51 protein-coding genes and 1 pseudogene (1 of these 52 cut by a window edge) are annotated in these 57,671 nt (G+C 38.7%); 20 read left to right on the top strand and 32 right to left on the bottom strand.

What is annotated here, in order from left to right:
* The 16 genes and pseudogenes from EHQ16_RS06920 to EHQ16_RS06845 form a co-directional block, all read right to left on the bottom strand.
* A pseudogene (locus EHQ16_RS06920) lies at positions 1-154 on the bottom strand (efflux RND transporter permease subunit) (its annotated part extends 2,969 nt beyond the left edge of the window); the annotation flags it as partial.
* Positions 155-265: 111 nt separating this feature from the next.
* The gene (locus EHQ16_RS06915; RefSeq protein WP_135634419.1) at positions 266-1,147 is read right to left on the bottom strand and encodes a transglutaminase family protein; all 882 of its coding nucleotides are present in this window, start codon (positions 1,145-1,147) and stop codon (positions 266-268) included.
* On the bottom strand, positions 1,140-3,674 hold the full coding sequence (locus tag EHQ16_RS06910) for a circularly permuted type 2 ATP-grasp protein (protein ID WP_135634421.1): 2,535 nt from the start codon (positions 3,672-3,674) through the stop codon (positions 1,140-1,142). Before EHQ16_RS06910 ends, EHQ16_RS06915 begins: the two co-directional genes overlap by 8 nt.
* A complete protein-coding gene (locus tag EHQ16_RS06905; RefSeq protein ID WP_135634423.1) occupies positions 3,675-6,932 on the bottom strand; it encodes a transglutaminase family protein in 3,258 nt (1,085 codons plus the stop codon).
* Positions 6,933-6,934: 2 nt separating this feature from the next.
* A complete protein-coding gene (locus tag EHQ16_RS06900; RefSeq protein ID WP_135575639.1) occupies positions 6,935-7,903 on the bottom strand; it encodes an alpha-E domain-containing protein in 969 nt (322 codons plus the stop codon).
* A 9-nt stretch (positions 7,904-7,912) separates the two neighbouring features.
* Entirely contained in the window at positions 7,913-9,337 is a 1,425-nt protein-coding gene (locus EHQ16_RS06895) for a circularly permuted type 2 ATP-grasp protein (protein WP_135588120.1), read from the bottom strand.
* 178 nt (positions 9,338-9,515) lie between these two features.
* On the bottom strand, positions 9,516-10,265 hold the full coding sequence (locus EHQ16_RS06890) for an SDR family NAD(P)-dependent oxidoreductase (RefSeq protein ID WP_135634425.1): 750 nt from the start codon (positions 10,263-10,265) through the stop codon (positions 9,516-9,518).
* 21 nt (positions 10,266-10,286) lie between these two features.
* Positions 10,287-10,844, bottom strand: a complete 558-nt coding sequence (locus EHQ16_RS06885) for a YqgE/AlgH family protein (RefSeq protein ID WP_208742262.1) — start codon at positions 10,842-10,844, stop codon at positions 10,287-10,289.
* A gap of 8 nt (positions 10,845-10,852) precedes the next feature.
* Positions 10,853-11,815, bottom strand: a complete 963-nt coding sequence (locus EHQ16_RS06880; protein WP_135634429.1) for a Gfo/Idh/MocA family protein — start codon at positions 11,813-11,815, stop codon at positions 10,853-10,855.
* 24 nt (positions 11,816-11,839) lie between these two features.
* The gene (gene dnaJ / locus EHQ16_RS06875; RefSeq protein ID WP_135601649.1) at positions 11,840-12,967 is read right to left on the bottom strand and encodes a molecular chaperone DnaJ; all 1,128 of its coding nucleotides are present in this window, start codon (positions 12,965-12,967) and stop codon (positions 11,840-11,842) included.
* A gap of 22 nt (positions 12,968-12,989) precedes the next feature.
* A complete protein-coding gene (dnaK, locus tag EHQ16_RS06870) occupies positions 12,990-14,924 on the bottom strand; it encodes a molecular chaperone DnaK (RefSeq protein ID WP_135572886.1) in 1,935 nt (644 codons plus the stop codon).
* Positions 14,925-14,946: 22 nt separating this feature from the next.
* Entirely contained in the window at positions 14,947-15,519 is a 573-nt protein-coding gene (grpE, locus tag EHQ16_RS06865; RefSeq protein WP_135634432.1) for a nucleotide exchange factor GrpE, read from the bottom strand.
* Between the two features lie 12 nt (positions 15,520-15,531).
* The gene (hrcA, locus tag EHQ16_RS06860; RefSeq protein ID WP_135634434.1) at positions 15,532-16,563 is read right to left on the bottom strand and encodes a heat-inducible transcriptional repressor HrcA; all 1,032 of its coding nucleotides are present in this window, start codon (positions 16,561-16,563) and stop codon (positions 15,532-15,534) included.
* Positions 16,564-16,709: 146 nt separating this feature from the next.
* Positions 16,710-17,627 carry a sensor domain-containing diguanylate cyclase gene (locus EHQ16_RS06855; protein WP_135634436.1) on the bottom strand — a complete coding sequence of 306 codons (918 nt, stop codon included), beginning with the start codon at positions 17,625-17,627 and terminating at the stop codon, positions 16,710-16,712.
* Positions 17,620-18,855 (bottom strand): glycoside hydrolase family 172 protein, encoded by a 1,236-nt coding sequence (locus EHQ16_RS06850; protein WP_135634438.1) that lies wholly within the window; start codon positions 18,853-18,855, stop codon positions 17,620-17,622. The genes EHQ16_RS06855 and EHQ16_RS06850 overlap by 8 nt, the downstream gene beginning before the upstream one ends.
* Positions 18,856-18,921: 66 nt before the next feature.
* Positions 18,922-19,413: a hypothetical protein gene (locus EHQ16_RS06845; protein ID WP_135634440.1), complete on the bottom strand. Its 492-nt coding sequence runs from the start codon at positions 19,411-19,413 to the stop codon at positions 18,922-18,924.
* 37 nt (positions 19,414-19,450) lie between these two features.
* On the opposite strand from EHQ16_RS06845, the gene EHQ16_RS06840 reads away from it, so the two are divergent.
* From EHQ16_RS06840 to EHQ16_RS06815, 6 genes are all read left to right on the top strand, one after another.
* Entirely contained in the window at positions 19,451-22,003 is a 2,553-nt protein-coding gene (locus EHQ16_RS06840; RefSeq protein WP_135634442.1) for a [protein-PII] uridylyltransferase family protein, read from the top strand.
* A 1-nt stretch (position 22,004) separates the two neighbouring features.
* Positions 22,005-23,633, top strand: coding sequence for an alpha-glucosidase (locus tag EHQ16_RS06835; protein ID WP_135634444.1), 1,629 nt, complete (start codon positions 22,005-22,007; stop codon positions 23,631-23,633).
* A 123-nt stretch (positions 23,634-23,756) separates the two neighbouring features.
* Positions 23,757-24,110 carry a hypothetical protein gene (locus EHQ16_RS06830; RefSeq protein WP_135634446.1) on the top strand — a complete coding sequence of 118 codons (354 nt, stop codon included), beginning with the start codon at positions 23,757-23,759 and terminating at the stop codon, positions 24,108-24,110.
* Positions 24,111-24,205: 95 nt separating this feature from the next.
* Entirely contained in the window at positions 24,206-25,324 is a 1,119-nt protein-coding gene (locus tag EHQ16_RS06825; RefSeq protein ID WP_244241962.1) for an efflux RND transporter periplasmic adaptor subunit, read from the top strand.
* Between the two features lie 11 nt (positions 25,325-25,335).
* Positions 25,336-28,536: an efflux RND transporter permease subunit gene (locus EHQ16_RS06820; RefSeq protein ID WP_135634448.1), complete on the top strand. Its 3,201-nt coding sequence runs from the start codon at positions 25,336-25,338 to the stop codon at positions 28,534-28,536.
* A gap of 1 nt (position 28,537) precedes the next feature.
* The gene (locus EHQ16_RS06815) at positions 28,538-29,968 is read left to right on the top strand and encodes a TolC family protein (protein ID WP_135634450.1); all 1,431 of its coding nucleotides are present in this window, start codon (positions 28,538-28,540) and stop codon (positions 29,966-29,968) included.
* 235 nt (positions 29,969-30,203) lie between these two features.
* Here EHQ16_RS06815 and EHQ16_RS06810 read toward each other — a convergent pair whose 3' ends face one another.
* The 3 genes from EHQ16_RS06810 to EHQ16_RS06800 form a co-directional block, all read right to left on the bottom strand.
* Positions 30,204-30,638, bottom strand: a complete 435-nt coding sequence (locus EHQ16_RS06810) for an acyl-CoA thioesterase (RefSeq protein WP_135634451.1) — start codon at positions 30,636-30,638, stop codon at positions 30,204-30,206.
* Positions 30,639-30,699: 61 nt separating this feature from the next.
* Positions 30,700-31,152 (bottom strand): hypothetical protein, encoded by a 453-nt coding sequence (locus EHQ16_RS06805; protein WP_135634453.1) that lies wholly within the window; start codon positions 31,150-31,152, stop codon positions 30,700-30,702.
* A 90-nt stretch (positions 31,153-31,242) separates the two neighbouring features.
* Positions 31,243-31,578 carry a Zn-ribbon domain-containing OB-fold protein gene (locus EHQ16_RS06800; protein ID WP_135634455.1) on the bottom strand — a complete coding sequence of 112 codons (336 nt, stop codon included), beginning with the start codon at positions 31,576-31,578 and terminating at the stop codon, positions 31,243-31,245.
* A 137-nt stretch (positions 31,579-31,715) separates the two neighbouring features.
* On the opposite strand from EHQ16_RS06800, the gene EHQ16_RS06795 reads away from it, so the two are divergent.
* Together EHQ16_RS06795 and EHQ16_RS06790 are read left to right on the top strand one after the other, a co-directional pair.
* A complete protein-coding gene (locus EHQ16_RS06795) occupies positions 31,716-32,060 on the top strand; it encodes a winged helix-turn-helix domain-containing protein (RefSeq protein WP_135634457.1) in 345 nt (114 codons plus the stop codon).
* Positions 32,047-32,595: a hypothetical protein gene (locus tag EHQ16_RS06790; RefSeq protein ID WP_135634459.1), complete on the top strand. Its 549-nt coding sequence runs from the start codon at positions 32,047-32,049 to the stop codon at positions 32,593-32,595. The genes EHQ16_RS06795 and EHQ16_RS06790 overlap by 14 nt, the downstream gene beginning before the upstream one ends.
* A gap of 110 nt (positions 32,596-32,705) precedes the next feature.
* Here the strand turns inward: EHQ16_RS06790 and EHQ16_RS06785 are convergent, their stop codons facing one another.
* The 6 genes from EHQ16_RS06785 to aroC all read right to left on the bottom strand — a co-directional run bounded on the left by EHQ16_RS06785 (position 32,706) and on the right by aroC (position 39,076).
* On the bottom strand, positions 32,706-33,920 hold the full coding sequence (locus EHQ16_RS06785; protein WP_135634461.1) for an acetyl-CoA C-acetyltransferase: 1,215 nt from the start codon (positions 33,918-33,920) through the stop codon (positions 32,706-32,708).
* Positions 33,921-33,992: 72 nt separating this feature from the next.
* The gene (locus tag EHQ16_RS06780) at positions 33,993-34,988 is read right to left on the bottom strand and encodes a hypothetical protein (protein ID WP_244241961.1); all 996 of its coding nucleotides are present in this window, start codon (positions 34,986-34,988) and stop codon (positions 33,993-33,995) included.
* A 178-nt stretch (positions 34,989-35,166) separates the two neighbouring features.
* Entirely contained in the window at positions 35,167-35,694 is a 528-nt protein-coding gene (locus EHQ16_RS06775) for a NuoI/complex I 23 kDa subunit family protein (RefSeq protein WP_135634463.1), read from the bottom strand.
* Positions 35,681-37,129, bottom strand: a complete 1,449-nt coding sequence (locus tag EHQ16_RS06770) for an NADH-quinone oxidoreductase subunit G (protein ID WP_135634465.1) — start codon at positions 37,127-37,129, stop codon at positions 35,681-35,683. Before EHQ16_RS06770 ends, EHQ16_RS06775 begins: the two co-directional genes overlap by 14 nt.
* Before the next feature lie 54 nt (positions 37,130-37,183).
* Positions 37,184-37,924 carry a response regulator gene (locus EHQ16_RS06765; RefSeq protein ID WP_135634467.1) on the bottom strand — a complete coding sequence of 247 codons (741 nt, stop codon included), beginning with the start codon at positions 37,922-37,924 and terminating at the stop codon, positions 37,184-37,186.
* 15 nt (positions 37,925-37,939) lie between these two features.
* On the bottom strand, positions 37,940-39,076 hold the full coding sequence (gene aroC / locus EHQ16_RS06760) for a chorismate synthase (protein WP_135634469.1): 1,137 nt from the start codon (positions 39,074-39,076) through the stop codon (positions 37,940-37,942).
* A 59-nt stretch (positions 39,077-39,135) separates the two neighbouring features.
* On the opposite strand from aroC, the gene EHQ16_RS06755 reads away from it, so the two are divergent.
* Genes EHQ16_RS06755 through EHQ16_RS06740 form a run of 4 tightly spaced genes read left to right on the top strand, consistent with a single transcriptional unit; the run spans position 39,136 to position 41,853 of the window.
* Complete coding sequence (locus EHQ16_RS06755; protein WP_244241960.1) at positions 39,136-39,633, top strand: LIC_10042 family TonB-like protein; 498 nt, start codon at positions 39,136-39,138, stop codon at positions 39,631-39,633.
* A complete protein-coding gene (locus EHQ16_RS06750) occupies positions 39,620-40,159 on the top strand; it encodes a UpxY family transcription antiterminator (protein ID WP_135634473.1) in 540 nt (179 codons plus the stop codon). The genes EHQ16_RS06755 and EHQ16_RS06750 overlap by 14 nt, the downstream gene beginning before the upstream one ends.
* Positions 40,156-41,130 (top strand): KpsF/GutQ family sugar-phosphate isomerase, encoded by a 975-nt coding sequence (locus EHQ16_RS06745; protein WP_135634475.1) that lies wholly within the window; start codon positions 40,156-40,158, stop codon positions 41,128-41,130. The genes EHQ16_RS06750 and EHQ16_RS06745 overlap by 4 nt, the downstream gene beginning before the upstream one ends.
* 6 nt (positions 41,131-41,136) lie before the next feature.
* Positions 41,137-41,853: a type I 3-dehydroquinate dehydratase gene (locus tag EHQ16_RS06740; protein ID WP_135634477.1), complete on the top strand. Its 717-nt coding sequence runs from the start codon at positions 41,137-41,139 to the stop codon at positions 41,851-41,853.
* 71 nt (positions 41,854-41,924) lie between these two features.
* Here EHQ16_RS06740 and EHQ16_RS06735 read toward each other — a convergent pair whose 3' ends face one another.
* The 3 genes from EHQ16_RS06735 to EHQ16_RS06725 are packed head-to-tail and all read right to left on the bottom strand — an operon-like array spanning position 41,925 to position 45,677.
* Positions 41,925-43,508 (bottom strand): tetratricopeptide repeat protein, encoded by a 1,584-nt coding sequence (locus EHQ16_RS06735; protein ID WP_135634478.1) that lies wholly within the window; start codon positions 43,506-43,508, stop codon positions 41,925-41,927.
* Positions 43,509-43,552: 44 nt separating this feature from the next.
* Positions 43,553-45,160, bottom strand: coding sequence for a GMC family oxidoreductase N-terminal domain-containing protein (locus EHQ16_RS06730; RefSeq protein WP_135634480.1), 1,608 nt, complete (start codon positions 45,158-45,160; stop codon positions 43,553-43,555).
* A gap of 10 nt (positions 45,161-45,170) precedes the next feature.
* Complete coding sequence (locus EHQ16_RS06725) at positions 45,171-45,677, bottom strand: hypothetical protein (protein WP_208742242.1); 507 nt, start codon at positions 45,675-45,677, stop codon at positions 45,171-45,173.
* Here EHQ16_RS06725 and EHQ16_RS06720 point away from each other — a divergent pair.
* Genes EHQ16_RS06720 through EHQ16_RS06705 form a run of 4 tightly spaced genes read left to right on the top strand, consistent with a single transcriptional unit; the run spans position 45,619 to position 50,384 of the window.
* Positions 45,619-47,043, top strand: a complete 1,425-nt coding sequence (locus EHQ16_RS06720; protein WP_135634482.1) for a peptidoglycan recognition protein family protein — start codon at positions 45,619-45,621, stop codon at positions 47,041-47,043. The genes EHQ16_RS06725 and EHQ16_RS06720 overlap by 59 nt on opposite strands.
* A 15-nt stretch (positions 47,044-47,058) precedes the next feature.
* Complete coding sequence (gene pepN, locus EHQ16_RS06715; protein ID WP_135634484.1) at positions 47,059-49,701, top strand: aminopeptidase N; 2,643 nt, start codon at positions 47,059-47,061, stop codon at positions 49,699-49,701.
* 9 nt (positions 49,702-49,710) lie between these two features.
* Positions 49,711-50,034, top strand: a complete 324-nt coding sequence (locus EHQ16_RS06710; RefSeq protein ID WP_135634486.1) for a TRL-like family protein — start codon at positions 49,711-49,713, stop codon at positions 50,032-50,034.
* Positions 50,031-50,384, top strand: coding sequence for a TRL domain-containing protein (locus tag EHQ16_RS06705; RefSeq protein ID WP_135634488.1), 354 nt, complete (start codon positions 50,031-50,033; stop codon positions 50,382-50,384). The genes EHQ16_RS06710 and EHQ16_RS06705 overlap by 4 nt, the downstream gene beginning before the upstream one ends.
* Here EHQ16_RS06705 and EHQ16_RS06700 read toward each other — a convergent pair.
* Positions 50,381-51,337: a glycerophosphodiester phosphodiesterase gene (locus EHQ16_RS06700; RefSeq protein ID WP_135634489.1), complete on the bottom strand. Its 957-nt coding sequence runs from the start codon at positions 51,335-51,337 to the stop codon at positions 50,381-50,383. The two genes, EHQ16_RS06705 and EHQ16_RS06700, sit on opposite strands and share 4 nt — an antisense overlap.
* A gap of 398 nt (positions 51,338-51,735) precedes the next feature.
* Between EHQ16_RS06700 and EHQ16_RS06695 the strand changes: the two genes are divergently transcribed.
* Positions 51,736-52,224, top strand: a complete 489-nt coding sequence (locus EHQ16_RS06695; protein ID WP_135634491.1) for a helix-turn-helix domain-containing protein — start codon at positions 51,736-51,738, stop codon at positions 52,222-52,224.
* 60 nt (positions 52,225-52,284) lie between these two features.
* Here the strand turns inward: EHQ16_RS06695 and fliG are convergent, their stop codons facing one another.
* The gene (gene fliG, locus EHQ16_RS06690; protein WP_004785217.1) at positions 52,285-53,298 is read right to left on the bottom strand and encodes a flagellar motor switch protein FliG; all 1,014 of its coding nucleotides are present in this window, start codon (positions 53,296-53,298) and stop codon (positions 52,285-52,287) included.
* A gap of 129 nt (positions 53,299-53,427) precedes the next feature.
* Here fliG and EHQ16_RS06685 point away from each other — a divergent pair, with 129 nt between their 5' ends.
* Both EHQ16_RS06685 and EHQ16_RS06680 read left to right on the top strand, forming a co-directional pair.
* Positions 53,428-54,057: a TetR/AcrR family transcriptional regulator gene (locus tag EHQ16_RS06685; protein ID WP_476737806.1), complete on the top strand. Its 630-nt coding sequence runs from the start codon at positions 53,428-53,430 to the stop codon at positions 54,055-54,057.
* A 21-nt stretch (positions 54,058-54,078) separates the two neighbouring features.
* Entirely contained in the window at positions 54,079-55,044 is a 966-nt protein-coding gene (locus EHQ16_RS06680; protein WP_135634493.1) for an MBL fold metallo-hydrolase, read from the top strand.
* A gap of 22 nt (positions 55,045-55,066) precedes the next feature.
* On the opposite strand, the gene EHQ16_RS06675 is transcribed toward EHQ16_RS06680, so the two are convergent.
* On the bottom strand, positions 55,067-55,681 hold the full coding sequence (locus tag EHQ16_RS06675) for a hypothetical protein (protein ID WP_135634495.1): 615 nt from the start codon (positions 55,679-55,681) through the stop codon (positions 55,067-55,069).
* On the opposite strand from EHQ16_RS06675, the gene EHQ16_RS06670 reads away from it, so the two are divergent.
* Positions 55,680-56,726 carry a hypothetical protein gene (locus tag EHQ16_RS06670; RefSeq protein WP_135634496.1) on the top strand — a complete coding sequence of 349 codons (1,047 nt, stop codon included), beginning with the start codon at positions 55,680-55,682 and terminating at the stop codon, positions 56,724-56,726. The two genes, EHQ16_RS06675 and EHQ16_RS06670, sit on opposite strands and share 2 nt — an antisense overlap.
* Here the strand turns inward: EHQ16_RS06670 and EHQ16_RS06665 are convergent.
* Positions 56,700-57,665 (bottom strand): M23 family metallopeptidase, encoded by a 966-nt coding sequence (locus EHQ16_RS06665; protein WP_135634498.1) that lies wholly within the window; start codon positions 57,663-57,665, stop codon positions 56,700-56,702. The genes EHQ16_RS06670 and EHQ16_RS06665 overlap by 27 nt on opposite strands.
* Positions 57,666-57,671: the final 6 nt, after the last annotated feature.

Below are 57,671 nucleotides of genomic sequence, written 5' to 3'. Positions count from 1 at the left end.
ATGTTACTGCCGTGACCTGAACATTTGTAACATCAGGCACTGCATCGATAGGTAAATGAAATGCATTTACAATTCCTACCAAACAAAAAACTAAAGCGACACCCATTACCTTAAATTTGTTTTGAATGGAATAGGCAACAATTGATTCAATCATAGAGTTTACTTATATATCAGACTCTCAAAACTGATTTTTCTGGCTAGTGAAACTTGATAAATCTTAGTTTTTAAAAAACAGATAGGTAGGAGGGCAATTAAAAAAGAACATTCATATTAATTCACGAATCACATCAACTTCGACTTTTAATTTATGTTTTCCACCACCAAACAAAATCCCTTTTAATGGGGAAACATCCGCATAGTCTCTTCCAATTGCCGTGATGATGTATTCTTCGGTAATGATTTTTCCATTGGTAGGATCAAAATCCATCCATCCAAACGTAGGGCAATAGACAGAAACCCAAGCATGTGTAGCGTCACTTCCTTGTAATTTTTCTGTACCGGGAGGAGGTAATGTTTCTAAATATCCACTTACATAACGAGTGGGAATCTTTAATGAACGTAAGGCGGCAATCATCAAATGCGAAAAATCTTGGCACACACCTTTTTTTTCGTTTAGAACTTGATCAATCGGCGTATTGATACTTGTTGCCTTTGGATCGTATTGGAAAGTTTGATAGATATAGGTGGTCATCTCCAAAGCCGCAGCAAAAACAGGTTTTCCATCTGTAAAAAACATTCGTGCAAATTCTGAATAACTATCTTTTGCTGCTATAAACGATGATGGTTGGATATATTCAATCGATAAAATATCCGCATCTAATGTTGATTCATGAATGAGTGAATGTATACTTTCCCAAGGAGTTGATTTATATAAATCAATGCCAAGTGATTGGTGAGTTCTTACGGTTGACTCAACAACTACTTCTAAAAAACGGTGGGGATCTTCTACCGAAAAAAGAAATACCTGGTTTCCAAAATAATCCCTACGAAATGAAGAAACAACTGGTTTAGGATTCACAGTCACATGAGTTCTAAAACAATCTTGGTGTGGTGACGTCAAAGGATACATGTGCGCCATATTATGACAATAAGCAACTGTATCATCATAACTATATTTAGTTTTATGAATTACTTTAAAATCAGCCATTACCATCACCGATCCTTGTTTGTTCTTCGGTATAGTTAAAGTATCGTGAGGCTAATGCGTCAGATAAATTTTTCAAATGGTTATGAAGTTCTTCTAACCAAATGGAAACAGATTCCAACGGGTTCTCCGACTCAAAGAAGATAGAGATATCTTTCATTTTAAAGTGAGTATAAAGTTGTAAGGCAGCACGATCTTCTGAATACACGACTTTTTCATTTTTTCCTGGTAAAAACTTAATGTCTGAATTGATTTGTTCTAACTGATAAGCAAATGATCTAGGGTTTGTGGTATCAAATAATAGAATATCCAACACAGACTCTTGGTCGATTTTTCCGCTATACCGTCTATTATATGTTAAGCGAATGTCATTGATACGTAAAAAAGTTTCAAAAGAAGCTTTGTCTCTAAAACTATCCCAACGAATCATACCTTGTAACATCAAAATCATGTTAATCGATCTTTCAATCCGGCGGCCTAGATTGAGGAAATACCATCCCGCTTCCCGACTCATATTTTCAAAAGATAAACCTGTTAGAGATGATAAATTCAACACAATCTTCTGTAAAAAATCGATGATTTGGTCATACGAATCAATTTCATGTTGGGACTGATCTTCTAAATGGAGAAGAATCTTTTTCATATCATCGGACAAACGATCTCGAACCGATTTCGAAGCAATTACCAAACTTCGTAAATGAAATGCTAAACTTCCCACTACTCCGCGATCCGAAGTCAATCTTTGTAATTCAGAAAATGGATTTAAAAATAACTCACTTGCATCATCACCTAGAAATCCAGGATAACTATTAGTGACATGAGTTACTAATTTTAACGAATTTTCTAAAGATTCTCTTTCGTAACCATCTTCTACTTGTAAAATTTTATAAACTGCTTCTCGTATGACTCTTGTTTGGTTTTCTGATCGTTCCAAATACCTTGCTAACCAGAATAAATTATCAGCCACACGACTAGGGACTCCGGAACTTTTTCTGGAAATCATCACTTGGTCTGATTTTGTCACAAGTAAGGATTCTTCTTTTTGTGTTTCTGTTGCGAGTACCCAAAGGTCTTTACTCCAAGCTCCTCTTTGACTCGTAATGAAAAAATCATCCAAAGAAGGGGAAACTCTTACTAAACCACCAGCCATCGTTTGGTAACCAGAGCCGGAGGAGGAAACAAAGGTTCGCATAATCGCTCTACCTGGCCGAAAACCATTTTCGCCTAATACTGGTACGGTGGCAGATGCAATCATTTCTTGTGCAATAAAGCGATTGGGAAACGATTTTAATTTTTGTAAAAACGAATCTTTTCTATCTCCACTCAGTTCGATAAAGGTAACAGGTTTTTCTTCATCTGTGCGTGAGACAGTTTTAAAAACATATTTTTCCGGATTTTGTAGTACCAATTGAAAATGTTCTTTCGTTCCCATCCAATAGGTTGGTGCCATCGGAAGGATTAAATCTTCCCCTAAATAAAAACGACATAGATCAGAATAAAAAGGTAATAGTGCACGATTTTCTAAAAACCCTGTCCCAATCGGATTGGCAATTTTGACATGACCCGACCGAACTGATTCCAAAAGTCCAGGAACTCCCAAAAGTGAATCCCCTCTTAATTCCAAAGGATCCATAAAATCATCATCAACACGGCGCAAAATCAAATCGATCTGTTGTAAACCTTCCACGGTTTTCATATACACTTTATTTTTTCTAACCGTTAGGTCTTCACCTTGTACAAGTGTATAACCTAAATATCCAGCAAGATAAGCATGTTCAAAATACGTTTCATTGGATGGCCCAGGTGTTAACAAAACAATCACTGGTTCACGCCCAGTAACACCTGCAAGTTGAGTTAATGATTTACGGAGTGAACGAAAATAAACGGCAACACGATGCACCATCGCATCGCGGTACATACTTGGAAAAATTCGAGATAATACAATTCGATTTTCTAATGAATAACCGGAACCCGAAGGAGCTTGTACCCGATCATTTAAAACATAAAAGTTGCCATCAGCTGCACGAATCAAATCACATACAAAAAATAAAAGTGCTGGGTTTTTCGTTAGGAAGTGATTGGAATCATACATCCCATCACAAGCCCGCAAAAAAGAAGTTTCATTAAAAAGAATTTCTGGAGGAATTTTTTTTTCGTATAACAGGCGTCTTTTGGAATAAACATCTCTGACAAGGGCATCGAGTAAATCCGCGCGTTGGTTTAACCCTCTTTCTAAAACACGCCACTCTTCACTTTCCATAACCAAAGGAAACAAATCCAAATCCCAAGGCCTTTCCTTAGCTTCTGGTGAGTCCGATTGGTATAAATTGTACGTAACACCATTCTCTCTAAGAATACGATCCGTATCACGTCTACGATTGACAAGTTCTGCTGGTCCAAGTTCTTGAAAAGATTTGACTAAGAACTTATATTTGTTTCGGATCTGACCATCAGCATCATAGAGTTCGTCATAAACTCCAGGAATTGTTTTATAATTTCCGATTAAATGATAAGGATCTTGTGTCATCATCTACTTGAATGTTACCATCCTAAGATCCAATGTTGATGGGAAGGCTTTATTTTCCAATCGAATTGGTGGAAGGCTTTTTCCAATCTTGTGTCCATGAGTCCAAAAACGAGAGATCCTTCTGGATTCTGCTTCATACCCATTGATAGGAATGGTTTGGTAAGACAATCCTCCTGGATGTGAGACGTGGTATGTACATCCCCCGAGTGCTCTATGATTCCAAGTATCATAAACATCAAACACTAAAGATTGTTGCGCAGGTATTTGCGGATGTAAAGTAAAAACAGGAGTCCAAGCCTTAAACCTGACACCAGCAACATATTCATTTTGAACAGCGGTCGGTTGTAGTGGAACTTCGTAGCCGTTACAACTCAAACGATATCTTTCTGGATGAAATCCTTTGACTTTGACTTGAACTCGTTCGGTAGCAGAGTCTACTCCTCTCGATGTTCCTTGTGCTGTGTTTTCTTCACCAAGTACATTCCAAGGTTCCAAAGCCATTCGTAATTCAATTTCCATTCCATCTAAATAACAAATTCCATATTGAGGAAATCGAAATTCAAAAAATGGATCAAAGTCTTTTGATAAAAATCCAAAGCCACTATTTTGTAAATCTTGGATCACTTCTTTAAAGTCACGATATACAAAGTAAGGCAACATAAAACGATCATGTAATTCTGTATTCCAATTGATTGGACTTCCATAATATGGATCTTCCCAAAACCGACAAATGATCGCCATCATAAATGCTTGTTGGATGACACTCATTTGGTAATGAGGTGGCATTTCAAATGCACGCATTTCAATTAGACCCAAACGTCCCGTTGGTGATCCTGGATCAAAAAGTTTATCAATCGATATTTCTGTTCGGTGTGTGTTCCCAGTGATATCGATTAAAATATTTCTGAGAACACGATCCAACATCCACGGTGGTGTATGTCTATTGGAATCAATTTGTTGGAAGGCAATTTTTAATTCATGTAAGGAATCATTTCTAGCTTCATCAATTCTCGGTGATTGAGAGGTAGGTCCAATGAACATTCCAGAAAACAAATAAGAAAGTCCTGGATGATTTTGCCAATACGCCACCAAACTTCGTAGAAGCGAAGGTTTTCGTAAGAAAGGACTGTCGCCAACAGATGCCCCGCCAAGAGTGATATGATTTCCACCACCAGTACCTGAATGACGACCATCGATTAAAAATTTCTCTGCAGTCAATCGCAGTTGCGAAGCTTCTTCATATAGAACTTGCGTTTTTTCTACAATTTCTCCAAAAGAAGAAGAAGGATGAAAGTTGACCTCAATCACTCCGGGATCCGGTGTAATTTTAAAACGATTGAGTCTAGGATCATGAGGTGCTTCATAACCTTCCAATACAATCGGTATATCTGTTTCTAAAGCAGTCTGTTCAATGGCATAAATGAGACGGAGCCAACCTTCCAATGATTGAATCGGTGGTAAAAACACTCTGATATTTCCATTTCGAGGTTCTACACAAAGAGCTGTCCTTGTATGAATTCCTCCGATAGAATAACTAATGTTTGTTGATGTAAACGGAGACTGACCCAATTCCTTTGCTTTTGGTAAAGAAGGTTTCGGAGTCGAAGGATCTTCTGGATAAGGATAATATGGTTTTCCGCCTAAGGAATGTAAAGGAAGTCGTAATCCAATTGGCGAATCACCAGGAATTAAAAACATTTTCCCTCGGCGAAAACTCCATTCATCGGATATCCATGATGAGCGGAAAGAATCATAATCCAATGGAATAGTATATCCAACTTCGCGATGGATACCAGAATCGATGACTCTTAAAATACGTTCTCGTTCCATTTTATCGTAGGTATTTAAACCATCTAACATAAGTTCTGTTTCAGTAGGTAAATTTGCTTCTTGCCAAAGATAATACAAATTATCTTCATAAGCTGTATGAATGGATTTGGAAGGAATGTTTAGATGACTTCCCAACGCACTCACGAACCTTCTGGCATCTTCTGTTGTGGCTGAACCTGTATAACGATCATCTGCAAGTAAATACGGATGGTTCCAGATAGGTTCACCATCTTTACGCCAATATGAAATCATGGCCCAACGAGGGACAGGTTCTCCTGGATACCATTTCCCTTGGCCATATTGAAGTAATCCACCAGGAGCAAAATGTTTCCCCAGCCGTTTGATGAGTTGTTCTGATTTAGAATATTTTTCAAAACCTAAGGCATCAAAATTCCATTCCGGTGCTTCACGATTTTCCGTAGAAACAAAAGTTGGTTCTCCACCAATCGTAAGTCTGATATCATTTTTTCGAATTCGTTTATCAATGGAATCACCCAAACGTATGATGCGTTCCCAATCTTCGCCTTGGTAAGGTAAGGTGACTCTTGGAGTTTCCAAAACACGTTCTACTCCCATATGAAAGGAAAACTCGGCTTTGGCTTTTTCCGCAAATCCATAAATAGGACCCGCTGATTCCGGTTCCGGGGTCGCAGCCAAAGGGATATGCCCTTCTCCCGTAAACAAACCAGAAGTAGGATCAAGACCCACCCAACCCGCACCAGGCAAATAAACCTCTGCCCAAGCATGTAAGTCTGTAAAATCAGATTCTGCACCGGAGGGTCCATCCAGAGACTTTACATCGGCTTTTAGTTGAATCAGATAACCAGAAACAAATCTGGCAGCAAGGCCCATATTTCTAAGAATTTGAACCAGCAAATAAGCAGAATCACGACAGGAACCCATTCTTGAAGAAAGAGTTAACTCTGGAGTTTGGATTCCTGATTCCATTCGGATCACATAACCAACGTCAGAGTAAATTTTTGCATTTAATGCTACCAAAAACTCAACCGTTCTTTTCGGCGTTTTATCTATTGTTTTTAAGTACGGGGCAAGTAACTTCCCGGGTTTTTTAACTTTTAAATAAGGAGCGAGTTCCTTTTTTAAAACCTTATCGTATGTAAAAGGAAAGTTCTCTGCATACTCTTCTACAAAAAAATCAAAAGGATTGATTACGTTTAAATCGGTGACTAAGTCGACGGCTACTTGTAAAATATTGGTTTTTTCTGGAAATACCAACCTCGCTAAATAATTCCCAAATGGATCTTGTTGCCAGTTGAGAAATTTTTGTTCCGGTAATATATTTAGAGAATAAGAAACAATATGATTTTTGGTATGTGGTGCTGGTCTCAGCCGGATCACATGAGGTGATAATTTTATCGACTTATCATATTGGTAGGTTGTAATATGGGACAGTGCAACTCGTATACTCATAGTTAGTTTGTAAAAAATCGTTCCACAATTTTGGAACCTATATGATTGAGTTCTATCTGAATATCATCCAGGTATTCATGTAGACCTTTATCAAAAATGGATTTGATATTTTCTGATCGCAAACGATTCAAATATACTGTAGTTGCATCTTGCGCTAAGTTCCTTGGCAAACCTTCCTTAATTCCAGAAATTTTTTCCAAAGCCTCTTGCATCTCTTGGATACAAAAGAAAATGGATCTAGGAAAGGTTTCATTCAAAATCAAAAACTCTGCAATATCAGTGGGATCAACACGTTTGTATTTTTGATTGTACATCTCATGTGCAGATGCCGATTTCAAAAGGGATAACCATTGTAATAAATCTAATGTGGAACCCACATCATGAACAGAAGGAAGTAGGATAAAGTACTTCATATCTAAGATTCGTGTGGTTTTGTCTGCTCGTTCTAAGAACCTGCCCAACAAGGAAAAGTTCCAAACCTCATCATGAGAGATGGTAGCATCAGAACATCCATAAAAACTTTGGCAACTTTTTCGAACTGTACTGAGAAAATCGGAGAGCCCCATCGAAAGAGTATCTCCATGTAGTTCAGAACTTTCTAAGTAAACTTTACGATAATCTTTTACAAAGAGATAAAACTCGTTTAACACTTCCCACATAGAAGTGGAAATGTTTTCGCGAATGGTTCGGGCATTCTCACGGGCTCTCGAAAGACATTGAAAAATAGAATTCGGATTCTCTTCGTCAAAAGTCATAAACCGTATGACATTGACTGGACTTGGACTAGAATACCTTTTCTCAAATAATTCAATATCTCCTGTAGTATGTACGAGAGGCAACCATTGGTTCGGCACCTCTTCATGCAAATCTAAAGATAACTGGTGATTGACATCAATAAATCTTGAGTAATTTTCTGCCCTCTCGATATATCGATTCATCCAAAAAACTGATTCGGCAACTCTGCTTAACATATAACACCTTTATCCTAGAACCCAGGTGTCTTTTGAACCGCCTCCCTGGGATGAATTGACCACAAGTGATCCTTTACGAAGCGCAACGCGAGTTAATCCACCCGGCATTACATATATATCTTTTCCGTACAAAATGAACGGCCTTAAATCAACATGTCTTGATTCGATTTTATCTGCAATGAGCGTAGGAACTGTGGAAAGATTTAAAACCGGCTGAGCAATATAATTTCTTGGATCTGCTTTGATCAGTTCCTTAAAATCTTCTTGTTCTTGTTTACTTGCTTTTGGACCAATGATCATTCCATAACCACCAGCACCATTTGCAGCTTTGACAACCAGGTTGTGAATGTTATCCAAAACAAATTTTAAATCGGCTTCTTCAGAACAAAGGTAAGTAGGAACATTCGGAATGATCGGTTCTTCACCTAAGTAGTATTTAATGATCTTTGGAACATAAGAATAAATTACTTTATCATCAGCCACTCCAGTTCCAGGAGCATTGGCAAGGGCAACATTTCCTCTTTTGAATGCTTCAAAAATTCCTTTCACACCAAGTAAAGAGTCCGGCCTAAAACTTGACTGATCCATAAAGGTATCATCAATCCTTCGATAAATCACATCGACTTTACGAAGTCCTTTGGTAGTTTTCATATAAACTTTGTGATTTTCTACGATGAGATCCGATCCTTCAACAAGATATACACCCATCTTTTGTGCCAAAAAGCTATGTTCATAATACGCAGAGTTAAAAACACCAGGAGTCCAAACAGCAATCACTGGATCGACTACGTCTGTTAGATTCTCTAACATTGATCTTAAGTGATAAGGATAATCATAAACTTGGCGGATGTTTAACTTTTCGAATAGTTCAGGAAAAGTTCGTTTCATCACTTCACGGTTTTCCAATACATAAGAAACACCAGATGGGCAACGTAAGTTATCTTCTAACACATGGAAGGCACCAGCTCCATCACGCACCAAATCCGTTCCAGTAATATGAATCCAAATATCTTTGGGAGGTTTTAAACCAATACATTGTTTGAGATATCCGGAACTTGACTCAATCAATTCGCGAGGAATGATTTTATCTTTAAGAATTTTTCCTTCTCCATAAATATCTGTTAGAAATAAATTAAGTGCTTGGATTCTTTGTTTGAGTCCTTTTTCCATACTGATCCATTCTTCACTTGGAACAATACGAGGAATGACATCAAAAGGCATGATCCTTTCTTGTTCACCACCATCACCATACAGAGTAAAGGTGATCCCAAGTGACATGAGAGCCCTTTCTGCCGAAGTACTACGTTTTACGAGTTCGATCCCACCCAAACTCTCCATTTTTGTTTTTACGAAGTCATAACTTTTGCGAGGAAAACCTTCGCTGGAAAACATCTCATCATATATATTTTTGGCACTATAGTCTGCGATAAACATGGAGGTACCCTCTGCTTACTTAGTTAGCAATATTTGTACCAAATGGAAGAAATGACCCGAAAGGATGGATTGCATCACCATCCGACATAAGACCGTTAAACGAATGGTTTTTTATGTTCAAAAACTAAGCACGTGGAAGGAATTGAAAGTGAGGTTGTATATAAAGGGTACGAAATGACTAATTTTCGGGGGAAGTTAACAAATCGACTTGGGAAATTTTCTTCTTTTTCTCCTGTTTTAATCGAAATGCATAGGCTAAGGTTCGGAAAAAATGTAAAAAAGGTAAAAATTTTAATAAAAACCGGTTTCCCAATTGGTAAAAATGTTCGTACCTACGTTTTTTAGGTCGAAGGATCGATTGTAAAACCCGGTTTGCGAGGCGGCTCGGCAATGAAAGTTTTGGTTCCATAGCAATGACTCGGGAAAATCGAAACTCTCTCCCTATTTGTCCTCGGAAGGAATCCCAAAAATAATCCAAAGCAGACTTAGAAGATCCATAAAGTCCAAATCCTGGGGTTGGTGTTTTACTTAAATCAGAACTAACTACGACTATATGGAGCCCAACAGAAATTAAATTTGTTAATCGTTGTATGGTGTGAATAGGAGCTAAAGTGTTTGCATTGAATAAAATTTTTAATCTGTTCCAATCTTCTTTTTCATCTTCCGCATACGTGATTTGTTCTGAGTTTAAAATGAAAACATCGATTTTATCTAAAGTTTCGATGGCCGATTCAATCAAACGTTCCATCTGTTCCGGTTTGGTTGTATCAATTTTATATTTTTGAAGATTTGGATGGTTGGGAATTTCTTCTGGGTTTGAATCTCCCACAACAACGAGTGCACCTTCCGAAAGTAGTAGCGGCAACAGTTCCTTTCCTAAAGGAGAGGAACCAGAAGAAAGCACAATCTTTTTGGATGATAGTTTCATATCAGTGATTCTAAGTTTGAATCAATTGAGAGATGGATCTTTTGTATGGTCAACAAAGTATTTGTAGATTCCACCTTTGTTGCGAAGGGCCTCTCGCCAAACAACCTCAGACTCACCTTCACTAAAAACAACAGATTCATCTACTAAATCGGAAACAACCCAAGATAATCTTTCAAATTCGCTTTCTAATTGGCCGGAAGACCAACCTGCATATCCTTGCAGAACACGAAACTGAATTTGATCAGAAGATAAAACTTCGATCATTGTATCAAAACTTCTGGCCATATAAATGCCAGGAACAATTTCTACACCCGGATCTTCTGTTTGTTTTCCGTTGTGAAGGATTGATACGAACATATTGTCCACTGGGCCACCAGAAAACACTTGTTTGTTGGCATAAACTGTATCTGGAAGATTTTTGATCAGTGATTCCATGGTTTGGTCAGTGGGTTTATTTAAAACCAAACCAAAAGCCCCGTCATCATCATGATCTACCATAAGGACAACGGATTTGTGAAAAAAATCCTGAATCACACTAGAATTGGAAATCAGTAACTTTCCGCGAGTTGAATCAGGAATATTTGTCATTATTTTTTTCCGTGAATCTCTTCCAGGATTTTATAAGCCACTTCTAACGTTTTAATATCAGAATCACCCTTCACCATGGGATCGGATTCTCCTTTGATACATTTAACAAAGTGTTCATGTTCCTGTTTGAGTGGATTGTCTTTGTGAACAAAGATTTTTTCCACGATAGATTCTTGTCGGTATTTGATTTCTCCACTTCCGAGTTGAGTTGTTGAACTTGCTTGTCTATGTAACTCAATTTCTTGGTTGGTAAAATCTAAAAATACATAAGAATCTTTTTGAGAAATATTAAGTGTTCTAATTTTTGCTTGGGAAGCACGAGATGCGTTAAGAGAAGCAACACATCCATTCGCAAAAGTTAAAACCACACTTGCAATATCTTCGTGATTCGATACAACAGAAGATCCAACAGCCTTCACTTCTTTCACTTCAGACTTTACCAAGTTCAAAACAATGTCAATGTCGTGAATCATCATATCCAAAACCACACCGACGTCAGTGATACGACTGTTGTAAGGTGCAATCCTTCTGGATTCAATGAGGAGTGGATGTTCAGCAATTTTTCCCAGTTCCAAAACTGCTCCATTAAACCTTTCCACGTGCCCAACTTGCAAAATCAAATTGTTTTGTTTTGCTAAAGCCACTAGTTCTTTTGCTTCTTCCACAGTTTGTGAAATTGGTTTTTCAACCAAAACATGTTTCTTTGCAGCTAATGCCTGTTTTGCGATCTTGTGATGAAGGAACGTTGGTGCAGCGATAACCAAAGCATCTGTTTCTGCCAACAATTCTTCAATTGTAGGAAACGCTTTTGTTTTATGTTTTTCAGCAATTTGATTGGCGCGTTCCAAGCTGGCATCAAATATTCCGATGAGTTCAGCATCAGAAAGCTGTTTAGCAACGTTTACGTGGTATTGGCCCATATGACCAGTACCAATGACTCCGAGTCGGACTTTTTTATCCATAGATGCTCTCAATACTCCAAAAGTTCAGCGGAAAAACAACTTAGATTTTCCGCCACTGCCGACCTTTTCGCCGGACTCACGGGCAAATTCTTCCATCAGTTCTCTCTGTTTTTTAGAAAGTTTCTTAGGAATTTCTACTTTAATGATTACGTGTTGGTCCCCTTTGCCATAAGAACCAAGGTATGGGATTCCGTGTCCTTTCAATCGGAAGATTTGTCCACTCTCTGTTCCTTCTGGAATTTTCAAGTTGATGGTCTTTCCGTCAATGGAAGGCACTTCAATCTCCCCACCAAGGCAAGCCATGGACAATGAAATTGTTTTTTGAACAATTAAATCGTTTCCTTGGCGTTCAAAGGTTGGGTGTTTTTTGATATGTGTGACTACATACAAATCACCACTTGGTCCACCGTTCGGGCCAGACTCCCCTTCCCCAGAAACTTTGAGTCGGCTACCCGATTCAACACCGGCAGGGATTTTAATATGAATGGTTCGTCTTTTCTCTGTTAGGCCCTCACCTTTACAAGTTTTACAAGGATTGGAAATAACCTTTCCTTTTCCTTTACAACGAGGGCAAGTGGTTGTCACACTAAAGAAACCTTGGGTTCTTCGTACTTGGCCTGTTCCCGAACAATCAGGACAAACTGTAGGTGAAGATCCTTTGGAGGCTCCGGAACCAGAACAATCCACACAGGTTTCCAGTCTTGGAATTTCAATTTTATATTCTTTTCCAAGAGCGGCATCTTCTAAACTAACTTCTAAATTATAACGGAGATCCGATCCCCTTTGAGGACCGGACCGTCTTCCACCACCGCGGCTACCGCCACCACCTCCGCCTCCGAAAAATTCACTGAAGATATCACCGAAGTCGCCAAAGATATCGGAGAAGTCTGTATAAGCTCCTGCTCCGTATCCTCCACCAGCTCCAGCGTTTACACCTGCTTTACCAAATTGGTCATAAGCTGCACGTTTTTGTGCATCACGTAACACTTCATAGGCTTCTGTAGCCTCTTTGAATTTTTCTTCCGCTTCTTTATCACCCTTATTTTTGTCAGGGTGATACTTGATGGCTAACTTACGATAGGCGCTCTTGATCTCATCATCAGAGGCACCTTTCGAAACGCCTAATACTTCGTAGTAACCACGGTCGCTCATAGTTTTACTTCTTTTTCTCTATTTATTTTTTATCTTCATCAACTACGGTGTAATCCGCATCAACGACCTTTTCGCCACCGGCAGAAGATTCACTTGCACCTTGACCTGCAGCACCTGCTTGGTCTGCACCCGGAGCTCCTGCTTCAGGGCCAGCTTGTGAATAAATCTTTTGTCCAATTTGCATTGCGACTTCTTGGATGGAATCACGAGATGCTTTCATTCTTTCTACGTCACCAGATTCCATAGCTTCACGGCCGCGTTTGATTTCGTCCTGTGCTCTTTGTTTTTCTGATTCATCAAGTTTGTCAGCAGATTCACCGATGGTTTTTTCTAATTGGTAAACAATGGCTTCCAATTCGTTTTTAGTATCAGCAGCTTCACGAAGTTTTTTATCTTCTTCTGCATGAGCTTCTGCATCCTTAACCATCTTTTTGATTTCTTCTTCAGAGAGTCCGGAAGAAGATTCAATACGAATCTTTTGTTCTTTTCCTGTTCCTAAATCTTTCGCAGATACATGAACAATACCGTTTGCGTCGATATCAAAAGTTACTTCGATTTGAGGTACTCCTCTTGGTGCCGATGGAATTCCCACTAAGTCAAAACGACCGAGGGTTCTATTGGCACTTGCCATCTCACGTTCCCCTTGTAAGACATGAACCGAAACTGTTGTTTGGCTGTCTGCCGCAGTAGAGAACACTTGTGACTTTCTTGTAGGAATGGTTGTGTTTCTTTCGATGAGTTTTGTCATCACACCACCGAGAGTTTCAATCCCAAGTGAGAGTGGAGTGACATCGAGTAACAATACATCAGTAACATCACCTGCAAGAACTCCCCCTTGGATAGCAGCACCAACGGCTACCACTTCATCAGGGTTCACAGATTTGTTTGGTTCTTTACCAAAAATTTCTTTTACAAGAGCTTGCACTGCAGGAATACGAATCGATCCACCCACAAGGATGACTTCATCAATTTCACTAGCAGAAAGGCCTGCATCTTTTAATGCATTGATACATGGAATACGAGTTCTTTCTACAAGAGATCTTGTAATTTCATCAAACTTTGCTTTGGTGAGTGTCATATCCAAATGTTTTGGACCAGAAGCATCTGCTGTGATGAATGGAAGGTTGATTTGAGTGGAAGATGTTCCAGACAACTCGATTTTAGCTTTTTCAGCAGCTTCTTTCAATCGTTGTACTGTGTTTTTATCTCCAGAAATATCAATTCCTGTTTGTTTTTTGAATTCGTCGATCATCCACTGCATGACCACGTTGTCAAAGTCGTCACCACCAAGATGAGTGTCCCCATTTGTGGATTTTACTTCAAAAACTCCGTCACCAAGTTCGAGGATAGAAACGTCAAAAGTTCCACCACCTAAGTCGTATACGGCGATCTTTGCACTGGTTTTTTTCTTATCAAAACCATAAGCAAGAGCTGCTGCTGTTGGTTCGTTGATGATACGTTCTACTTCGAGACCAGCAATGCGACCTGCGTCTTTTGTTGCTTGTCTTTGTTCGTCATTGAAGTAAGCAGGAACAGTTACTACTGCTTTTTTTACTTCATGACCAAGAAAGTCTTCCGCAGTTTTCTTCATTTTTTGAAGAACACGAGCTGCAATTTCTTGTGGAGTGAATTCACCAGAAACGGTTTCAAATTTCACACCATCATTTCCAGCACGGATCACTTTGTAAGATACCATCTTGGATTCGTCACCAGCTTCGTTAAAACGACGACCGATAAAACGTTTCGCAGAACGGATTGTGTTTACTGCATTCGTAATTGCCTGGTTCTTTGCGAACTGGCCCACAATGGTTTCACCCTTTGCGGTAAAGGCAACAATCGAAGGAGTGGTTCTTGCCCCTTCTGAGTTTTGAATGACAACAGGGTCTCCACCTTCCATAACCGCCACACAAGAGTTAGTGGTTCCTAAATCGATACCTATAATTTTTTCCTTAGACATAGTCTTCTCCTTCTTACTAATATTAACTTTGTGGTTTTCCCACTTTCACACGTGCAGGGCGAATGGATTGTTTGTTCTCACCTTCTTCATGGTAATAACCAGCTTGGTAAGTTTCCACAACCGTCTCTTCCGTAAACTCTGCACTTTCCTCAGAAGCAATGGCTTCCATAAGCATTGGATCAAACGCCATTCCTTTCGGATCTAAACGTTTGATTCCTTCTTTTTCCAATACGGAATAAAATTCCTTTTGAACCATCTTGATCCCTTCTACAAAAGCGACCACTTCCGGAGTTTGGTTCGGAACATTGGATACTCGTTCCAAGTTGTCGAGAGCTCCTGTGAGTCCTTCCGCGAACTTTTTGATGGATTCCTTTCTTGCATTTAACAAGTCGTTTGCGGTTCTACGTTTGTAGTTTTGAAACTCCGCACGTTCTCTTAACCAAGAATCTTTTAAAGTTTCGATTTCCTTTTTGGCGTTATCGAGTTCTTTTTCAGCACCCTCTACCGCTTGTGCAATGGCTTCATCCGTAATGGCCTGCCCTTCTTCGACTGACACATTTTGTTCATCAACGGATCCGTTTGTTTCTTCTGCCATTTTTCCTCCTACTTATCTACTTAACTTCGTTATCATTTCTGAAACTAACTTTGAAGTGAATTCAATCAAAGGTAATGCTTTGTTGTAATTCATCCTCTGAGGACCAATGATTCCCATGGAACCAATCCTCTTCTCTCCCATTCGGTAATTGGTTGTAATGATGGTTACCCCACCTAACTTCGCATTACCGTCTTTTCCAATAATGGTATAAACCCCATCCATCGGAACATAATCGCTAAAAAACTCTTTGAGAAACTGTTTTTCATCAAACAGATGCAGGATGTTTTCTAATTGTTCCTCTTCATCCTTAAAGTTTTCGTATAAATTTTTTAATCCATCGATATACAAGTTATCAACGGACAAACTGTCCGATCCCATGGCTCTCGCAATTGATGGTGCAAATTGTGAAAATCCTTCTGGACCTTCCTTTTTCATCATCATCTGAGGGATCAGATTACTTTGAATTTCATGAACATCAAAACCTTTGACGTTATCATTCAAATACCTTGAGATTTGGTACAAGGTCTCTTGTGAGATATGGTAATCGAAAAAGATATTTCGATTGAGCACCGTACCTGACCGCATCACAAGGATCATAAGAACTTCTCCACCATTTACATGGATGAGTTCAATGTGTTTGAGTGTATCGAGTGACCCTTCAGGGCCTAGAACCACACTCGCTGATTGCGAAAGGGAAGCCAAAACTTTGGATGTGGCAATGAGAACTTGGTCCAATCGAAATTGCATCCGAAGATACTCTTCCTGGATCCTTTGTTTCTCCCGCATGGTTAACTCAAAAAGAGTTACAAGACTATCCACATACAACCGGTAGCCACGTTCTGTGGGAACACGACCGCCAGATGTATGCCTTGCCACGATGAAACCCATCTCTTCCAGTTCCGCCAAACAAGAGCGGATGGTGGCTGGGGAAACACCGATATCGTATTTTTCAGAAAGGGTTTTGGATCCGACCGGTTTGTTGTCCGATACAAATTCCTCAACCAAGGCTTTCAAAATAGATCGATGTCTAGGGGATAGATCCATATCCTTCTGGCACTTCCTTTAGCACTCTGATGATTAGAGTGCCAATCTATGCTTAAAGTTTATGGATTTGGGATTTTTTCGTCAAGCAGGAAGATGATTGGAGTCTGGAATTTTAGCAGAGTTTGTGAGAATCTGCTAAAATTATGTCACACAGGGTAGACTTGGATCCGATTTCGGCCATGATTCTTCGCTTGGTAGAGTGCGATGTCTGCCAATTTCAAAATCTCTTCTGGTTTTTGGATGGGGTGCACTTTGGTGTATCCAATGCTCAGAGTGATGTTGAGGTAATAGTTATCAAAGATGAAAAAACGATGGTTTTCTACCGATTCCCGAAGGCGATCGAGAACAATCGTCGCTCCTTCTGTAGTTGTGTCAGGCAGGATACAACCGAACTCTTCTCCCCCAATCCTTCCCACGGTATCCTCTTCTCTCAGGCAATCCACAAAGATATTGGCCATTTTTTTGAGAACCAAATCCCCGATGTCATGTCCATAGGTATCGTTGATGACTTTGAAATGATCGATATCTAGCACCGCAAGCACCGATTCCCTGTTGCGACGTTTGACAGTAGCGACTGTTTTTTGCAAACTTTCTGAAAAGGAACGGCGGTTCGGTAGCATGGTGAGTTCATCCATATAGGCCAAACGTTTCAAACTACTAATGAGAACATTTTTTTGTTCTTCCAGACGTCTTCGTTCGCGAACATCTCGAATGATGGCCGCATAGAACATTTGGTTTTCGTTACGAATGGTAAAGGCCCGAATTTCCACAGGAATGGTGCCTTTTGGTTTAGTGACAAGTTCCAGTTCTTTTAAAAACCCTGCGATGTAATGAGTGTCTTTGGAACTAATAAAAGATTCGATAGAACTTTGTTCCCCTTTTTCATTGGGAGGAAAAAGAAAAGAAAACGTTTTTCCAGTTAACTCGTCATTGGAAAAACCAGTTAACGATTGTAATGCTAAATTGCTAAATAGTATTTTGTTATTCGTATCTAAAACTACGATCGCATCGATGGATTGAGAGACAATTTCTCTCGCAAACATATCTGAATAAATCTCATTCATAACCCCAAATTTCCCCATAACCTTTTTCGCTTCGGAATGAATCCCGCCACTTATGGATGTGACGAAAATTAATTTCCGGTTTATTGGTTCGGAATTCTTTTTTCGGCAAAACCTTCATTGGTTTTGAATTCAGACTCTGATACCAATAAGCAACAGAGATTAAATCTAAGGTCAAGGAATTTGCATGCCCATGTTCTAATAAGAATAGGAAATTTTTTTCAAAACGAATAGGGGATTCCACCCAAAATCTATACAAATGTGTTCTGCCTAACCAACCAACAGAATCAGAAACTCGTGGATATCCGAAGTATGGATGCATAAAGATTTCTTTTGGTGACCAAGCTGTGTTAAAAACATCTTCGGTTCCAGTTCCTTTTAAATTGGCTTCCGTTTGGTTTCCATCAATGAAAATCAAATCATCTCCTTCTCCATACCAAAGTGGTGTTGGGGAATCGACATACAAATTGAGACCAACAAACTGGCCTTTGCCTTCCGTTTCGAGAACTGAGAAGTAATTTTCCTTTTTAAATACAGTTTTTTCCGTTTCTCCGAGAAGTCCCCACTCGTTTTCTTTCCCATTCGTTGTGTTAGGTTGAGTCACTGACCGGTTCCACTGCGCATGAAAACGTAAATTCGAATTTAAAGGTTCTTTCCATTCTTCATAATCAATGTAAAAATAAAAGTTGCTGATGTCTTCGTCTGATTCATTTTCAATTTCTATTTTGGCACCGGATTCAAAAGGCATAGGAAAGTAAGAGTTCATTGACTTTCCTTTTTTGGGAGCGGCCACAAGTGGTGCCGAATTCATTATGTATTCTTCTCCCCAACCTTGCCCAAAAAATTCGCCTAACGGAACTTCCACGGAAGGATGGGGTTGGTTGTCCCAATACATCCGAATCACTGCATTTTTTCTGGCCATTACATCTTTACTGGCAAGGGTCATCCAAATGTGTTTGATGACTCCTCTTGTTTTGATCTCTGCAATCGTGATTGTTTTTTTCTTTGGAATTTTGATGAAGTCATCGTTTCCGTTGGTTGGATCTGCGCTTGAAACTCTTTGGTTACGATAAGTTTTATCTTTCCAAAGGGAAGATTCCCATCCATCAGCAAACAAAACATTGGTGGAAAGACAAAAAATTCCGATAAATAAAATCACCACTTTTTTATTTACGAAACCAAACAAGTTTGGAATCGAAACCATTGGAATTTGAAGATTACGAATGTGCATAAAACAAGATCTCAATTTAATATATTATTTGGTGTTTTAAAATTTAATTCTATTTTCCCTATGACCTTAGTCAGTTTTTGAGTTTGTTTTCCACCGATTCACTAAACCAAGGAAAATTCCTGCTTGGACAACTGACTGCAAAAAGATTTCAAAAGCTACATAAAGATGGATCGAAATAGAAATTTCAGGAATCATAAATACCATCCCTTCTAAACTTCCGACAGCAGGGGAAATGGCAGCAAGTCCACCAAGAACTGTCCGCATCCAAACTAAAACAAACATTTGTTTACCGAAGGTCTGCAAACAAAACCAGTCCCAAATCAGAATTAGAAAACTAACCATAAGGACAGCTTGAAAAATAAGGGCCGGGAACAACCAAGACATGGCTCTCGACCAAGCAGCACCGTCACTTGCTGTGACAAGAAACCATCGGAAAACCGCTGTATCTCCCTCATAATATTCTTTCATCACCAATTGAAAGTAGGGAATGGAAACAAGGAGATAGGCGCAAAGATGACTGAAAATAAACTGAATTGTGATTTTAATCTTCGGATTCATGTTAAAGTTGTCCAATAAGGTAGGAACACATCTTAACATGATGAAATCAGAACTCAAGGCAAAACTGCAACGGACGTTCCCAAAAGCCAAAACAGTTTCATCTGGTAGGCTTTTTACACGCCAATTGAGTAATCTTGTCGACGAATCCATTCGCACTCTCTTCAACGAAGTGTCGGAAGGAATCCCTTTAAAAGACCATCTTTGTTTGATTGCTGTCGGTGGCTATGGTCGGCGGGAACTCGCACCCTACTCTGACATCGACATTCTTTATCTTCATGATGGAAAATTATCAGATAAAGTCCTCGGCGAAATCATTTCTAAAATTAATACATTTTTATATAACAATGAAAAGGAAGTAGGACATTCTTGCCGGACAATCAAAGAATCTTTTTTGTATTTGGATCAAATTGAAACTTTCCATGCCGTTCTTGATTCACGTTTCCTCGTAGGATCCGAAGTTCTTTTCCAAAAATACAAAACAGATTTCCTCGGAAAAATTCCTGAAAAAACCATCAAAGTTTTTAATGAATGGAAACTCTCTTACCTTCGCGAACGGATCATCAATTCTTATAACCCCATTTTACTTTCTGAACCCAATATTAAAATAGACCCATTAGGTCTTCGTGATATCCAACATATGTATTGGATTGAAAAAACCAATCCCCTCGCTGATTCCGCTGACGGTGGCATTTTTGATTTTTATTTGATAGGCGATAGTTTAACTCTTCTATCTGCTTATGATTTTTTACTTTTAACAAGATCAGCACTTCATATCATCAGTGGCCGAAAAAATGACAGATTGGATTTAGGACTCCAACCGGAAGTTGCCGAGTTTTTAGGATTTGGTCCGAAAAACGAAATCAAAACTCTCGAATCCTTTATGAGTCAATTTTACAAAGCCCAAAAGGATGTGTATTTTTATATTGGAACTTATTTGGATGAAAAAACCAATTTTAATAAAAAACGAATCCAAAAAGAACTTTCGAATCCAGATAGTTTGTATGATGATATCATCCAATTTTTTGCTGAGTCCCAGGAAAACTCAGAAGAACCATCTCGTATCGATTTAAACCAAATTCGATTCGCATCACACTTCTTAGATGATGATTTTAAAAATCAAAAATCTGTTTTAGATACTTTTATGGGAATGTTACGTAAAAAAAATCGAATTGGGCATACACTCACTTTGATGCATGAATGTAATATACTCGGAAAACTCATTCCTGAGTTTGGAGCTTGTACAAACTTTCCTCTTTTTAGTTACCACCACCAATACACAGTCGACGAACATACACTTTTGATTTTAAGAGAATTGGATGTTCTCATTGCTGACTTATGGGAAGATAGACAAGTACAAGATGTATTCAATGTTTGTGAAAAAATTGAGATTTTGGCCCTGGCCATTCTCATCCATGATGCGGGAAAAGTAAAAGAAGGAGATCACAGCCAATACGGTGCGGAGCTTGCTCTCATCATTGCCGAACGTTTCCGGTTGTCAGAAGAAGACACAGAACTTCTACGATTTCTTGTTGCTGAACATATTGTAATGTCAGAGTTATCATCCAAACGAGACATTTATGATCCCAAACTCATTTCTTCTTTTGCAAAACAATTTTCAAACGAAAACACATTAAGGTTATTGTACATCCTTACCATCATTGATACAAAATCAGTAGGGCAAGGAATCTTAACCAATTGGAAAAAAGAAATTTTACATTTTCTCTTTAGTTCCACTCTCACCTATTTACAAAAAAAAGGCAACCTCACCGACACCCAAGAACGGATTGAATCCACTTTAGAAACATATTTAATTGAAAAAGAAGGCCTCACCTCGGAACAATCCGAACATATTGTAGAGTTTGGTATGAAAATAAGACCTTCTTCTTACTTAAACTACAATACACCAAGGCGTGTTTTCCAACATTTTGGATTACTTTATGAATGGCAAAATTCAGGATTACCTTTCCGAATGATTACCGAACGAGAACCAGCATTTGTCACCTTGTCAATATTTGCCAATGCAGACAAACAAATGTTACTTTATCTTTCTGGAACTATATCTTCATTAGGACTTAGTTTGGTGGGATTAAGACTTTTCCGAACCGAAGAAAACCAACTCATCTTACAAGCGCAGATCACAGACGAATTTGGTAGTGGGGAAATTGTAGAAAAACAAATTTCCGATATCGAATCCACACTAACAGAATGTATCGAAGGTAAAACCAATATCGAAGACCTTGCATCCACAACCAACATTTGGAAAACATTACCACAAATTCCCGATGGAATGGTGGAAGAGTTGGTAAAATTTTCAAATGACATTTCTGAGTTTTATTCTGTTTTAGAAGTTCGAGTTCCCGATTCCATTGGGCTTGTGTATCGAATTTTGAAAACATTACTCGACTTTGAGTTAGAAGTCATTTTTGTTAGGATCTCTACCAGCGCGGATTTTGCTTATGATTCCTTTCATATCCAAACGAAAGATGGTAGAAAAATTGAGGACACGGGTTTACTCCTAGCCATCAAAGAAAGAATTTTGTCCGTAGCACGTGTGAAAGAAAACCAAGGAATCATGGAGATTAATTTTTAATATGGCATGGTGGAAAGAAGCAGTCATCTATCAAATTTACCCACGTAGTTTCCAAGATTCCAATGGAGATGGAATTGGTGATTTAGAAGGAATCATCAGCAGATTGGATTACCTTGCCGGTTCGAAAGATTCGCTTGGCATTGATGCCATTTGGTTATCACCCGTGTATCCTTCTCCTATGTTTGATTTTGGTTATGATATTTCTGACTATGAAGAAATTGATCCCGTATACGGTGACGTCCAAACCTTCAAACGATTGTTAAAAGAAGCACACAAACGTGGAATTCGTATCATCATGGATCTTGTGGTCAACCATACTTCCCATCTCCACCCTTGGTTTGTCGAATCCAGATCTTCCGTCAACAGTCCCAAAAGAGACTGGTACATTTGGAAGGAACCAAAACAAGGTGGGCCACCTAACAATTGGCTTGGTGCCTTCGGTGGATCTGGATGGGAATATGATAAACGAACGGGTGAATACTATTTCCATTCCTTTCTAAAAGAACAACCGGATCTCAATTGGCGTAATCCCGATGTAGAAGATGCCATTTTTAAAATGATGAAGTATTGGTTGGATATGGGAGTGGATGGGTTCCGACTCGATGTAGTTAACTTATATGTAAAAGATGAATTTTTACGTAACAATGCTTCTTATTTTATGAAGGGGCCAAGACCTTACGACAAACAAGTCCATGCTTACGATCGGGATCGTCCCGAAATGCATGGGATCCTTCGTCGTATGCGTAAACTTCTCGATTCCTATTCCGAAAAACGAATGTTTGTTGGTGAAATCATGCAAGATTTTCCCGGCAATGTCCTTCTGCCTGCAACTTATTGCGGGCGTAATGATGAATTGCACCTTGCATTCAACTTTATGTTCCTCTTCTCACCATGGAAGGCTGAACGATTCTTTCAAATTGTAAAAGATTTTGAATCGGCACTTGGGGATGACAATTGGCCAAACTACACCCTCTCCAATCATGATTTCCCGCGTCACATCACAAGGTATGAAAAAGGTGCCGATACAAAAGCACGTGCGGAACTTGCAGCCTGTATGATGTTAACTCTTCGTGGCACACCGTTTCTTTATTACGGTGAAGAGATTGGGATGAAACGCCAGAAAGTTGCTTACAATAAAATCCAAGACCCTGTGGGAAAAAGATATTGGCCTTTCCATCCAGGCCGTGACCCGGAACGAATTCCTATGCCTTGGAATGGATCCGAAACCACTGGATTTACTACAGGCAAACCATGGCTTCCACTCTATGAAGATGCAAACAATATCAATGTAGAATCACAAAAAGAAGATCCGGATTCACTTTTTTTCACGTATAAAAAACTAATCCAACTGCGGAAGGATAGAAAGTCGTTAAGAAAGGGGAAATTAAAAATACACTTAAGTTCCGACAAACAAGTATTATACTACAGAAGAAGAGAAGGCAAAGAAGAGACATATATATTTTTAAACTTTTCTTCAAAACCGGTGAGTGTTTCTTACCCAAGAAAATGGGATTTGAACCAAATTTTATTCAGCACAAAAAACAGAACTTCCTCTTTTGAATTAGAAAAGGAGTTGGACACTGGCGGATTACTTTTGTTCCCGAATGAAGCAGTTATTTTTGCAAAGTAGAATATTTTTTATAACAGAATGACCGATCATTCATTATTCATAAATATGAATTAGATTTATAATTGTTTTAAACTGTTGACAATTCTCCTTTCAGGAATTCGCTGGCAGTAGATGGTTCAGGTAATGACAAAGACTATCGCAAGTAGGATCGCAATCATGCTATTCTCACTTGTATTCATCAGTACTAACACTGAGGGTTACCCAACAAGTCTTACCAACTATACAAAAACAAAATCTTACAATACATCTAGTTTGTACGATTTAAACCTATTCCTTAGCAATATTTCGGAACCAACCGAAGAAGAAGCTAAGTTAGATTCACTCCACCAAAACCACATTCATTCATCTTTATCTTCGTATATTCCCTCACCTATTGAAATTTCATCTGTTTCTTTAAGTTTCCATCTTCTGGAACCTGTTTCTTATGAAATCGTAGAAAAACAGAAGAACCGCGCTCCTCCCAAAAATTCCATCTAACATCTTTTACCCTTAATGGCGCATACTTATGCTGCCGGTTGATTTAAGATCTTAATCATTTGTTCCAACATCGGATTGGACAAAGTGAGGATACCATGGAATTTTCTTTAAAAAATACAAACTCGCATTTTCGTAAACTTTCGATACTGATCGTTAGCATCACTGTATTCAATTTATTTTTGGTGAATTGTCATTCTCGTAACCACGAAGAAAAAAATTCGTTATCGGCAGCATACCCTTGGAAACAAGAAGTAACCATTGAGAAAAGTTATGTGGCACAAGTAAAAGCCATCCAACGAATTGAAATCAGAGCTTTCGAAAAAGGATATTTAACCAACATCTATATGGATGAAGGGAAAGTAGTTAAAAAAGGCCAAAAACTTTTCCAAGTGATGCCCATGCTCGTCAATGCCCAATATGAAAAAGCAAAAGCAGAGTATGAATCCACTTCCATCGAATACGAAAACACAGAAAAACTTTTTAAAGAAAATGTAGTATCTCAAACAGAATTATCACTCATCAAAGCTAGGCTGAAAAAAAATAAAGCCACTATGGATCTGGCGCAGATTCATCTTAACTTAGCAACAGTGACTGCTCCTTTTACCGGGATTACTGACAGGTTCCAAGTTCGATTGGGAAGTTTAGTGGAAGAAGGAACTCTCCTAACAACGATCTCAGACATTTCCAAACTTTGGGTTTATTTCAACGTATCCGAAAAGGATTATCTGAATTTCACAAGTGAAAAGAAAGCAGGTGATAAACCATTAAAGGTTAAATTCTTAATGGCGAATAACCAATTCTTCCAACAAGAAGGAATCGCCGATACCATTGAAGGTGAGTTCGATAGTGAAACAGGTACTATTCCCTTTCGTGCGACATTCCCCAATCCCAATAGACTACTCCGACATGGAGAAACTGGTAACGTTGTCGTTCATGAAAAACTAAAAGATGCTTTGATCATTCCACAAAAGGCAACCTTTGAAGTTCTAGATAAACACTATGTTTATATCATTAATCTTAAAGGTAAAATCAAAGCTACTGAGATCAAAATAGCAAATGAAATTCCTCATCTATTTGTTGTAGAGTCTGGGATTTCAGAAAACGATATCATACTTTTAGAAGGTCTTGGGAAAGTTCACGATGACGATGTAATCAAATACAAAGTGGAGTCTCGTGAAAATATCTTAAAAAGTTTTGACTTAGCTGCGCACTAGGAGGTTAATTTATGTTTACTAAATTTCTCCAAAGGCCCGTCCTTGCCATCGTCTTATCTGTGTTAATTGTTTTTGTTGGATTGATTTCCATTAAAAACATTCCGGTATCACAATTTCCTGAAATTGCACCACCAAGGGTAACCATTACCTTATCCTTTCCAGGTGCCAGCGCTCAAGTATTAGTGCAATCAACCATCACAACTCTCGAACAAGCCATCAATGGGGTTGCTGGGATGAGGTATATGATTTCTTCATCTACCAGTTCTGGTGATGCCATCATCCAAGTTTTATTTGAACCGGGAACCAATCCAAATGATGCCCTTGTTCAAGTAAAAACGAGAGTAGATCAGATGATGTACCGAGTTCCAGAGTTAGTGCGATTGGAAGGAATTTTTGTACAACCTGTTCAACCAAGTATGTTGCTGTATGTGAATTTATACAGTAAAGACCCCAATGCGAGTGAAAAATTCTTATACAACTATGCGACAGTCTTCCTACTCCCTGAACTAAAACGTATCCACGGAATTGGACAAGCTAAGATTTTAGGAACAAGACAATATGCTATGCGTGTTTGGTTAAATCCAGATCGAATGCGAGCATACAATGTAACCACATCAGAAGTGATGAAATCCATCCAAAACCAAAGTATCATTGCAAGACCAGGTCGACTTGGTCAAAGTTCTGGAAAACAAGCTCAATCCTTAGAATACACTTTGACTTATGAAGGTTGGTATAATGAACCTGGGCAGTATGAAAACATCATCATACGAGCCAAAAATGGTGGAGAGGTTCTATACTTAAAAGATATAGCCAAAGTAGAACTGGATAGCGAGTTTTATAATATTTACTCCGATGTAGATGGACATCCCGCAGCGGCAATCATGTTCAAACAAACGGAAGGAAGTAATGCCAAAGAAGTCATCGAGGATATCAAATCAAAGTTAGAGGAACTGAAAAAAACGTTTCCACCGCAAATGGATTACAAACTCAGTTATGATGTCTCTAACTTTATCGATGCTGCCATTGAAAAGGTAATTCATACTCTTGTAGAAGCCTTCGTTCTGGTTGCCATCGTTGTTTTTATCTTCCTTGGAGATTGGCGTTCCACTCTCATCCCCATCATAGCAGTCCCCGTATCCTTAATCGGTGCGTTTTCTTTTATGTTGGCTTTAGGTCTTACCATCAACTTAATCACACTCTTTGCCATGGTGCTTGCTATCGGAATTGTTGTGGATGATGCCATCGTTGTTGTGGAAGCAGTACATGCAAAAATGGCGGAAGAACACTTAAGTGTTTATGCATCTGTAAAAAGCGTTTTAGGAGAAATCAGTGGTGCCGTCATTGCCATCACACTCCTTATGACGGCCGTATTTGTTCCTGTGACTTTTTTACCAGGACCTGTGGGAGTATTTTATAGGCAGTTTGCAATCACAATGGCAACATCCATTGTTTTATCTGGATTCGTAGCATTAACACTCACACCTGTGCTCACAGCTATGATTCTAAAACCTCATTCTCACGATAAAAAAACTCACAATCCCATCGATATTTTCTTAACCAAATTCAATTTCTATTTTGATCAAGTAACAGAAAAATATGTAAACCTAATGCATCGTTTTTCTGGATCAAAAGTGTTTATTGTTTCCATCCTCCTTAGTTTTACAGTGGGATTTTTGTTATTAACACAAATTGTTCCCGCAGGATTTGTTCCTGGAGAAGACCAAGGTATGATTTACGCAGTCATACAAACTCCTCCTGGATCAACCATAGAAAAAACAAATGATGTAGCTCGCAAACTACAAGAGGTCGCATTAAAAATTGAAGGTGTCGACTCTGTTGCATCCCTTGCCGGTTATGAAATTCTAACAGAAGGAGAAGGTTCCAATGCAGGAACATGTCTAATCAGTTTAAAAGATTGGTCAGATCGAAAAAATTCCGTTCACGATGTGATGGAAGAACTCGAACACAATACAAAAAACTTTGGTGCCATCATTGAATTTTTTGAACCTCCTGCCGTACCAGGATTTGGTGCTGCTGGTGGGGTTATGTTTCGATTATTAGACAAAACCAATAGCGGGGATTATACGGCCTTTGACAAAGTGCACGAAGAGTTTATGGGAGAACTTCGCAAAAGAGAAGAGTTAACAGGACTATTCTCTTTTTATTCCGCAAAGTTTCCACAACTCGAAGTGAAGTTGGATCGAAAACTGGCAATGCAAAAAGGTGTCAACATTGGAGAAGCAATGGATAATTTGGATATCCTTGTTGGTAGTACTTATGAACAAGGATTCATTCGTTTTAACCAGTTCTTTAAAGTTTATGTCCAGTCCCTTCCAGAATTTCGCCGATTGCCATCCGATATTTTGAGTTTGTTCACTCCCAACGACAAAGGGGAAATGGTTCCTTACTCTGCCTTTTTGTCTCTCGAACAAAAACAAGGAGCCAACGAAATTACAAGATACAATGCGTACACTTCATCGGTGATCAATGTTTTGCCAAACAAAGGTTATACGACTGGTGATGCGATCAAAGGAATCAGAGAAGCATCTAAAAATCTTCCTGCTGGATTTGAAGTGGGTTGGGAAGGTCTCTCTTACGATGAAGCCGCACATGGGAATGAAGCGATCTTTATCTTCCTCGCGGTGATTGTCTTTGTTTACTTGGTTCTTTCCGCCCAATATGAAAGTTTCATCATTCCTTTTTCTGTGATTCTATCACTCCCACCAGGAATTTTTGGAACCTTCTTTCTACTAAAACTTTTAGGTCTAGCCAACGATATTTACGCACAAATCGGGATGATTATGTTAATCGGCCTACTTGGAAAAAATGCCGTGCTCATTGTAGAATTCGCAAGGCAAAGGCAGGAAGCCGGTTTAACCGTGTTTGAAGCTGCTCTCGAAGGTGCCAAAGCAAGATTTAGGCCGATCCTAATGACTTCCTTTGCCTTTGTTGCCGGATTATTACCTCTTGTTTTTGCAACGGGCCCCGGAGCTATCGCTAATCATACCATCGGTGCTTGTGCGTTAGGTGGAATGGTATTTGGAACGGTCTTTGGTGTCATCATCGTTCCGGGATTATACATTATTTTTGCAAACATTGCAAAAGGAAAAACTTTAATCTACAAAGAAGATCTTATGCCACTCACAGAATCACCTGAAAGTTACATAACTTCTGAACTTGAAAGAAAACAATCAAAAAGGGGAAAGAAGTAAGATGAAACGAATTCTCATTACCTCAATATTTTTATTCACATTCTCTTGTATTCCCGCTCTCTTAGAAAGAGACAAAGAAGATTTAAAACTTCCAGATGAATTTGTAAATTGGGAAAGTTCTGAAAAATCAGAGAAGTTAGTAAACCAAATTTGGAAGGAATTTTTCAAAGAATCGCAGTTAGTCGAACTTATCGATCTTGCGATTGAGAACAACCAGGAACTTGCCATCTTAGAACAAGAGATTAACATTTCTAACAATGAAGTGTTTGCAAGACAAGGGGAATATCTTCCCAAGTTATCCCTCCAAGCTGATGGTGGGAGCGAACAAAAAGAACGCTTTAGTACACCGAATGCCAACTCCCCGACCCTCTTTGCCCACGGCGGGCTTGTGATGAGTTGGGAGATCGATATTTGGAAAAAACTAAGGAATGCAACCAAATCAGCTTACCTTCGTTATCTGGCAGGGATCGAAGGAAAACGGTATGTTGTCACCAACTTAGTTGCAGAAATTACCGATACCTATTTTGAACTGATTGCCCTCGACAACCAACTCACTTTAGTTGAAAACTACATTGAAGTACTTACCAAAGTCAAAGAAATCGTAGTTCTCCAAAGAGAAGCAGGTCGCACGACTTCACTCGCCGTAAAACGTTTTGAAGCAGAAGTTTCAAAAAACTTAGCTAGAAAATTCGATATCGTCCAACGAATCGCCATCACTGAAAACCGTTTGAATTTTTTACTCGGAAGGTTCCCAGAAAAAATCACAAGGAAACAAGGAGATTTTTTAGAGATCTCATTACCTGAAATTCAAAAGTCAGTACCAGTGGATCTTTTGGAAAACAGACCTGACATCAAACAAGCAACACTAATGTTAGAATCCAGAAAGTTAGATGTCGAAGTGGCTCGTGCCAAATTTTATCCATCACTTCAAATTGATGGAAACATTGGATATGAAGCCTTTAACTCTAAACATTTTAAAGGTACACCCGTATCCTTAGCTTACGGTTTAGGTGGAGGAATCATTGCGCCGCTCATCAATAGAAAAGCCATTGAAGCAAACTATGCCACTGCAAACAATATGCAAATCCAAGCTTTATACAATTATGAAGTGTCACTCCTCAAAGCTTTTACAGAAGTCACCAACCAAATTGTAAAGATAAACAATCTAAACCAAAAGTTTGAAGCAAAAACCAAACAAGTATTAAACTTAAAAGAATCTGTGGAGATTTCCAACATTCTCTTTAAAGCCGGCCGCATCGACTACATTGATGTTTTATTTACACAACGTGACTTCTTAGAAGCTCAAATCGAAGTGTATGAATTAAAATATAGTTTATTAGAATCTAACGTTGGTTTGTATAAGGCCCTTGGCGGTGGTTGGAGAGGACAAAAAGAACCGGAAGGGGAAAAAAAGAAAACTAGCAACTTCTAAGTTTTGCTTTTATCTTTTTGCTAAAAAAGGAAACTTATATTGATTCAGTGGGGCGCCTCGAATCCATCGAGGGATCCCACTTTCATCTTTGCCCGATCCCGCTCTCCGCTCCAATCTTTCCAATTTCATTTTAAAATTTAAATTAATGGAATCAGGAAAGGATTTCCGCTGCGATCGGTGGCGCGAGGGAATTTCAATTTGGATACAGAATTTATAATTAGCCTTGATTTTTGTTTTAGCTTTTAGCCTTATCAAATTTCTTTTCCAACTGTAACAACTGACTCACCTCTTCCGGTAGCGATACAATCTTCTTTGTGACATGACTCACTGTAATATAAGTAAGAACTCCTGAACAAATAAGTTTATCTCCACATTCCATTTGAAACGACCAAAAAATCTTCGAAGATTGATAACTTGGATCTAAAGAAATCGCCAACTCATCATCGAACTTGGCTCCATTCCGATAATCAACGAGCGATTGTACGACATGAAAATCAAGTTGGTAACGATCTATAAATTCTGAATAAGAAATTCCCTTTGTACGAAAGTATTCGGTAATAGCCACATCCAAATAATTTAAATAATTGGCATTAAAAACAATCCCTTGCGAATCCACTTCCGAATACCGAACCCGAAACGAATATTGGAAAGAACCTTCCTTTGGTTTCATGATCTAAACTTTCCTCTTAATCCATTGAATTGCTATGAATGAATCAATTTTTCGCTGATTTCTAAGATAAATCTAATTTTTTTTTATGATACAACAATGCTTTCTTTAAACAAACTATGAGTTTTGTTTTAGGAAGCTTTTTACTGGATGATAGATACAAGGCTCTTTTCCCATCGCAGTTCAATTCGGGAAACTCTATTGCGATTTCTTTGGCAATCGTGGTTTTACAATTAAAATAAAGAGCAAATTCTGAATCGTTTACCTTTCCGATTCGAATGGTAGAACCTGATTTTGTTTTAGGTGTTAAAAAACTGGGCTCTCCCCATTTCAAACATTCCTCAATGACACCGATCCTTTCCTCCGCTTCTGATAATTCATAAATCCAAGTTCGGATCTCCATAAATTTCTCTAACATTGCGGGCATTAGGTTAAAATAATAGGATGATACTTCCTCTGAAGGAAGGGGATATTTTAGTTTGGATTTAGGATTTTGTTTTGAAGAAGAAGATTTCATTTTTGCTATATGACTTTCAAAACAGATTCGTTTTGTTTTTATCCATTCGCACTCTCAGATTCGACTGAAGATAAAGATTCTTTGAAAATTCTAATATTGAAATACAGGGCCGATCTTATCGTCCATACCTTTGAATCGAACCTTGTCTCCAATTTTCACCGTATTAAAATCTGTAACACCTTCAATGACAGTAGTGAGTTTTACATTTTCTTCTGTTTGCACAATTGCCAGAACGTAAGGGGCACGGCTTGCCATATGTCCAAATCCAACATACACAACTGTAAAAGAATGGATGGTTCCATTCTCTTTTAAATCCACTTTTTCAGTGGATTCACTCCCACAGGACGGGCAACCATCTAAAACTTCCGCGACTTTGAAGTTACATTGGTTACAAGATGTGCCTGGGAAAGTCTGTGTTACGCTCATAGTACATTTCTCATATTGGGCAGATTTAATTGCAATACGTTTATAATGATGTTAGGCGTAGTTGATATGAACTATTTTTTAGCTTATATCGACTATTTTTTAGTTGATATTTATAATAGAACTTATACTGATTAATCATGATACTTGATGGTATATTTGGGAATAAAACAGCTTCAAGGGTACTTCTCCATTTATTCCATTACAATGAAATTCATTCTGCTGCCATTGCAAAGGATTATGCTTTGGCGCCTACACCCATTAGAATGCAACTAGAACGTTTCGAAAAAGCCGGTATCCTCGTTGCCAAAAACGTAGGAAGAACTAGGGTTTTTTCATTTAATCAAAAATCTCCTTTTGTTAAACCTATTAAAGGAATTTTAGAAATATTTTATAATTCTTTAACTATAGAAGAGAAAGAAAAAATATTTTCCGCAAGACGAAGGCCTAGAGAGAAAGGGAAACCCGTTTATGGAAGAACCTAATTGGTCTGAAGTAAATGAAGAAGAACTTTGGAAATTTGTAGGATGGCATCTCGCACATAAAGGAATCCAATCTGTTTTGGTTGGTGGTGCTGTTGTTGCCATTTACTCAAGAGGTGCGTATCGTTCTGGTGATTTGGATTTAGTTGAACCTCTTCTATCTAAGGCATCTGAAATCAAAACTACGATGGAAAGTATTGGCTTTAGTAAGGTCAATCGTCATTATGTTCATCCAAAATGTCAGCATTTATATATTGAATTCGTATCTGCACCAGTATCAATAGGAGACGATTATAAAATTGTCCCTGATGAAAAAGAATTTCAAGGGAAGATTCTTAAAATTCTATCTCCTACAGACTGTATCAAAGATAGACTTGCTTCCTTCCTACACTTCAAGGCTCGGGAATGTTTGGATCAAGCATTGTTAGTTGCAAAAAGTCAGAACTTTGACCTAGAAAAAGTAAAAGAATGGTGTTTAAATGAATCTAGTAGTGGGAAAGAAGTTTTCGAGGAATTCGTTAATTTGTATAAGAAATAATTAATTCCCCACAAAGGGAGGTCTGAAATATCAAGGACGTGTGTAATCAACGAAACACGTTTAAATCCTGTTTTCGAAGGATCTAAACGTGTTTTTTCAAAAGGTAGGTCTTACTTCAATCTTTCGATGATAGTAGCGATACCCATACCGCCACCGATACAAAGAGTGATGAGTCCGTAACGAAGGTCTCTTCTTTCCAACTCGTCAAGAACCGTTCCAGTAAGGATAGCTCCTGTTGCTCCGAGTGGGTGTCCAAGAGCAATTGCTCCCCCGTTCACATTGATTTTGGATTCATCAATTCCGAGTGTTTTCTTTACGTATAACACTACAGAGGCGAATGCTTCGTTGATTTCCCAAAGGTCAATGTCCTTTACACTAAGGCCAGCTTGTTTCAAAGCTTTTTGAGAAGCAGAAACAGGACCAGTTAACATAATCGTTGGATCTTCACCAGTTGCCACTGTTGCAAGAATTTTTGCACGTGGTTTCAAACCGTATTTCTTCAATCCTTCATCATTGGAAACTAAGATTGCAGCAGCACCATCAACAATACCAGAAGAGTTTCCGAGTGTATGGATGTGATTTATTTTTGTTACTTCTGGGTAAGAACGTAATGCAATCGCATCCAATTCTTTTTCACCAATGGTTTTGAATACAGGGCCAAGACCAGAAAGGAAAGCGTAGTCTGATTCCAAACGTGGGTTCTCTTCTTCTGTCACAACGGTTCCATCATCCAAAGTAATTGGGATCACAGATTTTTTAAAAAGTCCGTTTTGAATGGCAGCATGTGCTTTTTGTTGTGAAGATTCTGCAAAACGATCTGCTTCTTCACGAGAAATATCATACTTAGTTGCGATTAAGTCAGCAGAAATCCCTTGTGGCACTAGGTTGTAATGTGCAGCAATTTTATCGTTACCAACGTTAAAATCACGACCAATCATATCATCACCCATTTTCACACGGCTCATGGATTCAACTCCACCTCCAACCCCAAGTTCCATCGCTCCAGAACCAACATGGTTTGCTACGTTGTTGAGTGCTTGTAATCCGGATCCACAAAATCGGTTCACAGTATAACCTGGAACATCTTTTGGCCAATGAGCAGCCATAACCGCATAACGTGCGATACATGCAGCTTGGTCAGCAACTTGGGATACACAACCCATTACAACTTCTTCAACCGTTTTGGGATCAATTCCGGTACGTGATTGGATGGCTTTTAATGTGGCAGCAGCTAATTCTTGTGGGTGGACGGATGCAAGTGTCCCACGTTTTTTGCCCTTTCCTCTCGGAGTTCGGACAGCATCAATAATATAGGAATTCCCCATGGGTTTACCTCTCTCTGGGTGTTTCTAGGAAAAACGTACAGAGTTCGCCTCACAAGAAAAGTAAAAAAATCATCATTTCGTCATAGTTTTCATGAATTTGTGACGGTAGTAGATCATTTTTGCTCGAATTTGGCACCCAAACCCCGAAATCATCGAATCTAGCCGGTCAGCCTTGCTTTCATTTCGTTCTTCAGCAATGCGGATGTACCGATAGTTGGGTTCGATAGCCTCCGAAAATTCCCTTTTGTTCCAATCCACATAACGCCAGGCACTGAAACTATGGTTCACTCCTACCTTTTCATCGATGGTTCCGAGGAGTTGGAATTTGGATTCGCAAGGTGTCCGGAAGAAAATGTAACGATTGAAGAAATATAAAATGGTACGGTGGGGATTGGCATCGAGAACCGAACGAAAGTGATCTCGCATCTCTTCCACTGTATAAAATAAATCAGGTCCAGAATTGGTACTACGAAAGATCACCGGTGAAAATTCACTGGGAGTGTAAAGTTTCGTTAAAATTCGGATGTAAGAAGGATCATCCAAACGGTAAGGAATTTCATTAAAAGCAAAGGGAAAAGGATCTCGTTCTGTTAAGTGAATTTCGATATAACGAGTGTGATCGTATTCCGGATCATTGATGTCGGTAGCCACAATCTTTTTGATATACCGTGCAAGAAACTCGTCTTCGTATAAATCTCTCACTGTCACGGCACCTTCTTCATAAAGAATGGCACTTCCAAAATCGATAAAACTCGCACCATCTAACAGTCGTCCAATGGAACCATACTCATGATGTAAAATCCGATTTCGGAATATAGAACGAAGGATCAAATTATGGTCATACAATCGTTTGCGACCCGATCGTTGTTCTACAACAGTGTTTTTGGTTTTTTTAACTTTATAATAATGAATATGATTGGCGAGGCCAAATCGTAACTTTTCAAACGCGTGATTCTCAAGGACACGCCTTTCATCTTCTTCGTTTTCAATGATGGTAGTTTCAGCAGAAAGTGCAAAATGAAATCCAAACACGATAATCCAAACAAAAATACTGAAAAGGTTTCTCAAACTTTTGATTGTTATCAATTTGTTTGCGAATTTTATATCAGAAGAACTGTATTTGAATTTTTGAATCAAAGAAAATGAATTCACGAAGGTTATAATAAAGTCGGTTTTACAAACAAAACCCGGTAGTTTTAATTAAAAAACAAAAACCGGGCTATTGTATCAAAAAGAAAAAATAAACTTAATTCCTTTGGCCGAGGATCGGTCCGCCAGTTTTTTCCATCATTCTTTCTTTGGTTAAAAATAAGTCCTCACGGTTGTCCGCAGCCATTTCCCCAGTTCCATCTAGGTAAATCGCACCCTTAGGACAAGCTTCCTCACAAAGACCACAAAAAATACAACGGAGTAAGTTGATTTCAAATTTCTTAGCAAACTTATCTTCTGGATGGAGGTGTTGACGGTCCGTCGGGACTTCTGCCGCTTCGATATGAATCGCGTTGGCCGGACAAATCCACATACAACAAAAACAAGCCGTACATCTTTCCCGACCTTTTTCATCTCGTTTCATCGAGTGCATTCCGCGAAACCGAGTGGAATACTGGCGTTTTTTGTCAGGATATTCAATGGTCACTTGTTGGTTGAACAAAGCTACCTTAATGAAATGTTTCAGTGTGATCCAAAGGCCTTTCCCAATGGACCAAAAATAGAACTTCTCATACCAAGAAAACTGATGTTTTTTGGCGACGTTGACTACATTAACGGTTCCCAACGGATGCCTCCACTTTTTCAGTTAACTTCTGTAAAATCAAATCCACAACACCGGCAGCACTTGAAAGTCCCTTGATGGGATTCAATGACTGTTCAAAGTTTTGTTTGAGACCGTTTTTATTGGTAAAACTACCTGCAGATTCTGCAAAAATTTGAATCGGTGCCGCCAAACTTGCGTTCTTTGCTGCATCCGTCAAATTGGTATCAAAAACAATTACTTTAGAAGGATCAATTCCTTCAGGAATGGACTCTTTCAACACAATTACTAAATCAATAGAACCGGACTTAACGGCACTGATGATTCCAGAAATTCCGGAAGGAGTAGTGATTCCTAAATCAAGAGCCCCTTTTGTATTAGGATGATTATCCTTTGTGAGTAAAAAATCCACTTGTTCGGTTTCTTTGTTTTGTGCATCAGTCACTCTCGATTCCCATTGGATGGATTTACCACCTAACTCGCGCGAAACTAAATCAAAACCTTTTTTTAAGGCTTCCAAAGATTCATTGGATTCATGAGCACCACCAAGAACGGCAATGGACTTAGCAGATTTCATTCGATCTACAATTTTAGAAACTACTTCTTTTGAAGTCGAAGGATTGCCAGCTTCCAAATAACTATGGAGACGATTTTGATTCATCCAATCCAAATCAAATCGACCTTTATCACAAAGGAAGAACATACCTTGGTCATAATTTTCTCGGATCATGTAACGATACATTTTATTGTCTCGTACATTCGTTGTTACATTACAACCTGTGGAACAGCCGTGGCATACAGATTTCTGAGATTTATACCACCAAACACGCGATTTAAATAACGTCTTATTATTTAATAGAGCACCAACGGGACAAATATCTGCCAAAGCACCTTGGTAGTTGTGATCGATTGGTTCTGATTTCGCAAGCCCAATGATGGAATGGTTACCACGTTCAAAAAGACCAAGATTGGATTCCCCCACCTTCTCTTCTTCAAAACGAACACAACGATAACAAACAATACAACGATTATGATTGATGATGAGATTGGTTCCAATCTCTTCTTGAGGAATATTTCGTTTATCAAATTCAAATCTGGAATGTCCAGAACCGGAACCAAATGCGTTGTCTTGCAAACGACATTCACCAGCTTTATCACAAACAGGGCAATCTAACGGGTGATTTGCGAGAAGGAATTCCATAGTACCAGCGCGAGCTTCTTTCACTCGGTCTGATTTAGTAACAATACCCATTCCTTCTTTTACAGGAGTATTACAAGCAGCTTGTAAACGTGGAACACCTTCTATTTCGATAAGGCACATGCGGCACATACCGACGATACTGAGTGCTGGGTGGTAACAAAAGTAAGGGATTTCGACTCCGACTTCTTTTGTGGCATCGATGAGGTTTTTCTTTTCGTCGACTTCGTATTCGAGTCCGTCTATCTTTATCTTAACCAAAGAACAGGCCCCCTAGGTTTGATTAGACCTAGGTCTTTCGATTTTGTCAAACCTTCATTTTGAAATTATATTTACTTCGGTAAGATAAGAGTACGGTTGCAAATCCACTACATTGTTATTGAAGAACTCCGAATCTAAAAACAAGGAACTTGCTCGGATATTGGTCTGTTTGAGTATTTTTGCAATGAGATCGTCCAAGATTTGTAAGGATCTGACTTCATAAAAGAAGGTGTTATCGAGATTGATTCTCAAATTGGTAAAACTACCTCGTCCCCCCAGAGATAACATAAATCGATCGTAAATCTCATCTAAAGATTTTTTACCCGGACAACCCTTAATCTCCAAAAGCATTTGTGAAATGGAAAGTTCAGAGACATTGATCACCAAAGGAAATTCTTTTTTATCAATGATGTTCTCTGGTTTTAACTGCAAAACTAATGCGATTTTTTCAAGAAGAGCTTGGTTGGCAATCGGCTTCAAAAGATAAGCTGTCACGTGACTGAGAGCAGCTCTCTTGACTTGGTCTTTTTCACCCACTGCGGTCAACATGATGACAGGAGTCATCTTCAACATCTCTTTCCCTTTCTCTAAAAAACTGATTCCATCGAGATAAGGCATATTGACATCACTGATCACCAAATCATAACTATTGTTTCTGATTTTGGTAAGGCCTGACATCCCATCCGCAACATGAGTGACATCAAAGTTATATCTTTCCAAAGTATGTAACAATAGTTTAGCACTACTTTCATCATCTTCGAGTAAAAGAACTTTATAAACTTTTGGACGGTTCATTTGATTACATTACCTTTATTGCTCTGGAATCGAATCTAAATTCGCATATTTCATAAACCATTTTGGTTGTAAGGCTCTTTGATAAAGATAAGCATCCACAAGCACAAGATTTACCACAGCTTCCACAATGGGAACGGCTCTTGGCAAAACGCAAGCATCATGACGACCTTTCGCTTTTAAAATGGTTTCTTCTTTTTTATCGTTAATGGTTTTTTGTTCTAGTTTGATTGTAGAAGTAGGTTTAAAAGCCGCGCGAAGGATCAAATCCATTCCGTTGGAAATTCCACCTTGGATTCCACCAGAATTATTAGTTCTTGTTTTTACTTTTCCTGTCCCTGCTTCAATATAAAATTCATCGTTGTGAACTCTTCCTGTTTGGCGAGTACCAGAAAATCCCGAACCCACTTCAAATCCCTTACAAGCAGAAATTGATAAAATTGCTTTTGCCAAATCGGCATCTAACTTGTCATAGACGGGATCACCGAGGCCAGGAGGTAAATTGCGAACGACAATTTTTACAACCCCACCCACAGAATCTCCTTCATCTCTAAGTTTACGAATGAGAACTTCCATTTCATCGTTCACAGATTGTTTAGGACATCTCGTTGGAAAATTATCTACAATATCTCTTGTGATAGGAAATTCAGATTCACCAATATTAGAATCAATTGGACCAATCGAATCTACCCAACCAACGGTTGAGATTCCTAACTCGCGTTCTAAGATCACACGGGCAAGACCTGCAGCGGCAACCCTACCGATCGTTTCTCGAACGGAAGACCGACCACCACCTACATGCGCACGGTGACCGTATTTTTCTGAATAAGTATAATCGGCATGAGAAGGCCGGAAGACATGGGCCATTTCATCGTAGTCACTTCCAATGGTGTTTTGGTTGTTCACTTTCATAAGGATCGGGCTTCCCGTTGTTTTTCCTTGGAACACACCCGATTCCACAACCATCCGATCCTTTTCATCTCTTGGAGTGGTGAGATCATTTTGGCCTGGTCTACGGCGCGTTAAATCTTTTTGGATTTCTTCTTCTGGAAAAGGCAAACCAGCTGGGACTCCATCCACAACCACACCGACGGAAGTTCCGTGGGATTCACCATAGGTAGACACTCTGAAAATTTTTCCCCAACTTGAAGGCATATACGGACAATGAAAATGGAGATTGCATTCTCTCCAATAAAGTTTTTCATGAACTTGGAATGCACATCCTCTTTGAAGGTTCGAAATACAAGGCACTGTTCATTGCTTTTGGATCGCATTTCTTGTTACTTTTGGCTCTCGTCACCTATAACCTTCAAAGTGACATAGATTCGCCATTCCTCCACCTCACAGAAGGAGGGGCGGTTTCTTCCATCCGATTACAATTTTCTTCCGGATTTGGAAATACCACAACTTCATCGGCGGCAAATGCTTCCGAGGTGGACGGAACCAAAACCTGGGAAGACGAAATTACCGAATTTCAAAATTGTCTGAGTTATCCTGCTCTGGCCTTGGAACAGAAATTAGAAGATGTTTGTGCATACAAACTTACGATCAAAGAAGATGGTTCCCTGGAAAAAATTGCAGTGGTCACCCCATGCAGGTATGAGGTCTTTGATTTACAGGTGCGTCGGCAGCTCGCCGATTGGCAGTTTCAATATTCCAAAGGTAAAGAATTTGTTCTACCCATTAGGTTCCGCTTAGATGTCCGAGACTAATCCCCCCATAGAAGAGAGTGCTTGGTACATTGTGTATACAAAACCAAGAGCGGAAAAAAAACTCAGTGAACTTCTAAAAAAATACCATTTGGAGAACTATCTCCCCATCCGCAAAGAAAGGAAAAAATGGACAGACCGATTCAAATGGGTTCACGTTCCTATTCTACCTTCTTATATTTTTGTTCATATTGTTTTCTGGAGAGATAAAAATAAAGTCCTCCAATTACCGGGTTCCCACCATTTTGTATTTCACAAGGGTCAACCTGCTACTGTATCGCAGGACGATTTAGATATTTTAGAAGAAGGCCTTAAAAAGTATGCTGATTCCTTGACGGTACGTCCTGAATCCGTTTTAGAAAAAGGAAAAATGGTTCGAATCATCAGTGGACCATTGCAGGGGAAAACAATGGAAATATTAAAAGTTAAAAATAAAACCTTAGTGGTTCTAAGGATTCCAGGAGTCGAAACTGCGTTTTCTTATGAAATCAAAGTGGATGATTTGGCCTGGGAGGAATTGCTCACATGAAAGAAAAAGATACTATATCAATCGTAAAACAAGCACTAGATGATGAAATTTCATCTCTCGTCCACTTCCGTGACAAACTCGATCCTTCCGTCAAAGATTGTATCGATCTCATTTTAAATTCCAATGGAAAAGTGATCGTCACTGGTGTTGGTAAATCTGGTGACATTGCCAAAAAAATTTCCCATACACTTTCTTCCACAGGAACCTCGGCTTATTTTTTACACCCAACAGATGCTTCTCATGGAGATTCTGGAATTGTTGGGCCTGATGACGTGGTGCTTGCAATTGGCAAAAGCGGAGAATCTGAAGAACTCAACTACATTCTTCCGACTCTTCGCAAAATTGGAGCAAAAATTGTTGGGATCACCGCTAACGCCAAATCAAAGTTAGCTTCTCTTTCCGATGTAGTCATCATTACTCCAGTTTTAAAAGAAGCCTGTCCTTTGGATTTAGCTCCCACATCTAGTACAACCATTGCATTAGTTCTTGGAGATGCCATTGCCGTGGCTCTTATGGAATTAAAAAATTTTCAAGCCAATGATTTTGCTTTATACCATCCAGCAGGAAGACTAGGAAAACGACTTTCCTTATACCTATCCGATGTTATGCGAAAAGGAGAGAGGAATGCTTCTATTTCTCTGGATGCCAATCTTGAAACCATTCTCAAAGAAATTACAGAGAAAGGGATCGGTGCTACAGGCGTTGTGGATGCAGATTCCAAACTAGTTGGCCTCATTACTGATTATGACATCCGCAAATATCTAACTAAAAACACACTTCTACCTACGGTCACTGCCAAAGAAATGATGAACGCAAATCCCAACAGTTTCCGACCCGATGAAAAGGCTTATGATGTTCTCATCAAAATGGAAGGCCGTGAGAGACCGATCTCTGTTGCTCCCGTTGTGGATGAAAAAGGTTTATTTGTGGGAATGATATCCCTTCACGATTTATTACAAAAAGGATTATAAATTATTATGCCAGAATCTTATAAAATCATAGCTTCTGTTGGTGAAGATGACCTTCGCCATTTACAAAAAAAAGATGTAAAGGATGTCGATGTCATCGAAGTCCGATTGGATCTTTTTTCCAGAAATTACATCCAAAAAGAAATGAAAAAAAAACTGAAGGCACTCGGTCTTCCGGTTCTATTCACTTACAGAAGAGCAGAAGATAGCAGTGTAAGGTCATATGTAAAACTTTTCCATGAAGATGTAGAAGGAATCCTGAAAGATTTTAACGACAATGCCAACTACCTAGACATTGAACTCAATCGAGAAGACACCATCTTTCGCAATTACGAAACTCTAAACTATCGAATCATTTATTCTTATCATTCTTTCAAAAAGTCTATCCTTGCAAATGAAATGACCAATTTCATAAACAAAGCAAAACCTGTTAAAAAGAAGAACCCTATCTTCAAATTTGCGATCACACCAGAAGACATTGAAGAAACTGCAGATTTTTTAAACGATATTAAACTTTTATCTAAATCAAATACAATGATTGGAATTTGTATGGGTGAACTTGGTCTTATCTCTCGCGTTTTCGGTGATAAGTTTCATTCAACATTCACCTATATGACACTTGGCGAACCAAAAGCGCCAGGCCAAATCTCCGTAGATACCTTTAAAAAACTACGCGCAGATTTGTTTAAAAGCCCAGGTTCTGGAAAAGATTCTAAAGAAGATTAGATCTGATTGCCTCAGAGAATTATATCCGAGGCATTTTGTTTTTAATATTTTTAATCAATCCCTGTATTCGATTAAGGTTTCACTTGGGCACTCACGGTACCCGCTTTTGTGCCAATAAAATCCCGAAAAGATGAATCTTTCCAAACCTCTTTAAAATCTTTCTCTAAAGATTCAGATGTCCAATACTCTGGTTTTAAATCAGCAGCTAACTTAAACTGTTCTTTGGTTTTAGGAACGTCACCCTTTCTGGAATAACATCTAGCCAGTAGATAATGTCCCGAGGAAGATCCTGTTACTTTTTGAAGGATAGAAATGGCAGAATCCACTTTCCCTGAATAAAAATAATTACGCCCACGATAGAATAAAAACTCCCGAGATTCGGCACGAGCCGGATCTTTTTCCAAAACGGAAAAATAAGTTTCTGCTTTGTCAAAGGCATTCGTTTCCGTATAACGCCTTGCTAGTTTGATAAATCCTACTTGGTATTTCTCTGGGGTCTGGGTCAGGTCTGGAAATTTCGAATCAATAAACTCTGAATACTTGGCAAAACTTGTATCAAACTTTTTGGTTCTTTTACCTGCTTCAAACATACAAACAAAACGGAACATATGAGATTCTACTTGGTTTGGATTGAGTGACAAAGCTTTGTCAGCAGAAGAAATACAATTTTCCCAATCTGATTTTTGTTCGTACAACCTTGCCAATGCCAAAAGGGGAGGGTCTTTTTGTAATTGTTTGTATGCTTGTTGGAAGGATGTTTCTGCTTTATCAACTTCGGCTAACTTTTGAAAGGCGAAACCTTCATTCAGATATACATAATATAAAAAAACATTGGTGTCTTTAGAAAACGGATTTTTTTTAGCCCGCTCAAAAGATTCAATCGCCGACTTAGGATCATCCTGTCTTAATTTTACAATTCCCAGTTTGTAATGGTATCTGGACCTAGATGGATTTTTTTCGATTAGGATTTTAAGATTGGCTTCCGCTTTATCGTATTTTTTTTCATCAAACAAAGATAAAACATAATCCCAACGAACATCTTCTAGGTGGGGTTGGTTAGCCAAAAGTTGTTCATAGGATTCACTTGGTTTTGTGGTTTCTGTCGATTCTGAAACTTCTTCTGGTTTTTTAGAATTGACTTTTTTGACTTCTGTTTGTTTTGGTTCTGAAGGTTTAGATTCTACTTTTGTTGGGTGCGAATATGTATGTGTGGATGAAGGATTTCCTTTGTTTCCCACAGCGCGATTGTAAATCTTTTGAACTTCTTCATTTTTAGGATCGTATTTCAAATAACGAGAAGAGTACGTTGCTGATAAATTCCAATCTTGGTGGTAATTAAAAAATAATGCGAGTTTTAAGAGGACAGTTTTTCTTTGGTCTTTGTCCAAATCCAAATCGGCTGCTCTTCTAAAGTTTTGAATGGATTTAGGATAATCTTTTTTATATTCGTAAATATAACCCAAATACATATAAGCCTCACCGTCTTGCGGGTGTGAGTCGGCGTGTTTTGTAAATTTTTTAATCGCTTCGCCATAGGCTTTTTTTGAAAAAGCCTTTTTTCCTTCCTTCATCGCATCACTATCAATTGCGAAGAGTGTAGGTTGAAAGATTACAAAGATAAAAACTAAGGAAAGATATTTCCGCACGGATTCCAAACTAGTTGGAACCCATGGGAATGAAAGGGATTTTTGGAAAAAAGTTAGATCTTCGTTCTTTCTTCTTTTTGTGAGGCCAGATTTCTTGAGGCTCTGAGAACGATACTCATCGTCGTTATTTGTGGGTTCACCGAAAGTCCCGTGGGATAAACTGAGGCATCCATGACAAATATGTTTTTATGACCATAAATTTCCAAATTTAAATCAACTGCACCCTTTTCTGGATCGTTTGCTGACTGGATGGAGCCATGTGGATGAGCCGAACCAACCGTTAGATCCCCCGGTTTTGTACTTTCTTTCAAAATCCAATCAAAGTTGTCGTTTCCTGTGACTTTGTATGGTTCTGTAAACCGAGTGAAAGGAAAAATTAGTTCTTTAGCACCGGCAGCCACTGTCACTTCGGCCAGGGCTTTCAGGCCGCGTAACATATTGAGACCGTCTGTGGGTGTTAGTTCAAAATAAACCTTTCGTCTCCCTAAACTATACTTCACACTGGCATTGGCTTCCCCATCGGCTCCATCACGAACAAGAACAATCCCTGCATTGTATTTAGTAAAATCCTTCATCACATCAAACTGTTGTTTGCCGTAAAAAGGAACGAGGGAAGAAGCAAGTGTAGGTCGGTAAGGCGCCGCTTCCAACCAAAATCCATAACCAGTTCCATTTTGATTGTGACCGTCTTTGATGACGATGGATTGCGGTGGGCCTTGGAACATTTTAATTTCAGAATCAAATTTTCCAAAGATGGTAGATGTAGGATGGACTTTTAAATTTCTACCCACCCATCCATTCCCAATCCCACTCCTTTGCAAAAGAGCAGGACCTTCAATGGCACCAGCACTCACTATCACAACAGGAGCGCTGATTTCCATGATTTGGATGACTTCTTTCGGAGCCGTTTCATAAGCATCAGGTGTAAATTCGGCAATGACCGTTTTGATTTTTCCTTCTTTGATTTTTGCCGCTCGCATATTCGAAACAACAATGGCACCGGCTTCAATCGCATCCGGAATCCAAGTTAAAAATGCGGATTGTTTTGCATTGATTGGACAACCCAAACCACAACGACCAAGTCCAATACAACCTCGGTTGTTATTGCGAAGCACCTGGGGAGTGAGGCCAATTTTTTTTCCACCAACACGAAGTACATTGTTATTCGCATTCACTAAGTTATCTGGAACTTCATGAACCCCCAATCTTTCATGGACTTCGGAAACATAAGAATCCATTTCTTCACGGGAATAACCTTGCCATCCAAATCGTTCACTCCATTCATTCGTTACATAGTCAGGAGGGTAAAGTGAAGTTTGCCAATTGACAGTTGTGGATCCACCGATGGACTTCCCTTGTAAAATCGATAACGTTTGTTCTTCGGTAACAATAAAACCCGCATCCCTGTAGAGCCTTGCTTGCGAGATGAATTCATCAGAATTGAACTGTGCTGGAGTAAAATAACTTCCCTCTTCAATGAGAACTACCTTCCAACCATTTCTTGCAAGTTCACTGGCCGCAACGGCGCCACCGGCACCAGAACCAATGATGACAACATCGGCATTCAATTCCCATGTTCCATTTTCAATTTTGTTTTCTTTGATGATCTCTGCGTGTTTTTTTGGTGTGATGATTTTTTCGTTAAAAACAGGAATTCCCATGGTGTCCGCCTTATTGGATATAACCGACAAATTTTTGGTACTCTTTGTCGGAACTTAAAAGGAAAAATGAAATTTGTCTAAGGATCGCATAAACCCCACGTTTGAGACCAAGTGAGGAATGTTTCCACTCTTGTAACCTTTTGATCCTTTCTTCCATAGGAAGTTTCACAATAGGAGTGAAAGAAAAATCAAGTGCGATGGCTGCTAAAATGGAGGAAGGAACAGTAGCTAACAATTGTATAACGCTTTCTGTTTCAATAGGATAAGGATGTCCGTACACATAATTATCCAATGCTAATCCTAAATCAAAATTCGGAATGGGGTTGTCGCTTAAGAAGACTTCTTGCAAGCTACGAAAACTATGGTATTGTTCTGGGGAAATTCCTCGGAGAGCGGGAGTGGCAAGGCCTGGACCACAATTCACTCCCTGAATCGAAACTGTAGTTAAGGCAAAACATTTGAGAGAAAACTTTAAGAAACGATTTCGCGATAGGATAAAGGGTGTATACGGCTCCAAGTCACTTGTCCTTGTTTTATTTTTGAACCCATTGTGTCAGAAACTTGTAAAATTATCACTCATTTTCCTTATTTTTACTGGATGTATTGGTATTTTTCGAAGGGAACCCGACTATCCATCCATTCGCATCCAAGGTTTGGTACCTTATAACGAACTAGAGTCGGTAAAGAATGTAAAATGGAGTTCTCTCTCCAAGTCACGAGACCCAAAATCAGTTTCCGCCATCATCCTTCACAATTCGGGAAAACGTAAGTTCCCTGATTTTCTCAAACTTTCCGTTGCTAACCAATTTATGTTTCATGTTTATGTGGACTCAGAAGGAAATATCTTTGGAGATCCAGAGTTTTTAAATCATGAATGGTCGGCCGCACCGGGAATCGATTTAGAATCCATCCATCTCGTTTATGAAGGAACCCAAGAAACTCTCTACAACAACCGAAAACAACGCGGCGCCTTAAACCAAGTCATTTCTTACCTGACAGAAGAACTAAACATTCCAAAATCCAATTACGATGTAATCTCCAAAAAAGGAGTTTTTACTCACAATCAAACCAAACGAAGGTTTGGTGGATTTGTAGATTTTTCTCCTTGTGGAAGTGAACTCGCACTCAAACAAATTCTTTCTGAAATCGATGGAAAATATTATGAGGAAGATGATTGGAAAGATCGTTTTGTTACTGGTTGGGTTTTAAAAAAAGAAAACAAAGATATTTTAAAAGAAACTTTCAAACCTACCAATGGTCGAGGAATCACCAAACCAGAAAAAATATCTTTTACATATCTTGAGAAAGATGAGAAAGGTTATCCTCCTGAAGAATACCGTGTTAAGTATACCTTCCGAGGAAAAATCAAACCTAGCTGTGTGGTTTTACACTACACTGCCATTTCGGAATACTTTAAATCCCTTCGTACACTCGAAGCGCGTAACCTAACCGCATCCATCATGATCGATAATAACGGAAAGGCTTACCAACTAGTTGATGTTTTAGAAGACAGAGCAGCAGCAGCCACCGGAACAAACGACAACTGCATCCAAATCGAAATCATTGCCAAAGATACAGAAGAATTACTCAAACAACCCGAACAAATCCAAACAGTGAAAAATCTTGTGACAGAACTCACAACCAAATACAAAATTCCACTTTCTAACGAAAAATTAGAAGATTTGTCAGGTGTATTTAGCCATACCCAAGCCAAGAAAAAGTGGGGTGGTTCCATTTTCCTAAACGCAAAAGACTTTGATCCAGGCGAAGACTATATGGAAATGATCCTAAATTCGATTGGTGGCAAATACTATAGCGAACCAGAATGGAAAAATCGAAAGTCTATCGACTGGGCCATTTTATATCGTAATTTTCAACCTTAACGAGACGGAGCTTCTATGAAAAAACTTTTACAAATTTTAACCTTAATTCCCTTTGTTTTGCTTTTGGATTGCCGTCTCAAAAAACCGGTTTACCACCTAACGCAATCAGAAGCCGAATCTCGGTTCGAAATCGTTGAAGACATTCATTATGAATTGGATGTTCATTTAACTTCAGGAGATAGTTTTACAGGAAAGGTCAAAATTCAATTTTTGGGAAAAAAACTCAAAGACCTACGATTGGATTATTACCAAGGGAAAATCAAAAGTATTGTTCTAAACGAAGAAAATCTCACAAATCTTCCTTACGAAAATGGTCATATCCAATTGCCATCAAACCATCTAATGATTGGAAACAACACTCTCACTGTTGAATTTGAAACACCGTATGCAAAAACGGGAAACGGTCTTCATAAATTCACCGATCCTGATGATAAAGAAGTGTATTTGTATTCACAATTCGAAGCATTCCATGCGAACAAAATGTTCCCTTGTTTTGACCAACCCGATTTAAAAGCCACATTCAAACTCAATGCAACTGTTCCTAAAAATTGGAAGGTCATTTCCACAACACTTCCTAATGGCCAATCCAAAGGAACCAACCCCGATGAAATTTCGTTTTCTTTTCCAGAGTCGGCAAAAATTTCAACCTATGTTTTTTCTCTCCACGCAGGCCCTTACCAGGTTTGGGAAGATAACTTTGAATCCATCCCTTTAAGATTATTTGTTAGAAAGTCTCTCGCAAAATATGTAGATCCAAAAGATTGGTTTACTTTTACCAAAGAAGGATTTGCTTTTTTTAATTCTTATTTTGGAATCCCTTATCCCTTCTTAAAATATGATCAGATCATCGTTCCAGAGTTTAATTTTGGAGCTATGGAAAATGTTGGGGCCGTAACATTTTCTGAACGTTTTGTATCTCGTGCGCCAATGACAAGATCCCAAAGAGAAAATCTTTCTGATGTTGTTTTACACGAAATGGCCCATATGTGGTTTGGAAATCTTGTTACCATGCGTTGGTGGAATGGATTATGGCTTAATGAAAGTTTTGCGACTTATATGGCGAGCCTAGCCCAAGCAAAAAATTCCGAATTCAAAGAAACATGGATTAGTTTTTTTGAAAAAATGAAACAATGGGCTTACGATGAAGATAGTTATATTACGAACCATCCTGTAGAAGCAAAAGTTTCTGACACGGAAGAAGCTTTCACTCAATTTGATGGAATCACCTATGGGAAAGGAGCTTCAGTCCTCAAACAGTTAGTTTATTTTATTGGAGAGGATGCCTTCCAACGTGGGGTACAAAACTACCTTCGTAAATATTCATATTCAAATTCGACACTCGCTGACTTTTTAAAAGAGTTGGAATTTGCGAGTGGTTTCCCAATGAAAAAATGGTCCAAAGATTGGTTGGAAACCAAAGGAACCAATTTGATTGAGCTAACAACGGTATGCGCAGACAATCAATGGTATGCAAAAATCGTTCAATCGGCTCCTGGTTTAGATAACAAACTCAGAGATCATAAAACAAAACTTGGTATTTATTATTTTGATAAGCCAAACAAACAAATTAGTTTTGAGGAATTTCCCGTCGTTTATTCTGGCCGTTCTTCCAACGCTATTTTTTCTGTAAAAACTTGTCCTGACTATAGTTTTATCAATGCGGAAGACCATGACTTTGCCATTTGGAAATGGACAGAACCTAACAAAGAAAATTTGGAATATGTTTTAGAGTATGATTCAGACCCAATGAGAAAACTCATTTTGTGGACTGATTATTTTAGACAAGTCCAGTTGGCAAATATTACCTATGATGAATTCAAAGATACTGCCATTCGTTTGTACCCAAAAGAATCTGATACCAAAATCAAACGTTGGATTTTATCACGTGTAGCCGGTGATAACGGTTCCACCTACGTCACCAGTCGTTTTTGGTTTCCCGAAGAAAAACGAATTCGTGATTTTGATTCCTTACAAAGTTTTCTCTGGGAAGAGTTGAACAAAACAAAACCAGGAAGCGACGAACAAAGATACTTGTTTGTGTCCTTGATTGATTCCACGTATTCGGCCACTTCTAAAAAAAGATTGTACGACTTTTTGGAAAACAAACTATCCATTCCTGGATTAAAAATCGACCAAGACTTACGTTGGAACCTCATCGTAAAACTAAGTTCCTTGGAAACCGACAGAACCCAAATCCAATCCATCATCGATCGTGAGAAAAAAATAGATCCTTCTAGCCGAGGAGTGAACTCTAGTTTGGCGGCCGAAGGAGCCGAGCCCAATCGCACTGTAAAAGACAAATGGATTCAAATTCTTCTCAATCCGAAGTCGAGCCAATACTCATCTTCTACACTTCGTGTAGTTTCCTATTCACTTTTTCCTGAGAATCAAAAAGACATCCAACTTAGTTTTTTAGATACCTATTTTGATGCCCTCGACCGCTTCAATCGAGGTGAAGATGAAAATTATTTAGATGCCTTTGCTAAAAGTTTGGCCCCAGATTTTTGTACAGACGAAACACTTCTCATTCTAAAAAAGTTTACTGGAAACCATCCAAAACTTCCAGCACCGATCAAAAAAACTCTTTTGAAACAAATTGATTCGGAAAAAAAATGCATCCAGATGAAAAACAAACATAAAGACCTCATCACAAACTAAGGAAATTTTTTGAATCGGACTTTTTTCTTTTCTACTCTGCTTGTGGTTTTTTCTAGTTTGTTCTTTGGAAACTGCGCTTCCCCTGGGTTTGGGCCCCGGGGTTTTCTTTATACAAAAACCAAAATTGGAATTTTTGGAACGGGGGAATCTTCCAAAAGACGAGCCACTTCTTGCGTACACTCTGTACTAGGACTTGTTTCTTTTGGGGATGCTTCTTTGGAATTTTTAAAGTCTAGATCCAAAATTCAAAATGTTACCGAAACCAATTGGACAACACTATCCATCGTTGGAATTTATGCAAATCTCTGTGTTGAGATCTCTGGTAACGAATGAAACTAAATTCCAAATCAAAAATAAAATCATTCGTAATTTTGATTTCCACCGCTCTAACTCTATCTATTTGTAATTGTATTAATTTAGGCCAACCACAAGGACTAGGACCTAACGGTTTTTTGTATGCTTCCTATTCCTTGGGTTTGTCTGAACGTAACTTACCAAAACTCCCCTTAAAAAAAGGAAAGGCTTGTGTCAAACGTTACGGTTTCTTTTTTACTTCGGGAAATGCAAGTATCGAATCTGCAGCCAATGCAGGTGAGATTTTAGACATCTATCGAATCGAAAAAGAGGCAACGAATTACCTCTCTCTCTATTCTTCACTTTGTACAGTGGTTTGGGGAATTTAAGGTTCTTTGCGAACCACTCCATCCAACAAATCAGGGTAGTCAGAAATAATTCCATCCACACCGCAAGAAACAAGTCGTTTCATTTCTTTTTCTGTATTGACTGTCCAAGGAATGACAAACAAACCTTTGTCATGCGAATTTTTTACAAACTTAGGAGTTACATACAGAAAGTAAGGAGAAATGATGTCCGCCTGTTTTTCTTTTGCTACGGAAACAATTGTATCTCGGTATCCATTTCCAAATCCTATCGTCATTAAAAAACCTTGGAAATAGGTCGGAACAAACAAAGCACTGGTTTTCACTTTCGCATTTTTTGCTTTTGAAAAAGCCAAGGTGCGAAGGTCAAAAGATTGGATTGTGGAACGATCCACAACTTTATACTTTTCAATGATTTGAATTAGTTTTTCCGTATGTTCTTTTACCAAACTATCGGGAGCCGATCCATCGTCAGGAAATTTTGTTTCGATATTAAATTCATAAACTTCCTTTGATTTTTTTTCAGAAGAAATGACTTTTTCAAAAAACTCTTCTAAGGACAGAAGTTTGGTTCCAGGAACAGGGGTTTGTTTTGGAAAATTAGGATTTTTTTTAGATCCACAATCATAAGATTGTAATTCAGCTAATGTCAGTTCATACAGAGAAGTTTTTTTGATTTCTGTTCCTTCCGCATTTTGGCAAATCACTGGATTTGTATCGGAATCATGGTGGATCACAATTCGTTTGTCTTTGGTGAGAACCGTATCCAACTCCAAAGTGACCATTTTGTATTTCATGGCTTCTTCAAAAGCTGGCCAAGTATTTTCTGGTTTAAGACCTCTCGCACCACGATGTCCTTGTAAATCCAGCACCTTACGCAAACGATTCGGTGTCTCCACGGTCGCGCAGTTAGTGGAATAAAAAGCAACTAAACTAATAAAGATTAAACTAATTCTAAGTTTTTGGATTTGGTTCATCAATGGTTTCCTTTCGATCCTTTCTAAAGGATTCCATCTTAAGCATCTATGATGGTGATAAAGGAATTTTTCTCCTCCCGATTTAAAAAGAAAATTCTGTCTTTTTCTAAATCTAGGAGAATTACGGGGAAATGAGCAGAGTTTCCGCAGAAAAGGGTGGAAAATTAGAGAATTCGAATGATCGAAATAAGAAAAGGGTGGAAAAAACGAGTCCACCGCCTAGGGTAACCTCGGTGGCGGACTCCAGAAAGGAAATTTAGCGTAACTTGAGCCTAACGGTTCTTTCCTGCTGTAAGTCAATCCATTCCATGCGAATCTTATTCATCCAGAACGTTAAGAACGTTTTTGGAGCCTTTTCAGACCGTTATTAACGGTATTTTTGAATTTTTTTTTACAACATGGAAAAACAGAACTATTTTAGAACCTATCGCGAGAAACGAAAGCTAACACGAGTTGAATTATCTGAGAAATTGGATATACCTCGTTCGGCTCTAGAACTTTTAGAATCTGATGATTGGATCCGATCAAAATTTGATTATGTCGTTTTGGTCGCCAAAGAACTGGGACTTTCTCTGATTGAACTCATCAAACAAGAATTCGACTACGATTTAGAAAAAGAATTTTTTAACGAGGAAGAATTTGAGGAAATTGTGGCACGTTATGCCAACGCCAGGGTCACATTGATTCTATCGGAACTCAAACTGTTCTGTCGAAATGCAAAAGTTCGTTTGGATGATTTTGACATTACTGAATTGTCATTCTCAATGGGAAACCTTCACAAACTCATTACTTTAAATCAAAAATTGGAACGAAATGAAATTTCCGCCAAAGATGCACTCATTGAATTCCCTCCTAAATGGGGAAAGTTCAGCAATCGCAACAAATAGATTATAGATTTTTCGAATTTTCTAAAAAACTAATGAAACCTGGAAAATAGAACTTGTGAACTAAACCACAAGTTCGTCTTCTCCCGCACGAGCCACAACGATCTCGCCCGCTTCTTCCAGTTTACGGATGATGTTTACAATTTTTTGCTGTGCATCTTCCACGTCTTTCAAACGAACAGGACCCATAAAGTCCATATCTTCTCTGAGTAGGTTTGCCGCACGTTTGGACATGTTTTTAAAGATTTTATCTTGTACTTCAGAATCCACAGACTTTAACGCTTTCGCCAAATCGGTGTTATCCACTTCTCGCATTACCTTTTGGATCGCACGGTCATCGAGGAGAACAATATCTTCGAATACGAACATCCGTTTTTTGATCTCTTCTGCAAGTTCCGGGTCTTCTTCTTCCAAAGCCTCGATGATGGTTTTTTCCGTTCCCCGGTCTACAAGGTTCAAAATTTCCACCACAGAATCAATACCCCCAGCAGAGGTATAATCCTCAGAAGCAAGAGTAGAGAGTTTACGCTCGAGCACCCGTTCTACCTCGCGGAGTACGTCCGGTGATACCCGGTCCATCGTTGCAATCCGTTTGGCCACTTCCGCTTGGATCTGGTGTGGAAGGTTCGATAAGATATTGGATGCTTTTTGCGGATCCAAATAAGAAAGAATAAGGGCGATGGTTTGCGGATGTTCCCCCTGGATAAAGTTGAGGAGGTGGGCCGGGTCAGTCCTTCTGATAAAGTCAAAGGGCCTTACTTGTAAAGACGAAGTGAGCCGGTTGATGATATCGATGGCTTTCTGATTTCCGAGAGCTTTTTCGAGTAGGCCCCGAGCAAAGTCAATACCACCATTGGTGATAAACTCCTGGGCCATCATGAGTTCATTGAACTCAACAAGTACCTTTTCTTTATCTTCCGGAGTGATTTTATCTAAACGAGCAATTTCGAACGTAATTTGTTCGATCTCGTCTTCACGAAGGTGTTTGAAGATTTCGGATGCCACTTCGTTTCCAACCGCAACCAAAAAGATGGCGGCCTTTTGTCTTCCTGTGAGCGATGGCTTCTTATTGATCATACTTCGTCCCGAAATCCGTACTACTTAGTTTATCGGCCGGGTCTAGAAAAAACAATGAGATTTATTCTGAAGGAAAAAAGCGATCACCACCGATTCCCCTCTTTTGATTCGGATTTTTAGACTTCATTCTTGCCGATACTTTTTTATGTTGACCGGTCTATTATTTTCTTTTCCAATGGTTTTGTGGGCAAAAAAGGCGGAGAAACCAAACAAAAGATGATCGAAGTCATGTCTGGACTTTTAGAAGAATCCGGGTATGAAGCAACGGGCCTTACCGAATTAGGGAAGGAAACGGGTACACCTAAAGGTTCTCTATACTTTCACTTTCCTGGCGGAAAAGACGAACTCACAAGTCTTGCCCTCCTTCATTCCGGGAACCAATTGAATTTGTTTTTCCAATCAGTTTTAGCAGAAACGGAATCTCCAACACAAGCCATCAAACAAGTATTCCATGCATTGGAGGATCGAATTGTATCTAGCGATTACAAAAAGGGATGTCCCATCGCAACAACTGCTATGGAAACTGCCGGTTCCGTTCCTAGTGTTTCCGATGTTTGTGCCGAGGTTTATTCTCTATGGTTAAAAACCTTTGAGACTTATTTGGTGGAAAAAGGTTACAGTAGTCGTTTGGCAAAAAATCTTTCTCTTTCTCTACTCTCTTTATGGGAAGGGGCCATGTTACTTTCTAAACTACAAAAATCACCAGAGCCATTACGTGTGGCCGCAAAAACGGCAGAATTACTTTTCAAACAAAACTAAATTTTTATAGGAAAATCAAAAATGAATCTCAAATCTAAAATATTTTTAACCGTTAGCCTAACGATTGTAATCTGTTTTTTTCTCTATTTTCTTGGATACCCTAAAGAAGAGATTCCCTCTTTTACGGCGGAAAAAGAAGTAACCTCTCCTCTCATCCCAAAACCAATCGGAAAATCAAATGTAGTTTTTTCTATTCTCAAAACGGGAGAAGCAACAACATTGGAAGCCTTTGTCATAGAAGGTGGTTCCGTATTCAAAACTGTCACGGTTGCCCATTCCGCTTTTTACATCCAACATCCCAAAGGAAATTTTTTATTTGATACGGGTCTTGGAACCAAAGTCAAAGAACAGTTCCAAGTTTTTCCTTTGTATCTAAAACTTTTAATGGATTACAAACCATTCCAAACAGCCTACAAACAATTGGAATCCAATGGAATTGCTCCTACATCGATCCAGGATGTATTTTTTTCCCATCTCCATTGGGATCATGCCAGTGGTTTAAAAGATTTTCCTTTAGCTAAAATACATAGTTTACCAGATGAATTGAATCAGCCTAAAATAGAATTAGGTTATATCCCATCTCAGTTTGATGGAGATTCTGTCAACTGGAGCTATCTACAATTCCAAAATAAACCTTACGCATCTTATGCGAAAAGTATCGATTGGTTTGGAGATGGAACTGTTGTATTTGTTCCCATGAAAGGCCATAGTGAAGGTTCAGTAGGTCTTTTTTTACATACGAAAAATGGACAAGTTTACTTTCTCACAGGGGATATTGTGTGGCGCAAAGAAGGTTTTACGAACAAAAGCCACAAACCAAGGGGAGCCAGATGGATTGTGGATTTTGATACAAAAAGTCTAGGTGATGAAATTGCTCGAGTTCATGATTTGGTCCAAAACAACGAAGAATTACAAATCATCCCGGCCCATGATCACGATGTACAATCTAAACTTGGTTTTTATCCCGTGTTAGTGGGAAACAAATGATTCTAAAATTTAATTGATACCATTAGGTTGATTCTTCTGGATTTTTAATTTCTGTTTGTTTCTCCTTCGAAAGTAAAGATTTGATTCCTTGGATCGATTGTTCCATTTGTTTTATTTCTTCTAACAAATGACCCCGGTTCTCTTGGATATTTTCATGAAACAAATGGGCGTTCCCTACCAAATTGTGGTAATCCTTAGAGAGTTGGTGGAGGGCGGATTCCCAAGTTTTGGGTTGGATCCGTCTTTTTTTCCAATATAGTTTTTTTCCGAATCTATAAACCCATTGGCCGAGACCGATGGCATGTAAGGGAAGAAGAATGTAGAATGAAGCAAGAATAACCTTTCCATAAGAGATTTCTTTCGAAAACAAACCCCAAAAATAGATCCAAAGCACAGAGAGTAACAAAACTGCAATGGTGAGGTTGGCCTTCGGAGTTTTAGGAGAAACCGAATTGAAAATGGAAAGGAGGATGACAGAAAAGATAAGTAAAAGGAGAACTTCCCAAGGGACTAAAGTAAAAAACAAATCCCAAAACTTTTGAAAATTCTCCCAACTGGTTTTGATCTGGTTGATTGTGGTTTGGATTTCAACTATTTGGTTTTGAATTTTTTGAAAGAAGTCTGTAATCGCCGACATGAAACAAACACTATCTAAAATCAAAAATCATGCAAGTGGTTTCTTTGCTAAGTTCTTGGCTCCCAAAACCCCAAGAAACTTACTCATTTTATATGCAATCATTGCCATTCCCTTTTTCATTTACCACGAATCCCATTTACCTTGGCATTATATTTTTGTCCTCTGCCTAGTTTCATTGGTCGTTGGGCTTTTGATCACTTATGGGAGTTTGTATGTCATCAATCGTTATTGGGCAGAAACTTTTCACCCATTCATCGAGTTAGGTGTTGTTGTATTATTTATCTTCGCTTTATGGTTGGCTGAGGTTCTGGTTTTTGAAGCCGGAGCCGTGTTCCTAGTTATATTTGTGGCCATTGCATTTCTCATTCGTGTCCTCCATCTCGAGGAGTATGCGCGCCTTTTGATTGCAGCTTGCCTGATTGCTAGTAACGCACTCATTGCTTTCAAAGCTTTACAAGGTGCAGAAAAATTATCTGCTTATCTCCTTTTTAAAAACAAATACCAAATTGAAGAAAAGGACATGAACGGTTGGGAAGTCACAGACAATAACCAATATTGGAACCAGGAATTGCAGTTTGGATTTACTCTACCCGAGGGATTTTATTTTTTTAAACCAGAAGACTTAACCATGGAGAACAAAACTGGGGCCGGTCAAATTGCGGGGCTTCTTGCTTTCAGTGATCATGATGCCAACAGATATCCTTTTGTACGGATCTTTTATTTTCCTGATTATTTAGGATTTCAGGAAAACCAAGCTGTCTCAGAATTTTCAGAATACCTTAAAATAGAAGTGAGTAAGGGAGATATTGAAGACATCCAAGAAATCCAACAAAAAGAATTGGAACCTTTTATTATCACATCAAAGTTTTGGACTTTTTATGACCTACTTAGACCTCGTTATGCGAAAACAGGATTTGTTTTAGTGGAAACTTCTAACCACGACAAACTATTATTACACATTACTGAGAATTTAGAAAAAGGAGAAATTCACGAACAAGGCATTCGTGAATTTTTAGCTTCAATTCGATTCGGCAATCGACTGTAAGGCGATCAAAGAAAGAGGATCCACAAGTGTGTCATTAATTTTGGCACCCAAATGGAGATGTGGCCCAGTAGACATTCCAGTTGTCCCTACAGCTCCTATGATCTGACCTTGTTTCACAACATCACCTACTTTGACTTTGATTTCATCTTGGTGCATATAAAATGAAAAGATTTTATTGCCGTGATCTACAATGGTAAAATTTCCCTCATAATAAGTTTTTCTCGCAAGAACCACAACCCCATCTTGGATCGCAAAAATCGGTGTTCCTGTTTTTCCACGAAAATCTACTCCACCATGTGGCCGACCTTGTTTGTTATTATAGTCTCGCCTAACATAAAATTTACTTGTGATAAAGATTTTTTCCAGAGGATTTTTAAAGTTATTAGCAAATTGTAACGGACTTTGTTTTGCAAAAGCAGCTTCTTTTGCTGTTTTACATTCTTGGATAAAATCTAAGGTTTCTTTGGGAAGTTCTTTGGTAACAAACTTCTCATCCACTTTGATCTGTTGATTTTTTTTGATCACTTGGAACTTGGTTGGTTCTAAGATGATTTGGTATTGTTTTTGTCCTCGTTTGACAAAAAAGATTTTTGATACAATTTCGAGGGTCATAGCCCCTGCCGGTGTATCAGGAGAAACAGGCAAAAAAGCAACCATACTCTTTTCCCTTTTCGTGAGAATCACATCTTTTCCCAACCAACTAACTTTAAAGGATTCGTTAATCCATTTTTTATCTTTAGGAGTTAAACGAAGGAAAATCACTTCCCCCCTTCCAAATCTTCTTGCTTCCATTAAAAGTGAAAAATTCTTTTCTTCTTTTTTTACGAAGTAATTGGTGGGAGATACTTTTGCAGATTTTTTTTTCACCTCGCGCGATTCCGCAGGAACAGCACGAACAATAGATAAAATTAAAACTATAAAAGATAAGAACCGTATCATCTCTTT

Source organism: Leptospira kanakyensis (assembly GCF_004769235.1).
Lineage (GTDB): Bacteria > Spirochaetota > Leptospiria > Leptospirales > Leptospiraceae > Leptospira_A > Leptospira_A kanakyensis.
This window is presented reverse-complemented; position numbering and strand designations above follow the sequence as displayed.

What these genes read in the sequence shown, in the direction of transcription:
- EHQ16_RS06915 (WP_135634419.1), bottom strand. Translation starts at nt 1,147, where the DNA reads ATGGCTGATTTTAAAGTAATTCATAAAACTAAATATAGTTATGATGAT.
- EHQ16_RS06910 (WP_135634421.1), bottom strand. Translation starts at nt 3,674, where the DNA reads ATGATGACACAAGATCCTTATCATTTAATCGGAAATTATAAAACAATT.
- EHQ16_RS06905 (WP_135634423.1), bottom strand. Translation starts at nt 6,932, where the DNA reads ATGAGTATACGAGTTGCACTGTCCCATATTACAACCTACCAATATGAT.
- EHQ16_RS06900 (WP_135575639.1), bottom strand. Translation starts at nt 7,903, where the DNA reads ATGTTAAGCAGAGTTGCCGAATCAGTTTTTTGGATGAATCGATATATC.
- EHQ16_RS06895 (WP_135588120.1), bottom strand. Translation starts at nt 9,337, where the DNA reads ATGTTTATCGCAGACTATAGTGCCAAAAATATATATGATGAGATGTTT.
- EHQ16_RS06890 (WP_135634425.1), bottom strand. Translation starts at nt 10,265, where the DNA reads ATGAAACTATCATCCAAAAAGATTGTGCTTTCTTCTGGTTCCTCTCCT.
- EHQ16_RS06880 (WP_135634429.1), bottom strand. Translation starts at nt 11,815, where the DNA reads ATGGATAAAAAAGTCCGACTCGGAGTCATTGGTACTGGTCATATGGGC.
- dnaJ (WP_135601649.1), bottom strand. Translation starts at nt 12,967, where the DNA reads ATGAGCGACCGTGGTTACTACGAAGTATTAGGCGTTTCGAAAGGTGCC.
- dnaK (WP_135572886.1), bottom strand. Translation starts at nt 14,924, where the DNA reads ATGTCTAAGGAAAAAATTATAGGTATCGATTTAGGAACCACTAACTCT.
- grpE (WP_135634432.1), bottom strand. Translation starts at nt 15,519, where the DNA reads ATGGCAGAAGAAACAAACGGATCCGTTGATGAACAAAATGTGTCAGTC.
- hrcA (WP_135634434.1), bottom strand. Translation starts at nt 16,563, where the DNA reads ATGGATCTATCCCCTAGACATCGATCTATTTTGAAAGCCTTGGTTGAG.
- EHQ16_RS06855 (WP_135634436.1), bottom strand. Translation starts at nt 17,627, where the DNA reads ATGAATGAGATTTATTCAGATATGTTTGCGAGAGAAATTGTCTCTCAA.
- EHQ16_RS06850 (WP_135634438.1), bottom strand. Translation starts at nt 18,855, where the DNA reads ATGCACATTCGTAATCTTCAAATTCCAATGGTTTCGATTCCAAACTTG.
- EHQ16_RS06845 (WP_135634440.1), bottom strand. Translation starts at nt 19,413, where the DNA reads ATGAATCCGAAGATTAAAATCACAATTCAGTTTATTTTCAGTCATCTT.
- EHQ16_RS06840 (WP_135634442.1), top strand. Translation starts at nt 19,451, where the DNA reads ATGATGAAATCAGAACTCAAGGCAAAACTGCAACGGACGTTCCCAAAA.
- EHQ16_RS06835 (WP_135634444.1), top strand. Translation starts at nt 22,005, where the DNA reads ATGGCATGGTGGAAAGAAGCAGTCATCTATCAAATTTACCCACGTAGT.
- EHQ16_RS06830 (WP_135634446.1), top strand. Translation starts at nt 23,757, where the DNA reads ATGACAAAGACTATCGCAAGTAGGATCGCAATCATGCTATTCTCACTT.
- EHQ16_RS06825 (WP_244241962.1), top strand. Translation starts at nt 24,206, where the DNA reads ATGGAATTTTCTTTAAAAAATACAAACTCGCATTTTCGTAAACTTTCG.
- EHQ16_RS06820 (WP_135634448.1), top strand. Translation starts at nt 25,336, where the DNA reads ATGTTTACTAAATTTCTCCAAAGGCCCGTCCTTGCCATCGTCTTATCT.
- EHQ16_RS06815 (WP_135634450.1), top strand. Translation starts at nt 28,538, where the DNA reads ATGAAACGAATTCTCATTACCTCAATATTTTTATTCACATTCTCTTGT.
- EHQ16_RS06810 (WP_135634451.1), bottom strand. Translation starts at nt 30,638, where the DNA reads ATGAAACCAAAGGAAGGTTCTTTCCAATATTCGTTTCGGGTTCGGTAT.
- EHQ16_RS06805 (WP_135634453.1), bottom strand. Translation starts at nt 31,152, where the DNA reads ATGAAATCTTCTTCTTCAAAACAAAATCCTAAATCCAAACTAAAATAT.
- EHQ16_RS06800 (WP_135634455.1), bottom strand. Translation starts at nt 31,578, where the DNA reads ATGAGCGTAACACAGACTTTCCCAGGCACATCTTGTAACCAATGTAAC.
- EHQ16_RS06795 (WP_135634457.1), top strand. Translation starts at nt 31,716, where the DNA reads ATGATACTTGATGGTATATTTGGGAATAAAACAGCTTCAAGGGTACTT.
- EHQ16_RS06790 (WP_135634459.1), top strand. Translation starts at nt 32,047, where the DNA reads ATGGAAGAACCTAATTGGTCTGAAGTAAATGAAGAAGAACTTTGGAAA.
- EHQ16_RS06785 (WP_135634461.1), bottom strand. Translation starts at nt 33,920, where the DNA reads ATGGGGAATTCCTATATTATTGATGCTGTCCGAACTCCGAGAGGAAAG.
- EHQ16_RS06765 (WP_135634467.1), bottom strand. Translation starts at nt 37,924, where the DNA reads ATGAACCGTCCAAAAGTTTATAAAGTTCTTTTACTCGAAGATGATGAA.
- aroC (WP_135634469.1), bottom strand. Translation starts at nt 39,076, where the DNA reads ATGCCTTCAAGTTGGGGAAAAATTTTCAGAGTGTCTACCTATGGTGAA.
- EHQ16_RS06755 (WP_244241960.1), top strand. Translation starts at nt 39,136, where the DNA reads ATGCACATCCTCTTTGAAGGTTCGAAATACAAGGCACTGTTCATTGCT.
- EHQ16_RS06750 (WP_135634473.1), top strand. Translation starts at nt 39,620, where the DNA reads ATGTCCGAGACTAATCCCCCCATAGAAGAGAGTGCTTGGTACATTGTG.
- EHQ16_RS06745 (WP_135634475.1), top strand. Translation starts at nt 40,156, where the DNA reads ATGAAAGAAAAAGATACTATATCAATCGTAAAACAAGCACTAGATGAT.
- EHQ16_RS06740 (WP_135634477.1), top strand. Translation starts at nt 41,137, where the DNA reads ATGCCAGAATCTTATAAAATCATAGCTTCTGTTGGTGAAGATGACCTT.
- EHQ16_RS06730 (WP_135634480.1), bottom strand. Translation starts at nt 45,160, where the DNA reads ATGGGAATTCCTGTTTTTAACGAAAAAATCATCACACCAAAAAAACAC.
- pepN (WP_135634484.1), top strand. Translation starts at nt 47,059, where the DNA reads ATGAAAAAACTTTTACAAATTTTAACCTTAATTCCCTTTGTTTTGCTT.
- EHQ16_RS06705 (WP_135634488.1), top strand. Translation starts at nt 50,031, where the DNA reads ATGAAACTAAATTCCAAATCAAAAATAAAATCATTCGTAATTTTGATT.
- EHQ16_RS06700 (WP_135634489.1), bottom strand. Translation starts at nt 51,337, where the DNA reads ATGAACCAAATCCAAAAACTTAGAATTAGTTTAATCTTTATTAGTTTA.
- EHQ16_RS06695 (WP_135634491.1), top strand. Translation starts at nt 51,736, where the DNA reads ATGGAAAAACAGAACTATTTTAGAACCTATCGCGAGAAACGAAAGCTA.
- fliG (WP_004785217.1), bottom strand. Translation starts at nt 53,298, where the DNA reads ATGATCAATAAGAAGCCATCGCTCACAGGAAGACAAAAGGCCGCCATC.
- EHQ16_RS06680 (WP_135634493.1), top strand. Translation starts at nt 54,079, where the DNA reads ATGAATCTCAAATCTAAAATATTTTTAACCGTTAGCCTAACGATTGTA.
- EHQ16_RS06670 (WP_135634496.1), top strand. Translation starts at nt 55,680, where the DNA reads ATGAAACAAACACTATCTAAAATCAAAAATCATGCAAGTGGTTTCTTT.
- EHQ16_RS06675 (WP_135634495.1), bottom strand. Translation starts at nt 55,681, where the DNA reads ATGTCGGCGATTACAGACTTCTTTCAAAAAATTCAAAACCAAATAGTT.
- EHQ16_RS06665 (WP_135634498.1), bottom strand. Translation starts at nt 57,665, where the DNA reads ATGATACGGTTCTTATCTTTTATAGTTTTAATTTTATCTATTGTTCGT.